General features: G+C 67.9%; 59 protein-coding genes. 23 read left to right on the top strand and 36 right to left on the bottom strand.

The genetic code is table 11. The features are described from left to right. The 4 genes from ACFPJ1_RS21490 to ACFPJ1_RS21505 form a co-directional block, all read right to left on the bottom strand. On the bottom strand, positions 1 to 485 hold a 485-nt coding region (locus ACFPJ1_RS21490), incomplete at its 3' end, for a hypothetical protein (RefSeq protein ID WP_380106349.1). A gap of 875 nt (positions 486 to 1360) precedes the next feature. After that, positions 1361 to 3094: an ABC-three component system protein gene (locus ACFPJ1_RS21495; protein ID WP_380106351.1), complete on the bottom strand. Its 1734-nt coding sequence runs from the start codon at positions 3092 to 3094 to the stop codon at positions 1361 to 1363. Further along, positions 3084 to 3350, bottom strand: coding sequence for an ABC-three component system middle component 6 (locus ACFPJ1_RS21500; protein WP_380106352.1), 267 nt, complete (start codon positions 3348 to 3350; stop codon positions 3084 to 3086). The genes ACFPJ1_RS21495 and ACFPJ1_RS21500 overlap by 11 nt, the downstream gene beginning before the upstream one ends. After that, complete coding sequence (locus tag ACFPJ1_RS21505; RefSeq protein ID WP_380106354.1) at positions 3347 to 4288, bottom strand: ABC-three component system protein; 942 nt, start codon at positions 4286 to 4288, stop codon at positions 3347 to 3349. The genes ACFPJ1_RS21500 and ACFPJ1_RS21505 overlap by 4 nt, the downstream gene beginning before the upstream one ends. A gap of 1020 nt (positions 4289 to 5308) precedes the next feature. On the opposite strand from ACFPJ1_RS21505, the gene ACFPJ1_RS21510 reads away from it, so the two are divergent. The 5 genes from ACFPJ1_RS21510 (at position 5309) to ACFPJ1_RS21530 (ending at position 10653) form a co-directional block, all read left to right on the top strand. Then, positions 5309 to 5986 (top strand): uracil-DNA glycosylase, encoded by a 678-nt coding sequence (locus tag ACFPJ1_RS21510; protein ID WP_380106356.1) that lies wholly within the window; start codon positions 5309 to 5311, stop codon positions 5984 to 5986. Positions 5987 to 6340: 354 nt separating this feature from the next. Beyond that, the gene (locus ACFPJ1_RS21515; RefSeq protein WP_380106358.1) at positions 6341 to 7540 is read left to right on the top strand and encodes an ROK family transcriptional regulator; all 1200 of its coding nucleotides are present in this window, start codon (positions 6341 to 6343) and stop codon (positions 7538 to 7540) included. An 89-nt stretch (positions 7541 to 7629) separates the two neighbouring features. Then, the gene (locus tag ACFPJ1_RS21520) at positions 7630 to 8883 is read left to right on the top strand and encodes a 6-phospho-beta-glucosidase (protein ID WP_380106360.1); all 1254 of its coding nucleotides are present in this window, start codon (positions 7630 to 7632) and stop codon (positions 8881 to 8883) included. After that, positions 8874 to 9911, top strand: coding sequence for an N-acetylglucosamine kinase (locus ACFPJ1_RS21525; protein WP_380106362.1), 1038 nt, complete (start codon positions 8874 to 8876; stop codon positions 9909 to 9911). The genes ACFPJ1_RS21520 and ACFPJ1_RS21525 overlap by 10 nt, the downstream gene beginning before the upstream one ends. Positions 9912 to 10104: 193 nt before the next feature. Then, positions 10105 to 10653: a hypothetical protein gene (locus ACFPJ1_RS21530; RefSeq protein WP_380106364.1), complete on the top strand. Its 549-nt coding sequence runs from the start codon at positions 10105 to 10107 to the stop codon at positions 10651 to 10653. Positions 10654 to 10799: 146 nt separating this feature from the next. On the opposite strand, the gene ACFPJ1_RS21535 is transcribed toward ACFPJ1_RS21530, so the two are convergent. Then, positions 10800 to 10988, bottom strand: a complete 189-nt coding sequence (locus ACFPJ1_RS21535; protein ID WP_380106365.1) for a hypothetical protein — start codon at positions 10986 to 10988, stop codon at positions 10800 to 10802. An 88-nt stretch (positions 10989 to 11076) separates the two neighbouring features. Between ACFPJ1_RS21535 and ACFPJ1_RS21540 the strand changes: the two genes are divergently transcribed. Further along, positions 11077 to 11529: a GNAT family N-acetyltransferase gene (locus tag ACFPJ1_RS21540; RefSeq protein ID WP_380106366.1), complete on the top strand. Its 453-nt coding sequence runs from the start codon at positions 11077 to 11079 to the stop codon at positions 11527 to 11529. Between the two features lie 63 nt (positions 11530 to 11592). Here the strand turns inward: ACFPJ1_RS21540 and ACFPJ1_RS21545 are convergent, their stop codons facing one another. The 3 genes from ACFPJ1_RS21545 to ACFPJ1_RS21555 are packed head-to-tail and all read right to left on the bottom strand — an operon-like array spanning position 11593 to position 15154. Then, complete coding sequence (locus ACFPJ1_RS21545) at positions 11593 to 12558, bottom strand: neutral zinc metallopeptidase (protein WP_380106367.1); 966 nt, start codon at positions 12556 to 12558, stop codon at positions 11593 to 11595. Further along, positions 12558 to 13862: a neutral zinc metallopeptidase gene (locus tag ACFPJ1_RS21550; RefSeq protein ID WP_380106371.1), complete on the bottom strand. Its 1305-nt coding sequence runs from the start codon at positions 13860 to 13862 to the stop codon at positions 12558 to 12560. The genes ACFPJ1_RS21545 and ACFPJ1_RS21550 overlap by 1 nt, the downstream gene beginning before the upstream one ends. A 26-nt stretch (positions 13863 to 13888) precedes the next feature. Continuing rightward, positions 13889 to 15154, bottom strand: coding sequence for a neutral zinc metallopeptidase (locus tag ACFPJ1_RS21555; RefSeq protein WP_380106372.1), 1266 nt, complete (start codon positions 15152 to 15154; stop codon positions 13889 to 13891). 197 nt (positions 15155 to 15351) lie between these two features. On the opposite strand from ACFPJ1_RS21555, the gene ACFPJ1_RS21560 reads away from it, so the two are divergent. The 3 genes from ACFPJ1_RS21560 (at position 15352) to ACFPJ1_RS21570 (ending at position 17361) form a co-directional block, all read left to right on the top strand. Then, positions 15352 to 16119, top strand: coding sequence for an SDR family NAD(P)-dependent oxidoreductase (locus ACFPJ1_RS21560; RefSeq protein WP_380106373.1), 768 nt, complete (start codon positions 15352 to 15354; stop codon positions 16117 to 16119). A 122-nt stretch (positions 16120 to 16241) separates the two neighbouring features. After that, positions 16242 to 16745: a DUF2199 domain-containing protein gene (locus ACFPJ1_RS21565; RefSeq protein WP_380106375.1), complete on the top strand. Its 504-nt coding sequence runs from the start codon at positions 16242 to 16244 to the stop codon at positions 16743 to 16745. 211 nt (positions 16746 to 16956) lie between these two features. Further along, a complete protein-coding gene (locus tag ACFPJ1_RS21570; RefSeq protein ID WP_380106377.1) occupies positions 16957 to 17361 on the top strand; it encodes a PPOX class F420-dependent oxidoreductase in 405 nt (134 codons plus the stop codon). 340 nt (positions 17362 to 17701) lie between these two features. Here ACFPJ1_RS21570 and ACFPJ1_RS21575 read toward each other — a convergent pair whose 3' ends face one another. From ACFPJ1_RS21575 to ACFPJ1_RS21590, 4 genes are all read right to left on the bottom strand, one after another. Further along, a complete protein-coding gene (locus ACFPJ1_RS21575; protein ID WP_380106378.1) occupies positions 17702 to 19705 on the bottom strand; it encodes an HNH endonuclease signature motif containing protein in 2004 nt (667 codons plus the stop codon). Positions 19706 to 19846: 141 nt separating this feature from the next. Continuing rightward, a complete protein-coding gene (locus ACFPJ1_RS21580) occupies positions 19847 to 20239 on the bottom strand; it encodes a hypothetical protein (RefSeq protein WP_380106379.1) in 393 nt (130 codons plus the stop codon). Next, positions 20236 to 20511 (bottom strand): class I SAM-dependent methyltransferase, encoded by a 276-nt coding sequence (locus ACFPJ1_RS21585; protein ID WP_380106381.1) that lies wholly within the window; start codon positions 20509 to 20511, stop codon positions 20236 to 20238. Before ACFPJ1_RS21585 ends, ACFPJ1_RS21580 begins: the two co-directional genes overlap by 4 nt. Continuing rightward, a complete protein-coding gene (locus ACFPJ1_RS21590) occupies positions 20430 to 21116 on the bottom strand; it encodes a GNAT family N-acetyltransferase (RefSeq protein ID WP_380106383.1) in 687 nt (228 codons plus the stop codon). The genes ACFPJ1_RS21585 and ACFPJ1_RS21590 overlap by 82 nt, the downstream gene beginning before the upstream one ends. Positions 21117 to 21336: 220 nt before the next feature. On the opposite strand from ACFPJ1_RS21590, the gene ACFPJ1_RS21595 reads away from it, so the two are divergent. Together ACFPJ1_RS21595 and ACFPJ1_RS21600 are read left to right on the top strand one after the other, a co-directional pair. Next, positions 21337 to 22074, top strand: a complete 738-nt coding sequence (locus ACFPJ1_RS21595; protein ID WP_380106385.1) for an SAM-dependent methyltransferase — start codon at positions 21337 to 21339, stop codon at positions 22072 to 22074. Between the two features lie 61 nt (positions 22075 to 22135). Continuing rightward, on the top strand, positions 22136 to 22558 hold the full coding sequence (locus ACFPJ1_RS21600) for a hypothetical protein (protein WP_380106387.1): 423 nt from the start codon (positions 22136 to 22138) through the stop codon (positions 22556 to 22558). Positions 22559 to 22628: 70 nt separating this feature from the next. Here the strand turns inward: ACFPJ1_RS21600 and ACFPJ1_RS21605 are convergent, their stop codons facing one another. The 4 genes from ACFPJ1_RS21605 to ACFPJ1_RS21620 form a co-directional block, all read right to left on the bottom strand. Next, positions 22629 to 23345, bottom strand: a complete 717-nt coding sequence (locus ACFPJ1_RS21605) for a class E sortase (RefSeq protein ID WP_380106389.1) — start codon at positions 23343 to 23345, stop codon at positions 22629 to 22631. A gap of 26 nt (positions 23346 to 23371) precedes the next feature. Then, entirely contained in the window at positions 23372 to 23932 is a 561-nt protein-coding gene (locus ACFPJ1_RS21610) for a DJ-1/PfpI family protein (RefSeq protein ID WP_380106391.1), read from the bottom strand. 167 nt (positions 23933 to 24099) lie between these two features. Next, the gene (locus ACFPJ1_RS21615; protein WP_380106393.1) at positions 24100 to 24645 is read right to left on the bottom strand and encodes a molybdenum cofactor biosysynthesis protein; all 546 of its coding nucleotides are present in this window, start codon (positions 24643 to 24645) and stop codon (positions 24100 to 24102) included. Positions 24646 to 24721: 76 nt separating this feature from the next. After that, positions 24722 to 25468 carry a phosphotransferase gene (locus tag ACFPJ1_RS21620; RefSeq protein ID WP_380106395.1) on the bottom strand — a complete coding sequence of 249 codons (747 nt, stop codon included), beginning with the start codon at positions 25466 to 25468 and terminating at the stop codon, positions 24722 to 24724. Between the two features lie 98 nt (positions 25469 to 25566). Between ACFPJ1_RS21620 and ACFPJ1_RS21625 the strand changes: the two genes are divergently transcribed. Continuing rightward, positions 25567 to 27903: an FUSC family protein gene (locus tag ACFPJ1_RS21625; RefSeq protein ID WP_380106397.1), complete on the top strand. Its 2337-nt coding sequence runs from the start codon at positions 25567 to 25569 to the stop codon at positions 27901 to 27903. 23 nt (positions 27904 to 27926) lie between these two features. Here the strand turns inward: ACFPJ1_RS21625 and ACFPJ1_RS21630 are convergent, their stop codons facing one another. The 4 genes from ACFPJ1_RS21630 to ACFPJ1_RS21645 are packed head-to-tail and all read right to left on the bottom strand — an operon-like array spanning position 27927 to position 32481. After that, the gene (locus tag ACFPJ1_RS21630) at positions 27927 to 28916 is read right to left on the bottom strand and encodes a LacI family DNA-binding transcriptional regulator (RefSeq protein ID WP_380106399.1); all 990 of its coding nucleotides are present in this window, start codon (positions 28914 to 28916) and stop codon (positions 27927 to 27929) included. A 27-nt stretch (positions 28917 to 28943) separates the two neighbouring features. After that, positions 28944 to 29819 (bottom strand): carbohydrate ABC transporter permease, encoded by an 876-nt coding sequence (locus ACFPJ1_RS21635; RefSeq protein ID WP_380106401.1) that lies wholly within the window; start codon positions 29817 to 29819, stop codon positions 28944 to 28946. After that, complete coding sequence (locus tag ACFPJ1_RS21640; protein ID WP_380106403.1) at positions 29816 to 30829, bottom strand: ABC transporter permease; 1014 nt, start codon at positions 30827 to 30829, stop codon at positions 29816 to 29818. The genes ACFPJ1_RS21635 and ACFPJ1_RS21640 overlap by 4 nt, the downstream gene beginning before the upstream one ends. Positions 30830 to 30837: 8 nt before the next feature. After that, entirely contained in the window at positions 30838 to 32481 is a 1644-nt protein-coding gene (locus ACFPJ1_RS21645; protein WP_380106405.1) for a type 2 periplasmic-binding domain-containing protein, read from the bottom strand. A gap of 180 nt (positions 32482 to 32661) precedes the next feature. Here ACFPJ1_RS21645 and ACFPJ1_RS21650 point away from each other — a divergent pair, with 180 nt between their 5' ends. Next, the gene (locus ACFPJ1_RS21650) at positions 32662 to 33552 is read left to right on the top strand and encodes an amino acid-binding protein (protein ID WP_380106407.1); all 891 of its coding nucleotides are present in this window, start codon (positions 32662 to 32664) and stop codon (positions 33550 to 33552) included. Here the strand turns inward: ACFPJ1_RS21650 and ACFPJ1_RS21655 are convergent, their stop codons facing one another. Continuing rightward, entirely contained in the window at positions 33553 to 34317 is a 765-nt protein-coding gene (locus tag ACFPJ1_RS21655) for a TrmH family RNA methyltransferase (protein WP_380106409.1), read from the bottom strand. A 149-nt stretch (positions 34318 to 34466) separates the two neighbouring features. On the opposite strand from ACFPJ1_RS21655, the gene ACFPJ1_RS21660 reads away from it, so the two are divergent. Together ACFPJ1_RS21660 and ACFPJ1_RS21665 are read left to right on the top strand one after the other, a co-directional pair. Then, complete coding sequence (locus tag ACFPJ1_RS21660) at positions 34467 to 35060, top strand: Gfo/Idh/MocA family protein (RefSeq protein ID WP_380106411.1); 594 nt, start codon at positions 34467 to 34469, stop codon at positions 35058 to 35060. Between the two features lie 71 nt (positions 35061 to 35131). Continuing rightward, on the top strand, positions 35132 to 36145 hold the full coding sequence (locus tag ACFPJ1_RS21665; protein ID WP_380106413.1) for a LacI family DNA-binding transcriptional regulator: 1014 nt from the start codon (positions 35132 to 35134) through the stop codon (positions 36143 to 36145). On the opposite strand, the gene ACFPJ1_RS21670 is transcribed toward ACFPJ1_RS21665, so the two are convergent. Continuing rightward, positions 36130 to 36828: an alpha/beta hydrolase gene (locus ACFPJ1_RS21670; RefSeq protein ID WP_380106415.1), complete on the bottom strand. Its 699-nt coding sequence runs from the start codon at positions 36826 to 36828 to the stop codon at positions 36130 to 36132. The genes ACFPJ1_RS21665 and ACFPJ1_RS21670 overlap by 16 nt on opposite strands. A 115-nt stretch (positions 36829 to 36943) precedes the next feature. Further along, on the bottom strand, positions 36944 to 37720 hold the full coding sequence (locus ACFPJ1_RS21675; RefSeq protein ID WP_380106418.1) for a uracil-DNA glycosylase family protein: 777 nt from the start codon (positions 37718 to 37720) through the stop codon (positions 36944 to 36946). A gap of 77 nt (positions 37721 to 37797) precedes the next feature. Here ACFPJ1_RS21675 and ACFPJ1_RS21680 point away from each other — a divergent pair, with 77 nt between their 5' ends. Next, on the top strand, positions 37798 to 39315 hold the full coding sequence (locus ACFPJ1_RS21680) for an amidohydrolase family protein (RefSeq protein WP_380106420.1): 1518 nt from the start codon (positions 37798 to 37800) through the stop codon (positions 39313 to 39315). 39 nt (positions 39316 to 39354) lie between these two features. Here the strand turns inward: ACFPJ1_RS21680 and ACFPJ1_RS21685 are convergent, their stop codons facing one another. After that, positions 39355 to 39645: a DUF4287 domain-containing protein gene (locus ACFPJ1_RS21685; RefSeq protein WP_380106422.1), complete on the bottom strand. Its 291-nt coding sequence runs from the start codon at positions 39643 to 39645 to the stop codon at positions 39355 to 39357. A gap of 159 nt (positions 39646 to 39804) precedes the next feature. On the opposite strand from ACFPJ1_RS21685, the gene ACFPJ1_RS21690 reads away from it, so the two are divergent. The 3 genes from ACFPJ1_RS21690 (at position 39805) to ACFPJ1_RS21700 (ending at position 42193) form a co-directional block, all read left to right on the top strand. Beyond that, positions 39805 to 39927: a ribosomal protein bL36 gene (locus tag ACFPJ1_RS21690; protein WP_132291383.1), complete on the top strand. Its 123-nt coding sequence runs from the start codon at positions 39805 to 39807 to the stop codon at positions 39925 to 39927. 101 nt (positions 39928 to 40028) lie between these two features. Beyond that, complete coding sequence (locus ACFPJ1_RS21695; RefSeq protein WP_380106424.1) at positions 40029 to 41243, top strand: low temperature requirement protein A; 1215 nt, start codon at positions 40029 to 40031, stop codon at positions 41241 to 41243. Between the two features lie 83 nt (positions 41244 to 41326). Continuing rightward, entirely contained in the window at positions 41327 to 42193 is an 867-nt protein-coding gene (locus ACFPJ1_RS21700; protein ID WP_380106426.1) for a MerR family transcriptional regulator, read from the top strand. A 10-nt stretch (positions 42194 to 42203) separates the two neighbouring features. Here the strand turns inward: ACFPJ1_RS21700 and ACFPJ1_RS21705 are convergent, their stop codons facing one another. From ACFPJ1_RS21705 to ACFPJ1_RS21745, 9 genes are all read right to left on the bottom strand, one after another. After that, positions 42204 to 42773 carry an isochorismatase family protein gene (locus ACFPJ1_RS21705; RefSeq protein ID WP_380106428.1) on the bottom strand — a complete coding sequence of 190 codons (570 nt, stop codon included), beginning with the start codon at positions 42771 to 42773 and terminating at the stop codon, positions 42204 to 42206. Positions 42774 to 43069: 296 nt separating this feature from the next. Next, positions 43070 to 43570, bottom strand: a complete 501-nt coding sequence (locus ACFPJ1_RS21710) for a hypothetical protein (RefSeq protein WP_380106430.1) — start codon at positions 43568 to 43570, stop codon at positions 43070 to 43072. Between the two features lie 51 nt (positions 43571 to 43621). Next, on the bottom strand, positions 43622 to 44080 hold the full coding sequence (locus tag ACFPJ1_RS21715) for a GNAT family N-acetyltransferase (RefSeq protein ID WP_380106432.1): 459 nt from the start codon (positions 44078 to 44080) through the stop codon (positions 43622 to 43624). A 30-nt stretch (positions 44081 to 44110) separates the two neighbouring features. Continuing rightward, positions 44111 to 44338 (bottom strand): hypothetical protein, encoded by a 228-nt coding sequence (locus ACFPJ1_RS21720; protein ID WP_380106434.1) that lies wholly within the window; start codon positions 44336 to 44338, stop codon positions 44111 to 44113. A 135-nt stretch (positions 44339 to 44473) separates the two neighbouring features. Beyond that, the gene (locus tag ACFPJ1_RS21725) at positions 44474 to 45148 is read right to left on the bottom strand and encodes a GAP family protein (protein ID WP_380106436.1); all 675 of its coding nucleotides are present in this window, start codon (positions 45146 to 45148) and stop codon (positions 44474 to 44476) included. A 93-nt stretch (positions 45149 to 45241) separates the two neighbouring features. Then, positions 45242 to 45622 carry an SHOCT domain-containing protein gene (locus ACFPJ1_RS21730; RefSeq protein ID WP_380106438.1) on the bottom strand — a complete coding sequence of 127 codons (381 nt, stop codon included), beginning with the start codon at positions 45620 to 45622 and terminating at the stop codon, positions 45242 to 45244. Continuing rightward, on the bottom strand, positions 45619 to 46224 hold the full coding sequence (locus ACFPJ1_RS21735) for an RDD family protein (RefSeq protein WP_380106440.1): 606 nt from the start codon (positions 46222 to 46224) through the stop codon (positions 45619 to 45621). The genes ACFPJ1_RS21730 and ACFPJ1_RS21735 overlap by 4 nt, the downstream gene beginning before the upstream one ends. Continuing rightward, positions 46221 to 46784, bottom strand: coding sequence for a hypothetical protein (locus ACFPJ1_RS21740; RefSeq protein WP_380106442.1), 564 nt, complete (start codon positions 46782 to 46784; stop codon positions 46221 to 46223). Before ACFPJ1_RS21740 ends, ACFPJ1_RS21735 begins: the two co-directional genes overlap by 4 nt. A gap of 142 nt (positions 46785 to 46926) precedes the next feature. Further along, positions 46927 to 47601, bottom strand: a complete 675-nt coding sequence (locus ACFPJ1_RS21745) for a type 1 periplasmic-binding domain-containing protein (RefSeq protein ID WP_380106444.1) — start codon at positions 47599 to 47601, stop codon at positions 46927 to 46929. 180 nt (positions 47602 to 47781) lie between these two features. On the opposite strand from ACFPJ1_RS21745, the gene ACFPJ1_RS21750 reads away from it, so the two are divergent. The 3 genes from ACFPJ1_RS21750 (at position 47782) to ACFPJ1_RS21760 (ending at position 51797) form a co-directional block, all read left to right on the top strand. Further along, positions 47782 to 49002, top strand: a complete 1221-nt coding sequence (locus ACFPJ1_RS21750; protein WP_380106446.1) for a HupE/UreJ family protein — start codon at positions 47782 to 47784, stop codon at positions 49000 to 49002. A 124-nt stretch (positions 49003 to 49126) separates the two neighbouring features. Continuing rightward, positions 49127 to 50689: a purple acid phosphatase family protein gene (locus ACFPJ1_RS21755; protein WP_380106448.1), complete on the top strand. Its 1563-nt coding sequence runs from the start codon at positions 49127 to 49129 to the stop codon at positions 50687 to 50689. A 91-nt stretch (positions 50690 to 50780) separates the two neighbouring features. Then, positions 50781 to 51797, top strand: a complete 1017-nt coding sequence (locus ACFPJ1_RS21760; RefSeq protein WP_380106450.1) for a WxL protein peptidoglycan domain-containing protein — start codon at positions 50781 to 50783, stop codon at positions 51795 to 51797. Positions 51798 to 51847: 50 nt separating this feature from the next. Here ACFPJ1_RS21760 and ACFPJ1_RS21765 read toward each other — a convergent pair whose 3' ends face one another. Together ACFPJ1_RS21765 and ACFPJ1_RS21770 are read right to left on the bottom strand one after the other, a co-directional pair. Further along, complete coding sequence (locus ACFPJ1_RS21765) at positions 51848 to 52210, bottom strand: hypothetical protein (protein ID WP_380106452.1); 363 nt, start codon at positions 52208 to 52210, stop codon at positions 51848 to 51850. Positions 52211 to 52388: 178 nt separating this feature from the next. After that, the gene (locus ACFPJ1_RS21770) at positions 52389 to 52883 is read right to left on the bottom strand and encodes a DUF1269 domain-containing protein (RefSeq protein ID WP_380106455.1); all 495 of its coding nucleotides are present in this window, start codon (positions 52881 to 52883) and stop codon (positions 52389 to 52391) included. A 205-nt stretch (positions 52884 to 53088) separates the two neighbouring features. On the opposite strand from ACFPJ1_RS21770, the gene ACFPJ1_RS21775 reads away from it, so the two are divergent. Next, complete coding sequence (locus ACFPJ1_RS21775; RefSeq protein WP_380106457.1) at positions 53089 to 54207, top strand: flavin-containing monooxygenase; 1119 nt, start codon at positions 53089 to 53091, stop codon at positions 54205 to 54207. Between the two features lie 15 nt (positions 54208 to 54222). On the opposite strand, the gene ACFPJ1_RS21780 is transcribed toward ACFPJ1_RS21775, so the two are convergent. Beyond that, positions 54223 to 54705, bottom strand: coding sequence for a hypothetical protein (locus ACFPJ1_RS21780; protein WP_380106459.1), 483 nt, complete (start codon positions 54703 to 54705; stop codon positions 54223 to 54225). Positions 54706 to 54708 lie beyond the last annotated feature (3 nt).

Below are 54708 nucleotides of genomic sequence, written 5' to 3' on the forward strand. Positions count from 1 at the left end.
ATGACGCCCTGGACGTCGAGCACTCCGTCCACCACGTCGGCCGGCGTTGCGCCGCCACCGATGAACTTGACCTTGCCCGCGCTCGACGAGGTCTTCCCGACATCAGCGAGGAGCGCACGTCCGTCGCTGGTGATGGGCAGCACGTTGACCGCAACCGGGCAGCAGGTGTCGGCCGCGGGGAGATCCTGTTCGCGGTTGGCCAGGTAGTGGGCGAAGGTGGTGCAGCCTAGGTCGCCGACCCAGCGTCCCTCGGTGGAACGCAATCCCGACAGGGACAGCAGTTCACCGTTGTGAAAGGTGGGATTGTCGCTGGCCTTCTCGGTCCAGGTACGGTCGACGACCTCGCGACCCTCGGCGCTCAGGTAGATCTCTCCCCGGACGATCAGATCGAGATCGTTGTCGATGGTGAACACTCTGGCGGTGGGCGTGCTTGTCATGCACAGGTACCAATCGATGTCGTAGCGGTAGTTGTTCTGCGGGTCCACGCTGCGGACGAGACGGCGCGCGTGTCCGACTCAGGGGAAGAGGAGCCGACGCCGGTCGCATGCGGATTCGCAGCCGACAGCAACGGAATTGGCCCACGTACAGGTCGCGACTCGGGCTCCACGGTCGGGGTCACAAGGGATTCCACCGGTGCTCCTTCCACGTCATCGGGCTTGCCTTTCCAGCAACGGTTGGGAAGCTAGCGCGCCTGCTCGGAGCGATCCAAGCGCGGTCTCACCGGCCGTCTGACAAGTTTCTCCACGTCTTCAAGCCGGGCCCACGGGGCCGGAAAGCGCGCCGCCACCCAGGGACGGGGCCGCTGTCGCCCTCCGCTTCCGCTCCAGGTGGCGGCCCTTGGCTTGGCGCGCACGTTCTAAAGGGTGCCGCCCGAATACAACGAGACTCGTCATCAACGAACGGCACCCTGAATACTGGTTGGCCGGCTACCCGAGGCCGGTGGCTCACGCCGTCTGCCAACCGACCCTGGACCTGGGGGTCCGCATCGCCCCGCTAGCAATCATGGGAAGTGGCGGTCCTGCCCGGCGCGCGTCAAGGGAAAGTCGCTTCGCGAGCGAGCACGCTCGCCCCTTGACCCGCACCGACCCGAACCTGACGGCGGCAGCTATCGGGGCGATGCGGAGAGACTGCCCGGCTGCCTTGACACCACCTGTCACCTTGGGCTGCGGAATGTCTGATCTAGGCAGTGCTTGTAGCCTCGGCCGACGGCGTTAACATCACGTTCGGCGGCAGATCTTGCCATGACCCGATGACCCTGACACGTGTCAACGAGTGCTGAAGATACCAGCCGCCACGGATTCGGCATGCCAGCAAACTTATAGGCAGGTCCAGTTTGGTTACCCTCGTAGTGCGGCGCGAGTCAGAAGCGGAAGCCGAACAGTCCTCCTGTGTCGAGTGCATCGGTGAGACGCGGCTCGCGGATATGAGATCCGGGGTCAAAACCACGACGAGTAGCCTTCTCAAGGTCGTCGGTGTTAAGGCTAGCGATGTACTGCATACCCTCGTCCCGAGCGACGTCGCGGGCGAGCGTAAGCGCAGCAGCCAGTTGCCGATCGTCAACGCCGTCGAACAGGTGGCTGTCATGAATGAGGAAGTTCGGACCCCGACCATAACGGTGTGCTAGGACAGCGATAGTGAGGTCGAAGCAGAAAATAACCATATTGCCGATACCGCGGCTATCGTCACTATGAATTCTGGGCGTGATCTTCAAATTGCTACGGGCCGCTTCGATAGCGAGGTAAGCCTCGCGTCCCTCCCCGTACAAGCGCTGGGCATAGCCGGAAAACAGCAGAGTAGCTTCCTCGGTCTGCTCAGCTCGTTCGTCGAGGTCGCTGGTGACGGCTTGCTGGAGTTCCAGCCGTTGGGCCGTGATTTGTCTAGAACTGGCTTCCAGGGTTTGCGCGGCTTCGTAGCGGTGACGCAGTGCTTCCAAAGCAGCCTGTTCACGGGCAAGGGCCTGTTGAAGGGCAGTAAGTGCTTCCAGGGCACCGCCTTCGTTGAGAGTGCGTAACAATTGGGCCTGTTCGTCGCCCAGCCTTGCACGCTCGCGTCGCCGCGCGGCTAGGCGCTCGGTCAGTTCCTTGATTTCCTCCTCCAGGAAGCGGCGGCGATTGCGCACCACGGAGTGGTGAAAGATTTTCACATCCTCAAAGCGTCGGCGAACCTGGTCGTTCATGACGATGCCGAGTTCTTGGTAGACGGGCTCGAGGTAGTCGACGTCGACTTCACTGGCCTCGCTAACGGCCTGCTGCAACTCTTCGAGATTACTCTTGTCGATCACGTCGTCTTGAGAGAGTTGTTTAACACGGCGGGCGATCGCGTCCGCCTGTTCCTTGACTCGCTCATATTGCGGCACAACTTGAAAGCTGGTGATCTGGGATCGCAGTCGGTCAACCTGCGCTTGCGCAAGTGTGATTTGCCCGCGTAGGTCTGCCGTCGAGCCGACGATACGCCCCCATACTGGGTCGTTAACCGCCTTGCGCAACTGGTTGCGGGTGGCTTGGCGGGCGGCCAACTGCCTGTAACCATCTGCCAGTTGCCAATCCAAGCCCAGCAGATATGCAAGGTTGGTGGTGGCCTCCGCATCGGCTTGGCGGGAAAACGTACGAGTGGCCTCATTGAAGCCGTGGGCGGAGACTCGCCGTGCGAGGAAAGACAGCAGCGTGCGCCCGCTGACTCCCGGATGGTCTCCACTCAGGCCGAACAGGTTTTGATCAATAAGGTGGTTCCACTGGTCCACACTGTGCTCGGCCGGCCCCTCGGCATCGAAGAGCGTGCCTCGGTTCGCGCCGGTGATGTCCGGGTCGAGCCGCACCATTCCAGGACGGTTGCCTCGGCGATAGACACGCAGGTCCTCGATGCCGGGCCAATCCATCTGCAAGCAGAACGTGATGTCGCGCAGCGCCTTCTTCGTCAGCAACATTCGCGAATCGGCGCGAGCGCCGAGCAGGAAGTGGATGAGTTCGACCATGCTGGACTTGCCCGCGCTGTTTCGGCTGTCGGTGTCCGAGGACGCTTCCGTAGTATCCGCGACGATAAGGTTCAACCCATCGGTGAACGTGACTGTTTTGAACCGCGGGTCGTCAGCGCTCAAGCGTCGAAGCATCCGTACTCCTCAATACTAAGACGTCACGTCGCAGTTCTACCGCACCCATGCTGTAAAGGGCGTCCAGGGCAAGGACGAACCAGCCGAACGATACCGGAGCGTAATGGCCGTGCTCGATCCGCCAAGCCTTAAGCCGTGCCCAAGCCTGGCTAACGGATCGCGGTTCGTCCAACTGCAGTAGCACCTGGGCGCCAACAGCCAGCAAGCAGCGATCCGGCGCGATGCCCTTAGTCGGTGTGATCACGCCGGCATTCCGAACGTCGCAGCAGGGCTCCAGTCATGCGCCGGTACGTCGAATATGTCGCAGCGCTCGAAGAAGTGCGATAGCACAACCCAGGCCGCCCGTTGCGTTCCCGGCCGCTGCGACCCGTTCCCAAGTACGTACATCTCGAGTTGCCACAACACGTCTTCCGGGTCTTCCCACTCGCGACGCACTTGTTCGTAGTACACGCGGAAGCCCTGCGCGACCTCGTCGTGCTCCAGCTCCCGCACGCTGCCATCATAAAAAGTATCCACGAGGTGACTGTTCCGCATCCCTCGTAGTAGACCTTCCCGCGCAACGCCCTGCAAACGATTGAAGTCGAGTTTCTCATGAGGCACGTCTGGTAACTCCATGAGCGGGTCGGCCTCCACTCGCAGCTCCTTCAAGTGCTGCAACAGGGGCGCGAGGTCCTCCATACCGACACCGAAGGTGAGCTGCTTGATTGGAATTTCACACCCAAGGACCTCTTCGGTCATGGTCTGGTCGAGGCGCATGCACTCGTGCCATAGGTGAGTAGGACCCATCTGCTCGAAGCAGATCGACTCGTCAGCCGAGGCAGCATCGGAGAGCAGCGTGGCGATCTGCGGATGCATCCCTCGGCGATCGTTGTGCACGAAGACAAAAGTGTCGAACTGCCCCCGACGCTTGGCTTTTGCCTTGGCAAGATCCTTTAAGAACTTCGCCTTCACAGCCGCGGTAACGAACGTCTGCGGGGCATAACAGGCATAAAGCTTGCGAGAATGGAGAGTCAACCCATCGGCGCCCTGATCGCCAAGATTTCCGTGGGTTCTTACGTCTAAGAATCCCGGATTGCGTGCACACATGATTTTATGAAAGAAGTCTTCGAACGCAGACTCGTGCAACTCAGCCAGCAATTCGCGGAAATACAGTCGTGCGTACATACGCTGTTCAAAGTTCATTAAGCCCCCCAGACTCGCGCAGAGCGCAAGTGTATCGTGGCGCTTCGTGATCGGCGTTCGGCGGAGCTGATGGTCGCCCAACGAGGTGGTCTCGCGTCTTCAGAGCCATGAGCAACGTGTGGGGTGATCCTTCGGAGGACGCCGGACCGCCTTGACGTGTACGCGTCACACCACTGGGCCAAACCAGAATCGGATGCGCTTGACACGTAGGGGTCAACGCGGCCCTGTGGATAGTCCAGGTCGACCAGCCTCGAATACTGGCAGACTCATGGTCAGGTCCGGTGAGGTCACCCTCGCATCCCAGGCCCGTGCCACACGGCGGCGGGAGGGCACGCGTCGGAAGGCCGCCGGACCGTCTGACTGAGCCAGCTTTTACCCCCCGCTTGTGCACGCCACGCGCTGCAAGCCGACGACAAAAGACAAGTATGTCCGTTGCGGCATACGCGCAGCTCACCCGCCACAACCGACCGATACCGCGTGATGACGCAAGCTCTCTCACGAGAATCAGCGGATTCGGGATTCGGCCGTCGCGCTGTACAGCTACGAAGTACAGCAACCGGACCGGCCACCATGATCCTGGACGCCATCTTGACGACCGAGACCCACGCTCAGATGACCGTCGCTGACCGACCTGCCCCGAGTTCGCAACGAGGAGGATGTGGTTGCACGAGCGGTTGCAGTTCACGTGCGTCCAGACCTGTTCGAGCTGGTCTGCTATCAGCGGCCCACCGCTCAATCGGTAATGGGCGAACCTCCACGAACTAAGGGAGTTCAAGCTCATACCTTTGCGGGGCCGAGTCCTTTGTATCAGCCGCTTCAAACGCCCCAGGTGACCAACACACCAACAACACAAGGCGCTGCGTTGGCACGGCGACGCGGGCGTCCAGGCCATCAATTGTGCGCCCGGCACCGTCTGTCGCGGCTGCGGGATCCGCGCCGGGGGGTCGTTTGATGGTCTGGAGGTCCGGTCGTCACCTCCCCGGATGCGGGACAGGGGGTCGAGGTGGGAAGCTTGCGCGGGTGAGCGTGAAGACGTTGAACGAACTGGTGGCGGCGGACTGGGCCGAGGCGTTGGCTCCGGTCGAGGAGCGGGTGTCGCGGATGGGCGAGTTCCTGCGCGGCGAGATCGCCGCCGGGCGGCCTTATCTGCCAGCCGGGGAGAACGTGCTCCGGGCGTTCACCCAGCCGCTGAACGAGGTGAAGGTGCTCATCGTCGGGCAGGACCCGTATCCGACGCCGGGTCACCCGGTCGGGCTGAGCTTCTCGGTCGCGCCGGACGTCCGGCCGATCCCCCGCAGCCTGCAGAACATCTACCGCGAACTGATGGCGGACGTCGGCGTACCGGCGCCTTCCAACGGCGACCTGACGCCGTGGGCCAAGCAGGGTGTGCTGATGCTCAACAGGGTGCTCACCGTGCAGCCGGGCAAGTCCGCCTCGCACCGCGGCAAGGGCTGGGAGGCCGTGACCGAGCAGGCGATCCACGCGCTGGTGAAGCGTGGCGGACCGCTGGTGGCGATCCTCTGGGGCCGCGACGCGCAGACCCTCAAGCCGATGCTCGGCAGCACGCCGTACATCGAGAGCGCGCACCCCAGCCCGATGTCCGCCGACCGCGGCTTCTTCGGCTCCCGGCCGTTCAGCCGCGTCAACGAACTCCTGGTGCAGCAGGGCGGCACCCCGATCGACTGGCGCCTTCCTTAAGAGGACTTGGACGTGCCGGTCCAGCTGTGCCAGAGCCGGCTGTAGGTGCAGCGACAAACACCACCACCCCAGGTGATCACCCGCCCCTGGTTGCGACGGACCGCCCGTCGCTGCACCCGGCCCGCGGGCAGCCCCGTGCGGTCCAGAGGAAAGCCTTTCCCCAATCGCGTCACCCCCTCATCGGGCCGACAACTTAGCCCCCAACTTCCCCGGTCCGGCCATCGCGCCGCGTAATCGATTGACACCTGCCCGGCTCCCGCCGTACGGTCTCGCCGTAATAGTAAACTTTCCTAACAGTTGGCGCGCTCAGCGTGGTTCGGAGTTTCGGAGGCGGAGGGAGGGCAGGGTTAGCTCATGGCCAGCACACCCGGTACACCCCGCCTGCTCCGCGCGATGAACGACCGCGCCGCACTGGACCTCCTGCTTGCCCAGGGTCCGCTCTCGCGCACCACGCTCGGCGAGCTCACCGGCCTGTCCAAGCCGACCGCCTCCCAGCTGCTCGCGCGGCTGGAAAGCGCCGGACTTGTCCGGGCCAGTGGCACAAGCGCCGGCCGTCCCGGCCCGAACGCGCAGCTCTACGAGATCAACGGCGGGATCGCGTACGTCGCGGGCCTGGACGTCACGCCGACCCGGATCCGCTCGGCCGTCGCGGACCTGACCGGCAAGGTGGTCGGCACCTCCGAGCTCCCGACGCCCGGCCGGAGTGCCAAGGGCACGGTCGAGCGCGTAGTGAAGGCGCTTGACGGCGCTCTCGGTGAAACCCGGCTGACCAGGGACCGCCTGCACCGGGTCTCGATCGGAACCCCCGGCGGCTTCGACCCGACCACCGGGCGGCTGCGCTACGCGACGCACCTGCCAGGCTGGCACGCCCCGCACCTGCTGGAGGAGCTCGCCGCGGCGATCGCAGTACCGCTTGAGGTCGAGAACGACGTGAACCTGGCCGCGGTGGCCGAGCAGCGCGTCGGCCATGCGCACGACAGCGCCAACTTCGTGCTGCTGTGGGGCGAGGAGGGCATCGGCGCAGCGATCGTGATCGAGGGCCGGCTGCTCCGCGGCGCCACGGGCGGTGCGGGTGAGGTCGCCTTCCTGCCGCTGCCCGGCACCCCGCTGGTCCGCAACGTCGGCCGCAACAACGCCGGCGGCTTCCAGGAACTCGCCGGTGGCGAGCCGGTGCTCGCACTGGCCCGCGCCAACGGCCTCAAAGCCCGTACTCCGGAGGCCGCCGTCGCCGCCGCGCTTCAGACACCCGGCGCGGGTGACACCGTGCTGACCGAGTTCGCGCACCGCCTCGCGGTCGGTCTGGCTGCCATCGTCGCCGTCGTCGACCCCGAGCTCATCGTGCTCGCGGGCGGCGTGATCACCGCCGGCGGCGAGCGCCTGCGCAGCCTGGTCCAGGACGAGCTCGCCGAGCTCGCCGTACCGCGGCCGCGACTGCTGATGACCGCCATCCCCACCGACCCGGTGCTGTCCGGGGCACTGCAGTCCGCACTGAGCGCCACCCGCGACGAAATCTTCGACACAGCCGGTACGCCGACCGGGGGCGGTGCCGACTAGCCCCTGCTGGTGGTGGCGCCGGTGATCATCTTGTTCTTCTTCGCCCAGAAGGCCTTCATCGAAGGCGTCACTCTGACAGGGGTCAAAGGATGAAACTCACAGTCGTAGGCGGCGGATCCACCTACACGCCCGAACTCATCGACGGCTTCGCCCGGCTGCGCGACTCGCTCCCGGTCTCTGAGCTGGTCCTGGTCGATCCGGCCGCGGACCGGCTCGCGCTGGTCGGTGGGCTGGCCGAGCGGATCTTCGCGAAGCAAGGCCATCCGGGCCGGATCGTCACCACCTCGAACCTGGACGAGGGGATCGACGGCGCCGACGCCGTACTGCTGCAGTTGCGCGTCGGCGGTCAGGCCGCCCGGAACCAGGACGAGACCTGGCCGCTCGAGTGCGGTTGCGTCGGCCAGGAGACCACCGGCGCGGGTGGCCTGGCGAAGGCGCTGCGCACCGTCCCCGTCGTACTGGACATCGCCGAGCGGGTCCGGCGGTCCAACCCGGACGCGTGGATCATCGACTTCACCAACCCGGTCGGAATCGTCACCCGCGCGTTGTTGTCCGAGGGCCACAAGGCGGTCGGGCTGTGCAACGTGGCGATCGGGTTCCAGCGGCATTTCGCCCGGCTGCTGGGGGTTTCGCCTGAGCAGGTGGCACTCGACCACGTCGGGCTGAACCACCTGACCTGGGAGCGGGCCGTCCGCGTCGACGGCGAGAACGTGCTGCCCAAGTTGCTGGCCTCCCATGCTGCCGAGCTCGCGGACGGCCTGCATCTGCCGCCCGAGCTACTGCTTCAGCTCGGGGTCGTTCCGTCGTACTACCTGCGGTACTACTACGCGCACGACGACGTGGTTCGCGAGCTGATGGACAAGCCCTCGCGCGCTGCCGAGGTCGCCGCGATCGAGAAGGAACTGCTCGACCTCTACGCGGACCCCTCGCTCGACGAGAAGCCTGCCCTGCTGGAGCGACGTGGCGGCGCGTACTACTCGGAGGCTGCTGTCGCCCTGGCTTCGTCGCTCCTGAACGACACCGGTGACGTCCAGGTGGTGAACACCCTGAACAACGGGGCGTTGCCGTTCCTCCCGGACGACGCGGTGATCGAAGTACCGGCGACTGTGGGAGCAAGCGGTACGACGCCGCTGCCGATCGCGCCGCTGGAGCCGTTGTACGCAGGCCTGGTCGCGAACGTAACGGCGTACGAGAATCTTGCTCTCGAAGCGACCGTGAAGGGTGGTGCGGACAGAGTGTTCACCGCGTTGCTGTCGCACCCCCTGATCGCGCAGATCGAGTACGCGCACGCCCTCACCGACAAGCTGCTCGCGCACAACCGCGAGTACCTGCCGTGGGCGTGACGATGGCGGTCTCCGACGACGTGGTCCTTCCCCTGGTGCCGGGTGGCGTCCTCGCCTTCGACGCCGGCAACAGCAAGACCGACGTCGCCCTGGTCTCCGCCGACGGCACAGTCCTCGGTACTGCGCGAGGTGGTGGCTTCGAGCCGCACCTCGTCGGGGCGTTCGCGGCGGTGGAGGGGTTGGCCCCTCTGGTGGCCGCCGCGGCGCTGGAGGCCGGGCTCGTGGTCGGCGAGGTACCGCTGGTGCAGCAGATCTCCGCGTGCCTGGCGAACGCTGACCTTCCGATCGAGGAGCAACGTCTCGCCGAGGCGTTCGAGTCCTTCGGCTGGGCGACCTCGGTGTACGTCACGAACGACACCTTCGCGCTACTGCGCGCGGGGGTGGACCAGCCGCGCGGTGTGGCGGTCGTCTGCGGCGCCGGCATCAACTGCGCCGGCCTGCTGCCGGACGGCCGTACTGCTCGCTTCACCGCTGTCGGCATGATCTCCGGGGACTGGGGCGGTGGGCTGCAACTTGCGGACGAGGCGTTCTGGGCGGCGGCCCGCGCCGACGACGGGCGTGGTCCCGAAACCGCCTTGTCCACAGCGCTTCCGGCGCACTACGGGGTCGATTCGGTGGCGTCGCTGATCGAGGCGTTCCACCTCGGCGACATCCCGTCCGCACGTCGTCTGGAGGCCGCGCCGCTGCTCTTCCAGGTCGCCGCGGCCGGTGACGCGGTAGCGGCCGCGGTCGTACTCCGTCAGGCCCAGGAGATCGTCACGATGGCGGTGGTCGCCATGCGGCGGCTCGACCTGCTCGACGAACCCACTGACGTGGTCCTCGGCGGCGGCGTCCTCACCGCCGGCCATCCCCTCCTGATGGAGACGGTAGTGCGCCTCCTGACCGAGGCCGCCCCGAAGGCGATCCCCCGGCTCATCGACGTACCTCATGTGGTCGGCGCCGCCCTCCTCGGCCTGGACCACACCGGCGCCGCCCCCACCGCCCACCACACCCTCCGCTCCACCTTCACCCCGTCCCCAGGCGCCTAGCCCCGCGCCCGGCAGCGATGTACACACCAACCCCGCCCCCACGTCGGGCGGCCCGCGCTGCTCCCTCGCGCGGTCCTCGACAACCCGCCGCTCAGGCCAGCCCGTGGTGCGCTCGCAGTACGGGCAGGTGTGTTTCCCGGCGGCAGCTCTCAGGGGTTGAGTGGGGCTTGACCTGGGGTGTAATCATGATTACATGAGTACACAGCATGAGGGTGAGCGCGTGAAGGGCTGGCTGACCGGCCGGCTTCCTTCGGACTGGTTCGAGGGCGAACCAGAGGTGACGATCGACCGTGACGAGATTCTCGTGGTCGGCAGGATTCCGGCTCCGCGGCAGGACGGCGAGGTCAGTGCGGCCGCGCGGTCGGCTGCCGAGGAGGGCCGGATCAAGCAGTTCCGGGAGGACACCCGGGAGAAGCGGATCGAGATCGCCCGCGAACTCGAGCACGCGACCAGGCGGAAGGTGGCTTGGGGAGTTCAAGCAGGCGACACCCGGACGATCTTCACGTCCCTGTCCGCACCGGTGATGACGAGGCTCCGGCAGCCCGAACGCCAGGTGCTCGACACCCTCGTCGACGCCGGCGTCGCCCGCTCCCGCAGCGACGCCCTCGGCTGGTGCGTGAAGCTCGTCGCCCAGCACAGCGAGAGCTGGCTGGCCGAGCTCCGCGAAGCCATGGCAAAGGTAGAAGACGTCCGCCGCTCCGGCCCCGACGCCACCCCCGAAGAAGACGCCCCCAAGCCCTAGTCCCGTACGCCGCCCCATAAGCAGTGGAGCGGGCGATGGGTGTTGGGCAGGGGTGGGCGAGCGCGGTCCGATCCGATCGCGCCCGCCCTGGGCTCGTGCCGGAGGTGACCCCTCCGGCGCGAGGGACTAGCTGTGCTGCTGCGGGACTAGCTGTGCCGCGGCGGCTGGTTGCCTGGCGCACCGCTCCAGCCGTTGTCGCCGCCGAACCAGGTGCCGTTCGAACCGGCCTGCGGCGAGCCCTGGTGCGCCGGGTACTGCGCTTCCGGTGTCCCCGGCTCCCCATAGCCCTGCGGCTGGTTGCCGCCCTGGCCCGCATACCCTGTTTTCAAACGCAATGTGATTGCATAAGGCAATGAGTGTCACCACCGGTCGGTGCTGACCCTGCGGACTGAACCGGTCAACGCGGTTGAGATCATGACTGGTATGACCGATGTTGTGATCCGCCGTGCCACCGCCTCCGACGTCGCCGGGATCGTCGCGATGATCGCCGCCGACCAGCTGGGAGCCACCCGCGAGGACCCGTCCGACCTCACGCCGTACCTGGCCGCCTTCGAGCAGCTCGACCGGGATCTGAACCAGGTCCTGGTGGTTGCCGAGCGCAACGGTGAGCTGGTCGGCACACTGCAGCTGACGATCATCCCCGGCCTGTCCCGCAAGGGCTCGTCCCGCGGCCTGGTGGAGGCCGTCCGGGTGGCCGACTCAGCCCGCGGCGAGGGCCTCGGCACGACCCTGATCGAGTGGTCCATCGAGGAGTCCCGCGCCCGCGGCTGCTCCCTGGTCCAGCTGACCTCGGACAAGACCCGCACCGACGCCCACCGCTTCTACACCCGCCTCGGCTTCACCAACTCCCACGAGGGCTTCAAGCTGAAGCTCTAGTACTCCGCGTCAGCTCTAGTACTCCGGGTCGCCGGATGCCGTCGCAGTACTGCGGCGCGAGCTCTAACTGACCCGCTTCGCCGACGCCGCCCAGGTGTTGCAGGAGCCCGGGCTACTGGACTTGAAGCCGGCCGGTTCCCAGATGCGGATGCTGCTGGCGGATCCATGGTCACGAGGTGTCCCCGGATAGTCCTCGTCGCCGCCGCGACCGAGGCGCAACTCCTCCAACCGGGCGCCGCGGAGGTTCAGGCTCTGCTGGTTGGCCCCGAAGAAGGCGGTGGCGAAGCAACTCGCCTGCAGTTCCATCCTCCGGCTGTTCTCCAGGCGTGCGGCCCCTGTCGTGCGGTAGTAGCGGGCGGCGTAGTAGGGCATGATCCCCGCCAGTTCCTGAACATGGTGGCCATACTCGTGAGCCGTCGCGTTGATCAGCGTGATCTGGGAGCCAAGCAGCCTGCTCCGGCTCTCCACCACATACGCCGTCCAATCCAGGTAGATTCCGTGGTTCGAGGCGCAATAGAACGCCACCACGCCGTCGCGGCCGGGCCCGCATGGGCTGGTGGACTTTCGGTTGAAGGTGTGAACCTGAACCGGCTCGAAGTAGGCGGAACGAACGATGAGTGGACGCCAGGCCTTGTCGAGGCAGGTGATCATCACGGTGATGTATCTGACCACCGCCGCCTTGGATCCCAGCAGACCGGTCGGAAGGTCGCACCGGACCGTGGATACCTCACCTGCCGAATAGATGTTGTTGCGCAACAGGGCCGACTTCTCTGCCTCGACCTCCCAATCGGTCTTGTCAAAGGCGGAGGGCGGCGTACTGCGAGACGTGGGTTCCGCCGGCGTCGGCGTACTCGAGATCGCAGCCTGAGGTGTGATCGAGACGGACGGCGTCGAGCCGGCGGACCCCGCAGTACTCGAGTCTGGCGCGCCACCGCAACCGGCGAGCAGTACAGCGGCGACGGCAAGCGCCACTGCTGTTCTTGATCCCGTTCGCTTGCTCGAGTGGCTCCGTCGGGAGCGGTCGGGCATCAACTGACCTTTTTGCTGGGGGCGGTGAAGGTGTTGCAGGAGGCGGGGCTGGTGGTTTTGAAGGAGGAGCCGGACCAGACCCACTGGTTCTTGCGGGAGCCGTGGTCGCGGACCTTCTTCGGGTTGTACTCGTCGCCGCTGTGCTTGGTCATGTACTCCCAGGCGCGGAGCTTGTTGCCCTTGATCCCGAGGCTGACCTTGTTCGCACCGAGGAACGCCGCCCCCAGGCAGTTCGCCTGCAGCTCGACCCGGCGACTCTCCTCCAGCTTCGCGGCCTGGGTCTTCGCCCAGCCCTCCCGCGAGTCCGCCGAGATCAGGATGTTGGTGAGCTGCTGGACGTGATGGCCGTACTCGTGCGCGAGCGTGTCCATCATGTCGACCCGGGTGGATTCCTTGTCGATCTTGTAGTTCTTGACGTCCTGCTGCCAGCGCATCGAGATCGTCTCGTCGGTGGGGCAGTAGAACGCCGTGTCGGACTCGCCACTGCATGCCGACGGCAACGACTTGCTGTAGAGCACCAGCCGGGGTGCGCGGAACTCGTAGTGGGCCTTACGGACCAGGGGTGCCCAGGCTTTGTTCAGGCATGGCAGCAGGGCCTGGTAGTACTTCAGCACGTTTGCCTGGGTGGTTGGCCTGACGGCGGGCTCGACGCACCTGACCGAGGGCACCTTGCCGACGGTGTAGAGCTCGTTCTTCTGCACCCGCACCGCGTCGGGCACCGTCGGGACGGTCACCGTGACGGTGGGCTGCGGAGGTGCGGGCGCCGCCGGCTCCTCGGACGGCCTGACCGACGGCCGGGCCAGCGGGTTCTCGACGGTGTTGTCGAAGTTGTCGATCAGCTTGTAGCTGGCCACCGCACCGCCACCGAGAGCGATCAGGCCCAGCACCGAGCAGACCGCGATGAGCGGCTTCGAGAACCGCCGTGGCGGCTTCAGCGGCGGCGGAGCAGCCGTGAACTGCGGTACTCCGGTCCGGGTCGAGGTGGAGTGCCAGCCGACCGGGCGGGCGCCACCGAGCTGGCGGGTCCCCTGCAGCGGAGTGACGGGCGCGCCGGACAGTGGAGCGGACGGAGGTGCGCCGAATCCGCCGGCAGCCAACGGGTCGGGCGGCAGCGGAGTACCGCGCCTCAGGGACCGGTCCGTCGTGCTGCGCACCGGCCGTGCCTTGCCGAGGCCGAGCTCCTGACGAGCGGTCTGGAGCGGCGGCACCGGCGTACCGGTTGCGTCCACCGGTGCGTCGCCTGCGCCGCCGGGCAGGAAGTGGCCAGGCCTGGGCCCAGCGCCCTGCGACTCCTCGTCAGCCATCAGACGTCCCCAGTCCCGGTCGGTGATCAGCTGACCTTGGTCGCTGCTGCCACGAAAGTGTTGCAAGAACCGGGGTTCATGGTCGAGAAACCGCGGGTCATCCAGAACTGGACGCTCTTGCGGGAACCATGATCGCGCACCGAGCCTGTGGTCACTTCATCGCCACTGTGCGAACTGCGCCACTTCCAGGCGTTGAGCAGGCCACCACGGACCGGGAAGGTGCTCTTCGCCGCGCTCAGGAAGATCGAGGACAGGCAGGTCGCCTGCAGCGAGAGCCGCCGATCGACCTCCTGCGCGGCCGCTTCGCTCGGCGCCTCGTCCCGCAGGTTGCGCGACGCCGCGAAGATGCCGGTCAGGTTCGCCAGGTGCACCCCGTAGACGTAGCTGAGCGCGTCCGCCATGTCGATCCGGGCCAGCGCCGCGTTCTTCGAGTACTCGTCCTGCAGGTCCTGCCAGGGCAGGGCGACACTGCCGCCGTTGGCGTCGCAGTACGAGGAGACCTGCTCCTGTACTCCGCACGCGGTCTCCTGGCCGTCGTCGAAGATGATCAGTTGCGGGGCCTTGAACTCATAGCCGGCTTTGCGGACGACCGGCTCCCACGTGGTGTTCAGGCAGGTCAGCAGGGCCTCGTAGTAGGAGCGGACGTTCTCCTTCGAGGTCGGCCGGAACTGCGGCTCGCGGCACTTGACCGGCGCCAGCTTGCCGTTGGCGTAGAGCGTGTTCTCCTGTGCGACCACGGTGTCCGAGACCGGGTCGGCGTCCGGCTCCGCGTCGGTGGGTACGCCGATCGGCTTGGGTGACGGCGTGCCGAGCGGGTTGGCGACGAAGTCGTCGTACGACGAGAGCACCTTGGTGGCGGCGGCGACTCCACCACCGACAAGCAGCAGGGCACCGACGACGATCGCGGCGATCAGGCCCTTCGACCTCTTCCGCGGCTGGAACGGGATCGGGTCAGGGTGGTACCGCGCCTTGAACGCTGCCGCGGCCGGATCCCCGGGCGGCGGTGGTCCGAGGCGGGAACCATGGAGTTGCGGTGGTCCCGAGGGGGTTTCCGCTCCCGGGCCGAGGCGGGGAGTCGGCGCGGCCAGCGGAGTCAGCCCGGCCTGCGGCTTGGCCAGCTCAGGTTTGGGTTTTGTCGTGACCGAGGCCTCGCCTGTGCCGCCTGGAAGGAAGTGCCCGGGCTTCGGGGCGGCCTCGTTCGGTGTACCGGCCGTGATCGTCTCGTCGGTCAGCGCCTCGCTCGCGCCGCCCGGCAGAAAATGCCCAGGCTTGGGCCCAGACTTGTCGGACATGGATTTCCCTGCTTCCCCAGATCGGGCCCTCGGCCCGCCCCACCCATCAGCTGATCGCGGCAAGACCCCCCGGTCCGAACCGCCGGATGATGGTACGCCGCAAACAGTCGTTCGATGTACTTGATTTGCAGCTATTGACATCGGATCGCGACCTGCGTGCGCTGGTTGCCTACTCTCCGTACCGAATGGAGCACTGAATGAATGTGCTGGACAGTTTCGCGCTGAACGGCCGGCGGGCGCTGGTGACCGGAGGCAACCGCGGACTCGGTCGCGCCTTCGCTCTCGCGCTCGCTGAGGCCGGCGCCGACGTGGCGATCGCCGCGCGGGACGCCTCGCTGAACGCTCAAGTCGTGGAAGAGCTCGAAGCACGCGGCCGGCGCGGGCTCGCAGTACAGGCCGACATCACCGTGAAGGACCAGGTGACAGCGATGGTCGCCGAGGTCACCTCGGCACTTGGCGGCATCGACATCCTGGTGAACAACGCGGGCATCGCGATCCACCGGCCCGCCCTCGAAGTACCGGACGAGGAGTGGCAGCAGGTGATGGACCTCAACGTCACCGCGTTGTGGAACACCAGTACTGCGGTCGCGCCCGGCATGATCGCGGCCGGCGGCGGGGCGATCGTGAACGTCGGCAGCATGTCCGCGCAGATCGTGAACCGCCCGCAGTGGCAGGCGTCGTACAACGCGTCCAAGGCAGCAGTCCACCACCTGACTCGAAGCCTCGCGGCGGAGTGGGCGCCGCATGGGGTCCGGGTGAACGCGATCGCTCCCGGCTACGTGAAGACCGAGATGGCCCCGGTCGATCGGCCGGAGTTCCGCCAGAACTGGATCCTCGACGCTCCCCTGCAGCGGTATGCCACGCCCGAGGAGATAGCGCCCTCTGTCGTCTACCTGGCCTCCCCCGCCACCTCCTTCATGACCGGCACCATCCTCCTCATCGACGGCGGCTACTCGGTCTATTGAGCAACCTCTAGTTGTTGAGGGCGCCTGGGCTGTTGGAGGGCTCGTCCTGGCGGCCCGCTTGGAGGTAGCCCTCGAGATCCTCGCCGGCATCACCCGGCGGGCCGGTGTTCTAGGGTTCGCGCATGGATCTGGGGTTCAGGTGTTCTTGTTGCGGTGAGCTGCATGCGGAGCTGCCGATGGCGTTCCATCTCGAGGCGCCGGTCTACTGGAGTCCAGAGATGGCTGACTTGCCGGGCTGCGAGCTGACCTCGGATCAGTGCGTGATCAATCGGGAGTACTTCTTCGTCCGCGGACTGATCGAGATACCCGTCCTCGACAGCGAGGAAAACTTCGAGTGGGGCGTCTGGGTGTCGCTGAGCGAGAAGAGCTTCGCCCACATCTCCGACCGCTGGCAGACCGAGGGCCGCGAGCACGACGACCCGTACTTCGGCTGGTTGTCCTCCGCACTGGACTACGACCCGGGCACGGTCAACCTGGCAACGAACCTACACAGCCGCCCCGTCGGCGTACGGCCGTTCGTCGAACTGGAGCCGACCGATCATCCCCTCGCCGTTGAGCAGCGCAACGGCATCACCCTCGCGCGGGTCCGAGAGATCGCCGAACGGGCGCTACATCCCGACAACTGAAACCGCGTAGTTGGTTTGGCGGTGCTGGGTCGCTGGGAGCGGGACTCTGGGAGGGCCACTGACATCGGCAGGCCGTGCCGTGCGGAGACGGCCGCACCGTCAGGCTGACGATCCACGGGCACCTACCGGAGTACAGCGGCGCACGGGCGGACCACCGTCTCTCGCAGCGCCCGGTGGAGGGAGGGCCCGGGTGGGTCGTAGCATCGCGCGGGTGACGGTGAGCTTGGGTGAGGACGCGCGGCGGCTGGTGGATGGGGCCAATCCGGCAGTCCTGGCGACGGTGAACGCGGATGGAAGTCCGCAGACCTCGGTGGTGTGGGTCGGCCGCGAGGGCGACGAGGTGGTGATCTCGACACAGGCCGGGCGGCGCAAAGACACGAACTTGCGGAACGACTCGCGCGCCAGTCTGCTGGTGATCGCGAAGGACGACCCCGACGAGTACGTCGAGATCCGCGGCACGGCCACCGTCACGGAGGATGTCGGGCGAGCGGTGGCACAGCGACTGGCGCAGGTCTACGCAGGCGAGGGCGCCGGAGCGGAGTACGCCGCACTACCTCCTGAAGTCGTCCGCACCGTGGTACGCATCACCCCCCACAAGGTCGTCCTCCACGTCTGACCCCAGATCGACGGAGCGGGACGCGGCGCGAGAAGCACCAGCGACGATCTGCGCTGGGCACGCACACCGACTCCCGAGAGCGCCAACGGCTGCAGAGGAGCTGAGCTCGCCGCGGATCACCACCGAAACGATGCCTGCCGGCCTGTGTCTGCACCTGCATGTCGGCTGGTCGGTCAGGACGGTGGTGGACATCACCGATGACGTCGTGCTGGTGCGCCACGACGGGATGAGGCGATTGCTTCGTCGGCGTCTGCGCGCGCCAGGCCTCCGCGTCGGCACGCACCGCCGGCCGAGGTTACTCCACCGGCGTCCGTTCAGGGCGGTTGTCCCCGGCGGGCGGTCAGCTCGGTGGGGCACATGGTGGTTCTGCCCGGTGGCCTGTGGTCCGCTTGCTTGATGCTTGCGGCCAAGGCGCTGCCGAGGGTGGCGACCCGGGACCGTCGCCGACGGGGTGAGTGCCGAGCCGACCGGTGTCGTTGATCAGGCCCGCCACATGTGAGTCGTTGGCCGTCCTCGCGACAGGCCGGTCCTGGTCACCCCACGGGTTGAACCGCGCTTCGACGTTCTCGGCCGCGGTCTGATCCGGCTTGTGTGTGGGCATGCTGCGGTCGGCCCAGGGATCGAACCGTGCGTCAGCGTCTTCTGTGATGGCCCGCGTCGGGTCATCGGCACAGTCCCCGGCCTGACCAGCTGCGCCGGTGCGTGGCGGGTTGTTGGCGAGGTGCAGCGCCGGCTGACCTGGGGTCGGGCCGTCGGGTGGATGGGTGCATCTGCCGGAGCCTGGATCGGGTGGGTCGGTGTCGCACCAGGGATCGAACTGTGCGACCGCGCTGTTCGCGGTAGCGGTGTGTGCCGGGGTCTGGGCGCGGTGCCGGGCAGGGCTGTCCGACGCTCGGCGGCCGCGGTAGCTGGTGGTGGGTGTGCGGTAGCGGGTGCGGGTGGGGCTGGGGTCGGCCCAGGCGGGTCTGGCGACGGTGACGGTGCCGTGGTGGAGGGTGATGGTCCAGTGGCCGTGGTGGGTGTCGATGTGGTGGCGGCGGCACAGCAGGACCAGGTTGGTCAGGGCGGTGGGGCCGTGGTCGATCCAGGAGATCAGGTGGTGGGCGTCGCAGAAGATCGGTGGGGCTTTGCACACGACGCAGCCTTTGTCGCGGGCGTTCAGGGCGCGGCGCATGGCACGGTTGACGAAACGCTGGGCCATGGCGACGTCGAGGGGTTCGGAGTTCGCGCCGAGCACGATCGGGATGATCTGCGCCTCGCACGCCAGCCGCCGGATGGCGCCGGCGGACAGTCCCTCGCCGTGGACCAGGGTCCCGACCGCGTGGGCGCCCGCGTCGGTGAGGTCTTTGAGGTCGATGGTGATCGTGATGTGCGCCTTCGGGCCGTGCCCGGCCACCGCCCCAGCACCCGTCGCGGCACCACTGGCGGCACCGGTCTGGGCGGAGCGACCGGCCGCGTCTGGAGTGCCGCTGCCGCTTGGCGATCCGGCGGCCTCGGCAGTGTCAAGCGTTGCTCCGGCCGCGTCGGCGGGATCAGCTGGGCCGGCGGCGGCGGTGATGGCGTTGGAGGCGACGTTGAGGACGTCGGTGAGGGCGTCGGCGCGGCGCTTGTCCGGGCCGCGCGGATCCAACTCGCCGGTGACGGTCTTGCGCGGCTTGGAACCCTCCAGGATGAGGGCCTGGAACAGTTCGGCGTTCTCGTTGGCCAGGTAGCCGCTGAACTTCACCCCCCGGTCCGCGGGCCTCAGCCGCAACTCCTCCCGCGCGTAGGCCTTGTCCTCCTCCGGTGCCGGGCCGTCGGCATCCAGCAGGTCGCGGACCCGGCGTGCCGCCTTGCGCAGCTCGGAGGGGTTGAAATGGCGCCCCAGCGCGACGAGTTGTTCCTCGGCCACGGCCAGGTCCTCGACCGCGACGGTCTTGGGGACGCTCTCCAGTTCGGCCACGATCGCCGCGGCCTGCGCCGGAGACAACACCACCCCCACACCCGTACCGGCTTCGGCAGCTGCGTCGCCGCCGTCGGCGTCCGCACCGTCGGTGTCGGTCGCGGGCTCGGGGTCGGGGTTGACCGGTGGGAGGGCGTCGGCCACGGCGGGGTACTTCCGGAGGGCCTTGGCCAGGGCCAGGTCACGCTTGATCACGCCCGGGTCGAGACGGTGCCGAAACGCCAGCAGGCGGGCAGTGTCGCCCGCGCCCAGGGTCGCGGCGTGACCGGTCGCGTCGTAGGCGGCCAGGACCTGCAGGCGGTAGGTCTGCAACCGGGAGATCTCAGCCTGCAGGGCGTCGAGAGCCGCCAGCTGTTCGCTGTCGCTCATCGACCACACCGGCCGCTCGCCCAAGATCTCCATACCCGAGACCCTAGATTCCGCCTCGGACAGTTTCTGGTCCGGAAGGCCCTTATTTGTAAGGGATTCCGAAGATTGACCGAAACTCGACGCAGGCATCGGATCCGGCCAAGTTGTCCACAACCCGACGGAGCGCCGTACTCGCTAGGAGACGCGACCGAAGGCGAGGAAGTGGAGGCTGGCGGACATCATCAGCGGGTCGGTCTCCAACAACCGGGCCAGGAGAATGGCAGACGGGAGCAGGCGGGGAACCTCGTCGAGGGTGGCGTTGTCGAGACTCGGAGCCGCCGGGCCTTCGACACCCAGTACTGCGATGCCGGCGAGGCCCGCGTTCTCGAATTCCGAGCGCAGCTCCTCCGCATGGTGGAAGTGCGCGTTCGTGAACCCCTCGGGATCGTCATAGTTCCGACCGGTCGCGAAGGCGTCCGTGAACAGGTGAAGGCTGTCCTCGGCAAGCCGACCGTTGTTGCCGTACTCGAGCAACCCGGCGAACCGGCTGATGCCTGCGGCAACCACCATCCCACCCGGTCGCGTCACCCGGGCAGCCTCGGCCAGCACCCGCGCGCGGGTCCACTGCCTCGGGTCAGGTGATACAGAGGCCCGAGCAGCAAGGTCACGTCAACACTGTCGTCTGCCTGGTCCAACTGCCGCGCATCCCCCACGACAGCCGCGAACATCCCAACCGCCGCAGCCTTCTCGACATGCTCCACCACTGGATCAACCAAGGTCACCGAGTACCCGTCAGCGGCCAGCCACCGCGCATGAACACCCGTCGCTCCACCCACGTCCAGGATCGTTGCCGGAGGCACCGGTAGGAGCCGCGCAACAGATCCTGCGTCCGTAAGAACTCCAGTCGCCCGTGGCCCGATCGACTCAGCCGATCATCCTCGACATACCGATCCCGATAGTACGATCTGATCGCCGCATCCAGTTCAACCATCCACCCATCAAACCGTCCCCGAAAACCTCTGACATCCCAATTCCCGAGCTGCGACCCTGCGCACCCAAATGCCGGCGTGGTCAGGTATTCAGGTCTAGGCGGAACTCGAGTTCGTCGTATTCGTTCTTGGCTAGTTCGGTGAAGCCGGCCTTGCGGAGAACGGTGAGGCTGGCGGTGTTCGTGGGTTCGACGGCCGGCGTGGATCTGGCGGGCGCCCTTGTCTGTCGCCAGCCTGACGACCTGGGCGAGGGTGGTTCGGCCCAGGCCCTGGCGGCGTCGGGCGGGGCTGACGTAGTACGTGATCTCGGCTTCGCCGTCGAGGATCTCCAGGTCGATGAAACCGACCGGGCCTTCGTCGTCGGAGGTGAGCCAGCCGTGCCGGCTCGGTGCCTGGAGCAACGGTGTCCAGCGGGCGACGGCGTACCGTAGAACCCGCCGAAGATCGCGCCGCCGACCGGGTCCGCCGCCAGCCATTGTTCGACCAGCCGCAGCCCTTCCCCGTCCATCGGTCTCACCCGCATCCACGGAACTCTGCCCACACCCCACACCCCGTGTCGACCCACCCGCCGCGCCCGTACGGCGTACCGCCCGCGCCGCGGTGGAACCACTCGGACGGCGTACCGGCTAACGACCTGCGCGCAGTACGTACCTAATTGGCTTGCGGAGTCCGATGGGTGGGCGGTTGGGTGTCGGGGTGGCTGAGCTGGGGCGGGACGAGTATCCGTTGGCGTCGAAGTACGACGCGGACTGGTTGCTCGACTGCGACATGGGACCGAATCCGCTGTGGTTGCTCGAGGATCTCGCCCGGGATCTCGACCTGCGGCCGGGGATGAAGGTGCTCGACCTCGGCTCCGGCAAGGGCGCGACGTCGGTGTTCCTGGCGAAGGAGTTCGGCGTACAGGTCTGGGCCGCGGACCTCTGGATCGACCCGAGCGACGCGGCCGCGAACTTCGCGAGCCAGGGCGTCGACGTCACCGCGATCAAGGCGGAGGCGCACGCGTTGCCCTTCGCCCGGGAGTTCTTCGACGCGATCGTCTGCATCGACGCCTACGAGTACTTCGGTACTGCGGACAACTACCTCGCCTACATCACCGGATTCCTCAAGCCGGGTGGGCAGTTCGGCATCGCCACGCCAGCGCTGACCCGGGAGATCCGCGAGCTCGGCGAGATCCCCGCGCACATCAAGAAGCTCGTCGGCTGGGAGGCGATCGCCTGGCACACGGCTGACTGGTGGAGGTTCCACTGGGAGATCACCGAGCTCGTCGAGGTCACCTCCGCCCGGCTGCAGGAGTCCGGCTGGCGCGACTGGCTGACCTGGGCGCAGGTGAGCTCCGAGCGCAACGGCAGCCCGGATCCGAGCCTCGAGATGCTGGCGGCGGACCAGGGCGAATACCTGACGTTCGCCCTGGTCACCGCGCGTAAGCCCGGCTGACCGGTCCCGCCCGGCGAGCCCGGGTGTGCGCGATTGACCACTTCTGAGCAATGCTGTCCGTATGAGCTGGGCTATCTACGCGATGCGAGGGCCAGGAGGCGTACGTCGCCTCGAGGACATTCCGGACGGCTACGAGCCGCCGTCCCTCGGTACTGCGGAGGCGGTGGTCGAGGTGGTTCGCGAGGTGGTGCCGAGCGTGGACGCGAGTAAACGGTCCTGGCTGCTCCTGCGGAGCGACGAGTACGACGTCGAGATGACGATCGGCAAGAGTGTCGACGTCCGCGACATCACCTTCTACATCAACGACGGGGCCCGCTCGATCCCGGTGGTGATGGAGATCAGCAGCCGCTTGGGCGTCACGCCGTACGACACGGAGTCCGGCAACTTCCTCACCGAGGAGTCGAAGCCGCCGGTACCGCCGCCGCTGACCGAGGAAGAGATCAAGGAGAACAAACCCAAGTGGTGGAAGTTCGGCCGCAGCTGAGCCACCCCTGTCGGCGACGCCTCCCCTCAGCCGCCGCTACTTACGACCGCTCGTACGCCGATGCGGAAGGTCAGGCGGCCGGGCGGGTGGCGACGAGGGTGCCGATCTTGTTGATGCGGTGTTCGGGGTTGCCGAGGGCGTCGCTCCAGTAGTTGCCCTCCGCGTGGTCCTCCGGGGTCGCGCAGGTGGAAAGCGTGATCATGGCGCGAGTCGGCTTCTCACCCGGGCGACCGGGGACGGCCGCGTTCTGCTGGGCCTTCTCCTCGGGCTTGCGGAACGAGATCTTCATCGTCTTGATGACCAGGTAGTCGTAGATCTTCCCGTCCGCGGTCACCAGGATGTGGTCGCCGTTCTGCATCTCCGGCACCCGCCCGAACGGCCTCCCGTGCGTAGTCCGGTGCGCGGTCAGGATGAAGTTGCCGATCTCGCCCGGACCGACCCCGCCGGCCGAGCCGCGCGGGCTGGCGGCGACCCCGCGGTTCTGGATCACCGTGCCGGGGCGATCGTCCGCAGTACCGGTGTAGGCCACCACCCGCAGCTCGCGTACCCCGATGGCCGGGATCCCGATGCTCATCGCGGTCGTGGTCATCGTCCGCTGGGCGGTCGGTTTCGGCACCGGGCGCACGGTCTTCTCCGGCACCGAACGCTCCGGCTCCGTCGGCTTCGGGTCCAGGCTTGGCGTGGTCGGTGGAGCCGTCGAAGGCGTCTCGGCGATCGTGTCGGCGACATCCGAGCAGCCCACCAGGGCAGCCGTCAGCAGTATCGCGACCACCAACCTCCCCATCATGGTGAAAAAGTAGCTCGCAATGCCAACTAGGCGGGTGCGTGCTCCTTCAGAACAGTCATGAACGCGCGCATCCAGCCCGGGTGGTCCGGCCAGGCGCGCCCCGACACCACGTTGCCGTCCACGACCGCGTCGCCGTCGACCCACTCCCCGCCGCCGGCCCGTATGTCGGTCGCCAGCGCGGGGTACGCCGAGGTCTTGCGCCCCTGCAGTACTCCGGCCGCCGCCGGGATGAGTGGTCCGTGACAGAGCTGCGCGACGGGCTTCGCCTCGCCGTAGAAGTGCTTCACGATCCGCAGGCAGTCCTCGTCGTTGCGGATGTACTCCGGCGCGCGCCCGCCCGGGATCACCAGCGCGACATAGTCCTCGGGATTCACGTCGGCGAAGGCGAGATCGGCCTGCCAGGTGTGCCCGAGCTTCTCCGTGTACGTGTCGAACCCGTCCACGAAGTCGTGCACCACGAACTGCAACTTCTTCGCGCTCGGCGCCGCAATGTCAACCTCGTACCCCTCCTCCTGCAACCGCTGGTACGGGTAGAACACCTCGAGCGTCTCCGCCGCATCCCCCGTGAGAATCAATACCTTCGCCATCACAACTCCTCCGCCGCCGGATCCTGCAGCCAGCCTCCGCCGCCCCCTCGCACCCGGTCAACCCCCCGGTTTGGTCGTGAGCGCGGCAGCTGGACCTGTACGTCGTACAGGTGAAGGACTGGCTCGTACGTCGGGGCGCGGGCCGGGGTGAGTGTGTGCAGCCGGGGTCAGTCGGTAGTGAAGGTGGCGGGGCCCAAGCGGAGGGTGCCGGAGGTGAGGGGTTCGCAGCGGATGCCGCCGTGGGAGCGGAGGGCTTTGAAGGCGCCCGGGGCCAGGACTTGGTCCATCCAGGCGCAGGGGTTCGCGGGCCGGTGGGCCTGGAAGGTGATCGGACCGGAGCCGCTGTCGAGGGTGAAGGTCGCGCCTGGGACGCGGTGGCCGGATTCGTCCCTGCGCGCGGCCAGTTGGTCTACGGGGAAGCCGCGAAGAACGATGTTGCGGCGGAGAAGATGCGGATCCGGTGCGGCGGCGAGCCCGAGATCGAGGGCGAGTTGGTCGAGCACGGCGGCGTCGAGAACCGTAACGGCAGCGTTGCGGTGGATCGCCTGGTTGAAATATCTGTCGCCGACGATTCCCAGCCCGGACTTGATCGTGACCTCCGAGCGCTGGATCGGCTCAGGCTCAGGCCGCGGACCGTCCTGAGGCCGCCCCTCGAACGCGTGCACCGCCGAAACCACCAAAGCCACGATCTCCACCGGAACACCCTCAGCCACACCCCCACGCTACTCGCCACCCACCGCCCCGACCGCGCCCGAACACGCCCCGACGTACGCCGGCCGTCGTAGGGGGTCAGCCCCAGGTGAGGGGGTCTAGGAGGTGGTAAAAGGCTAGGCGGTTGGGGTCGGCGGGGCCGTAGGTGGTGAGAAAGGTGGGGGCGGCGCCCGGGTGGTGTTCGTCGAGTTGGGCTTTGAGGAGGGCCAGGTCGGAGTGGCGGTCGGCGATGCCCAGGCGGCCCAGGTCGATCAGGCCGGTGCACTCGAGGGTGTCAGGGTCAAAGAGGACGTTCGGGAGGCAGGCGTCGCCGTGGCAGACGACCAGGTCTGCCGCGGGCACCTCGGCGCGAGCAGAAACCTCAGCGTAGATCTTGGCCAGCAGGTCTTCCGGTCGGACTTGGCGCCACTCGTCGGTGAGGAAGTTCGGGTTCACGGCACCACGCCGTACTACGTCCTCTGCCTGGCTGACGACGTCTTGCAGCCGCCGCTCGAACGGGCACTTCTCGGCAGGGAACTCGTGCAAGGACCGGATCACCCCCGCGAGGCTGTCGGACAGAGCACGAGACCAGGGCAGCTCGGCAGCAGCGACCCCACGAACGGCAGTCGTCAGCAGGCAAGCGCCATCGAGGGACTCGACCCAGCCGACCACCTCAGCACCGGGAAGCCCGGTCCCGGCAAGCCACTCCACCCGGTCACGCTCATCACGCAACTCCGGCACTCCAGCGGCGCCACAGCGTTTGGCGAAGACGTCGCCGCGACGGAATACCTCGGCCGCCGACTCGCCAACGGTGACCGGCTCCCACCCACTCCCCGGCAGCTCCATCGATCAATCCTCACACAAAGGCCGCTCACCCCAAGGCAACCAGGACGCGGACTATAGAGTCCCTTCAAGGTGGTTCTGACCGAGATGCGGAGCCGGACATGACGATCCTTCGCTGGCTGCGAACGCGGGATGCCAACCTGTCCGCGCTGCGCCGCAGCTCCCGGGCCGCGCTCATCATGCCGGTCCTGTTCGCCCTGTACGCCGAGGTGGTCGGCGACGCCAACGCCGCGACGTTCGCCGCCTTCGGCTCGATGTCGCTGCTGATCTTCGTCGACTTCGGCGGCCAGATCCGGGACCGCGTCCTCGCGCAGGGTTCGCTGGTACTGGCCGGCGCGGTGCTGATCTGCGTCGGGACGCTGGCGGCCCAGCGGATCTGGCTCGCGGTACCGGCGATGTTCCTGGTCTCGTTCGCGGTGTTGTTCAGCGCCGTCGTCAGTTCGGTGTTCGCCAGCGCGACCACCGCTCTGCTGGTCAGCTTCGTCCTACCGGTCAACCTCCCAGGTGCCGTGAGCGTCATCCCGGACCGGCTGCTCGGCTGGCTGACCGCCGGCCTCGTGTCGATGATCGCGATCGCCGTCCTCTGGCCCGCACCCACCAAGGATCCGTTGCGGCTGGCAACAGCCCGGACCCTGGCGCTGCAAGCCAGAACCCTGCGCGCCGAGGTCGGCCGCATCCGCGCCGCACACGGCGCCCCGCCCACCCAGACCAACAACACCCCGCCCAGCGACGCCCCAACCACCGCCGCCGCCGACAACACCGACGCCAAGGCCACCGACGTCCGGAGCGCCGACGCAGAGATCACCGACGACCTGAACGACAGCGCCGAGGCCGTCGCACACCTACGCAAAACCTTCTTCAGTACTCCGTACCGCCCGACCGGCCTGTCCACCGCGACGCGGACCCTGGTCCGGCTGATCGACCAGATCCTGCTGCTCCAGTCCGTCCTCGAGCAACCCCCGCTCGCCCACACTCCCGGCCGGCACGTCAAGGCAGTCTGCGAGGTCAAGCTCGCGGCGGCGACCCTGCTCGACCACGGCGCCACCGTGCTGGAAACGGTCGGCGACCCGACCACCCTCGACGCCGACCTGGCCCAGCTCCGGAAGACGCAGCGGGCGATGGAAGAAGCCATGACCTCGGCCCTTCCACACAAGGAGGACTACACCGAGTTCGTCACCTCACTGGAGCCAGGCTTCCGTGCCCAGGAGATGGCCTTCGCGATCTCCGAGATCAGCCAGAACATCAGGTTCACCGTCGCCGCCAGACGCCGTACCTGGTGGCAACATGTCGCCGGCAGCCCACCACCAGGCGCGGGCTCGGCCCTCGCCTCGGCGCAAGACCGGGCAGGCGCCCACGTGGAGCGGCACTCGTTCTGGCTGCACAACAGCCTCCGGGGCGCCGCCGCCCTCGCGATCGCAGTACTGGTCGCCGACCTGACCGGCGTCGGCCATTCCTTCTGGGTCGTCCTCGGCACTCTGTCGGTACTGCGGTCCAACGCGCTGACCACCGGCCAGAACGTCGTCCGCGCGCTGGCCGGGACTGTCGTCGGCATCCTGATCGGCGTCGCCCTCATCCTCGCCGTCGGCACCAACACCATGGCCTTCTGGTTCCTGCTCCCGATCGCCGTCCTCTTCGCCGGCTTGGCCCCCGCGGCGATCTCCTTCGCCGCCGGGCAGGCCGGCTTCAGCGTGGTGATCCTGATCCTCTTCAGTCTGATCCAGTCGTCAGGCTGGGAGCTGGGCCTGGTCCGGATCGAGGACGTCGCTCTCGGCGCCGTGGTCAGTCTCGTGATCGGCGCGGTCTTCTGGCCGCGCGGCGCCGTCCCCGCACTCCGGCAGGCCCTGTCCGAGGCGCTCTCCGACAGCGCCCGCTACCTCGGCAGCTCAGTCGGGTACGCCGTGTCGCGGTGCGACGCGCTCGCTCCGCGGGCGGATCCGCCAGCCGGGGATGCCCGCGAGGCGGCGGCATCCGCCCGGCGGCTGGACGACGCCTTCCGCGGGTTCCTCACCGAGCGCGGCACCAAGCAACTCCCGCTCGCCGAGGTGACAGCCCTGATCTCCGCGGTCGCCCTGATCCGCCTGACCGCCGAGTCGATCCTCGACCTGTGGCGCGACGATCAGGGCGAGCCGGGCGTCGACAGAACGGCCGCGCGCACCGAGATCATCGCCGCGACCGACCAGGTCCTCGCCTGGTACCAGCAGGCCGCCCAGGCCCTCGCCGATCCCGACGACCTCCCGGCACCGCTGACCCCCGACCACTCCGCGAACGCCCGGCTCGTCGACGCAGTACGCCGGGACCTGGGCGGGGCGGAGACCCCGGTCGCAGTACGGCTGATCTGGACCGCCGACCACCTGGACGCGATCCGTCGCCTCCAGCACAGCCTCTCGGCACCATTCGAGGCCACCAGTCAGAGCATCCTGGCGAAGTCCCCCGCCTGAAGCGACGACCCGGCCCGAAGAATCTAGGAAGAGGATTCGCGGATGATCAGTTGCCAGGGGAAGTCGAAGACCTGGCCGGGAGCCCCTTCGCGGTCGGTGAGCCGGCCGACGATGATCCGGCTCAGGGCCGCGTTGAACCCGACCGGCCCGACCGTCGACAGCGACGGATCCAGGTGTTCACCCTCCGGAGTGTTGCCCACCCCGATCACCGCGAGATCGCCTGGCACGTCCAACCGGAGCCGATGCGCCGCCCGGATCGCCGCGATCGCCGCGAAGTCCGTGGTGCAGTACAACGCGGTCGGCCGGTCCGGCTTGGTGAGCACGGACATCGCCGCCCGGTAGGCACCTTCCGGATGCGGCTCGAAGGTCGCCACCTCGCCGAGCGGCAACCCGGCGGCCGCCATCGTCCGCCGGTACGCGTCGAAGCGCGGTGATCCCTCGAGCTTCGACGTGAGCGCGCCGATCCGGGTATGCCGTTCGAGCAGATGCTCCACGGCCAGGTGACACCGCGGCTCGGCACCCGACCGGATCACGTCGAATCCCCGCGGCTCCAGCACCTCGCTGAACGCCACGATCTGCACGCCCTGGTCCGCGAAGGCCTCCAGTTGATCCACCAACTCCGGATCGTCGGCCACATGGTCGATGAAGATGACGTCGGGCGTCCGGTTCGCCAGCACCGTCCGCCAGTCGCCGTCGGCAACGATCAGCGCGGTCTTCCCCAGCGGAGTCACCGCATCGCTCACAGCAGCAGCGACAGCCTGCGCCCAAGGATCGGCGAGCACGCTGAGCGACAGCAGGACAAGGTCGGACTTGCCCGTACGAATCGCGCGCGCCGCGTCGTTGCGCCGGTACCCGAGCCGGGTGGCCACCTCGCGCACCCGGTCCGCGGTCGTCTCGGAGATCGTCTGGCCGCGGCGATGACCGGACAGCACGTACGACACCGTGGCGATCGAGACCCCCGCCTCGGCGGCCACCGTACGCAGCGTCGGCTTGTCGGTCATCCCCGTCGGCATGACACCGATTCTCTCAGAACGGTGACCTCAGCCCTTGACGGCGCCGGTGATGACGCCCTTGTTGAAGTGCCGCTGCAGGAACGGGTAGACCATCGCGATCGGCACCAGCGCGACCACCACGACCGCCATCTGCAGGGACTGCGGCTGTGACGGCGGCGCGACGCCCAACTGGTCCGCCGACAGCGACTTCCCTTGCAGCACGTAGGTCCGCAGGATCACCTGCACCGGCCACTTCGCCGTGTCGTTGAGGTACAGCAGCGCGTTGAAGAACGCGTTCCAGAACCCGACCGCGTAGAACAGCCCGACCACGGCGATCACCGCCTTCGACAGCGGCATCACGATCCGCCGCAGGATGGTGAAGTCGCTCGCCCCGTCGATCCGCGCGCTCTCCAGGATCTCCTGCGGCACGTTCATGAAGAACGTCCGCATCACCACGAAGTTGAACGCCCCCAGCGCGCCGGGCAGGATCAGCGACCACAGGCTGTCGATCAGCCCGAGCTGCTTGACGATCAGGAACATCGGGATGATGCCCGGCGCGAACAGCAGGGTGAACAGCACCAGCAGCAGCACGGGCCGCCCGAAGAGCACCGGCCGTGAAGTGGCGTAGGCGAGCGCGATCGTGGTGGCCAGCGCAATCGCAGTACCGACCACTGTGACGAAGACGCTGACCATGATCGCGCGTCCCATCAGACCGCCGCTGAACAAGGTCTCGTACGCCTTCACCGTCGGGTGCGACGGCCACAGCACGTACCCGCCGGCGGAGATGATGTCCTGGTCGCTGGCCAGCGACGTCGACACCACGACCATGATCGGGATGATGATGGCGAGCGCGAAACCGCCGAGCACGACCGCCTTGATGGTCTGGTAGGCCGGCGACGGCCGCTCCTTCCAGATCGGCCTCATGACTGCCCTCTCTTCTGGAAGATGCCGGGTTCGCCCAGCCGGTGGGCGATCGAGTTGGCGCCCCAGAGCAGCAACGCGCCGACGACTCCCTTGGCCAGACCCGCCGCGGCCCCGCTGCTCCAGTCACCACCAACGACGCCGGCGTAGTACGTGAACGTGTCCAGTACTTCGGCCGCGCCCGGGCCGACCGAGTCGCGCTGCAGGATGAACTGCTCGAAACCCACGCTGAGCACGTCGCCGATCCGCAGGATCAGCAGCAGCACGATCACGGTCCGCATCGACGGCAGGGTGATGTGCCACAGGCGGCGCCACCGGCCGGCACCGTCCGCGGCGGCCGCCTCGTACAGGGAGACGTCCACGGCGGACAGCGCGGCGAGGAAAATGATCATCGCCCAGCCGGCGTCCTTCCAGACCAGTTGCGCGACCACCAGCAGCGGGAAGGTGTCCGGGTTCGTCATGAACGGGATCGGGTCGAGCCCGGCCTGCCGGAGCAGGTTGTTGACGAAACCCGCACCACCGAGCGACTGCTGGAACAGCGCGATCACCAGCACCCAGGACAGGAAGTGCGGCAGGTACGCGATCGTCTGGAACGCGCGCCGGACCCGGTTGCCCACCAGGGAATCCACGATCAGCGCCATCGCCAGCGGCACCGGGAAGAACAGCACCAACTGGACGAAGGCGAGCACCAGCGTGTTGCGCAGCGCGTCCCAGAAGTCGGGATTGGCGTACAGGTTGATGAAGTTCTGCACGCCGTTCCACTCGCTGTGCATGATCCCGAGGTACGGCTGGAAGTCCTGGAAGGCAACCACGTTGCCGAGCACCGGCACGTAGAAGAACACCAGCAGGAACAGCACGCCGGGCAGCATCAGCACCAGCATCTGCCAGTCCCGCCGCAACCGGACCCCGAACGGCAACTCATGTCCGGTACTGCGCTGACGCCTGCCGCGCCGCCGCTTGGGCGTTTCCCTGACTGCCTCGGCGGATTCCGGCCGCTCTGTCACCAGTGTCATCGGCGGCCTCAGGACGCGGTGACCGGAACGCCTGCGGGCAGCACGGCCTCGAACTCGCCGCGCATCTTGTCACCGCCGCCGGACTTCCAGCGCTTCAGCGCCTCGTCGTACGCGTCCATCTTCTGCCGGCCGGTGACGATGTCGATGATCGTGTCGCGGAACGCCTCGGTCAGCTTGGGTCCGACCTTGCTGCTGGTGTCGGAGTAGGTGCCGGCCGTCGGGTTGCGCATCGCGTACTGCAGCAACTTCTGCTCGGTCGCGTGCACCTTCCGGGTGTCCTCGGGGTAGGCCGGGTTGAAGATCACGCTCTCCGGCGCGGTCATGATCTGCAGCGCGCTGACCAGTCCCGGCGCCTGCTGGTTGCCGGCCTGGGTGAGCACCGGGTTCTTCTTGGCGTCCAGCTTGTACTGCTCGCCCGCGGTACCGAAGTTCTTCTGCAGGTACTCCTTGGTGCCGAACGGCGCGGAGAGGTAGTTGACCAGGGCAAGGAGTTCGCGGATCCGGCCCTCGTCGGTCTTCTTGAACGGAGTGAACCCGACGGTGCCGTAGCCCATGTCGTAGACCGGCTTGGCCTTGCCGTCGTGGCCGAACGGGATCATCGTATCGACGAACAGCGTCGGGTCGGCGGCCCGGAAGTCGGCGGTCGCCCGCGGGCCGACGGTGACCTGCGCCGCGATCTGGCCGTTCACCGTCTTCGGGGTCGCGTCGGCCAGGTTGAGGTCGGGGTAGAAGACCTTCGCCGCCCACAGCTTCGCGGCGTACTCGACCGCGGCCTTGTAGTTGTCGGTCTCGTAGAGGTGCGTCAGCGAGCGGTCCTGGTTGACCCGCCAGCCGTTCGGCGCACCGAACCACTCGCCGAACATGTGCAGCATGTTCACGATCGCCGGCTCCAGCGCGTAGTTCGTGCCGCGGGTCAGTTCCTTGCACTTGGCGAAGAACTCGTCGGCCGTCTTGCACTGCAGGCCGCCCACCTTGGCCCAGGTCTTCGGGTTGCCCATCATCACCTGGCCGAACGGCGTCGACGGGATCGGAGCGCCCCAGATCTTGCCGTTCACCACCGCCGTCCGCCAGGAGGCCGGCTTGAGCGCCGCGAGGTTCGGGTACTCCAGCACCGCGTCGCCGGACAGGTACTTGGTCAGGTCCTGGAACTTCGCCTCCAGCATCGGGCCGATGTTCGGGATGCCCTGGTTCGGCGGCAGCCACATCAGGTCCGGCAGCGAGTCGCTGGCCAGCAGTGTCGCGAACTTCTCCGGGTAGCCCGGGTCGGTGCCGATGGTGAGCTTCAGGTCCGCGCCGAGCGCCTGGTTCAGCGCCTGCCACATCGGATTGCTGCCCATCGGCGGCGGGGGCGTCGCGAACGTCTCGGTGAGCGCGGTCACCGCGTTCTTCAGCGGCGGCGCCTGCACGCTGGCGATCGCGTTCTCGGGGAACTGCAGGAAGCCGGGCTCGAGGCCGGACTCGGCCCCGGCAAGCTCGGGCCGCAGCCCTTCGAACGCCTTGTAGGTCGGCAAGGCCACGTCACCCGACGCCTTGGCGCCACCGCTCGCTGCCCCGCCGTCGCCACAACCGGCCAGCGTCGGGCCGAGAACGACCGCACCCAGCGCGGCACCACCCAGTCCCAGGAACCGCCTGCGCCCGTACCTGCTCTCCATAACTGACCTCATCCTATGCTCGATCTGACCGTTTGTGTCCGAATTTGCAGCAAGCACTCACTAACGATCACTTAAACGTTAACCGGGACCGTAAACCCAGCCCTCCCGATCACGCAAGGCCGAACCGAAGATTCACACTTCCGCAACAGCAGGGATACGCGGTGCCGCCAGCCTGGAGGCATGGACCACCTGCACAGTTCAGACTTCTCCCGGCCTGACATCTCCCGCGCAGACATCTCCCGGGCCGTCACCGCCGGTACTGCGTGCGACGTGTGCGGGCGGTTACCTCACCCAGCCCGGCTCCGCCTGACCCTGGCCAAGCTCGCCGCGATCTTCCCGGTCGAGCTCGCCCTGCACGCCCTGATCCTGCGGATGCATCCGCCCTACCTCGTGTCCGTGAGCCTGCTGGCGCTCACCACCACCGCGCTGGTGATCTGGGTGATCGAGCCGTCCACCATGCGACTGCTCCGGACCTGGCTGCACGCCCCCGACCACCACGCCCGGCACCAGGCTCAGACGGGCCTTCGGCAAGCGCCGTCACTCTGGCGGATCAGGGTCACACTGGAGGACCGAGCCGGCGAACTGGAGCACCTCACCCACGGACTGGCCGAGCTCGGCGCCAACATCCTCGGCCTGCACATCCACCCGGTCGCGGACGGCGTACGGGATGAGCTCGCGGTCTCCACGCCGGACGCGGTTCGACCGGAGGAGTTGCTGGACGTCGTTACGGCTGCTGGCGGCCGGAACGCGCACCTGTGGCCGACGACGGCACTCGCGCTGGTCGACGGGCAGACCAAGGCGCTGAACCTGTCCGCGCAAGTCGTTGCCGATCCGGCGGAACTCCCGCACGCAGTGGCGGAACTGCTCGGCGCGCAACAGGTCACCGATCCCAAGGCCTTCGATGGACAGCAGTTGCCCAGCGACGGAACGATTCTGAAGATCCCTTCGCCGTGGAGCGGGTTGTACGTGTTCACGCGACCGGGCGAACCGTTCACTCCGGCGGAGTCCGCCCGCGCCCATCGCCTCGCCCAGGTCGCCGAAGCCTCGCGAGCGATCAGCCCGGCGCGGTGATCAGTCGCGGTTGGTGACCTCGAAAGCGACCACGGCCGCGGCGACGGCGACGTTCAGGGACTCGACACCGGCGTGCAGCGGGATCTGCAGGTCCTCGTCGGTGGCGACCGAGATGCCGTGCGTCTCGCCACCGAGCACGAACACCGAGCGCGGTGCCAGGTCGGCCTTGAAGAGCGACTGCCTGGAGCGCGCGGACAGGCCGTAGATGCGATAGCCGGCCTCGGTCAACATGTTCACGGCCGCCTTCGCAGTGGCGACGTTGACGATCGGGGCCTGGAACGCCACCCCGGCTGATGCCTTGATCACCAGCGGCCCGACGTGCGGCGTACCGGCTTTCGGCAGGATGACGCCGTCGAAGCCGGCGCCGGTGGCGGTTCGCAGGATCATCCCGACGTTGCCCGGGTTCGTCACGCCGTCGAGCAGGAAGACCTTGGTCGGCCGCTTGCCGCGAGCCCGGACGAACTCGGCCAGCGGCGTCATCCGGGGCGCGTTCACGTCGGCGACCACACCCTGGTCGTGCTTGCCGTTGCCGGCCAGCCACTTCACCCGGGTCGCCGTCGCCCGCTCGACCGGCGTACCGGTGCGGGCCGCTGCCTTCAGGATGTCGTCCATCGAGTGCCCGCCGGCGTTGTCCGCGACGATGATCTTGGCGACCGACAGGGCGGGATCGTTGAGCGCCTCGAGCACCGGCTTCCGTCCGAAGATGGTGATCCACTTGTCCCGCGGCGACAACCGCTCCCGCTCCTCCGAGCCCTTCTGGTTCACCGCATCACCGTACAGGCGTGGACGCGACGGGCGAACTCCCGCGTCCACAGAGGCCTTCCGATAGTTTCCGGAGAGCCGAATCGCGGAAGTTCCGGATATAGTTCCGATAGTTTCAGTGCTTCCTCCCCGGCGCTGCGAAGGAACCGCTCATGACCGAACCCGTGGTCCCGTTCCGCCAGGTCGACCTGTGCCGACTGGCCGGCGACGCACGGCTCGGCCGACCGATCGCAGCCACCTGTACGTCGCTGTGGTTCCGCCCCGACGCGTACTTCGGCGCGCGGCGCGCGGGCGACGCGGAGTACGGGACCGTGCGTCAGGTCGAACTGCTGCTGAGCCTGCTCGGCGAATGGACCGAGGTGGTCGCGGTCGCCACGCGGCGGACCCGGCGGACCGCGATCGAGGAGTTGACAGCGGCCCTCGTGGTGTTCGCGGACGGCACCATCGCGACGGTGCTGAACAGCCTGCTCGCGGCGCGCGAGGTCGGCTGGTTCCGGTTCGACTTCGAGCACGCGACGGTTGAGATCGACCAGCAGCAAGGGACTTGCAACATCACCGCGACCCCGGGCCGGGAGCAGCCGGTCGCCCAAGCCTGGACGGAGAGCGTCCGCACGCCGACGGCACCCGAGGACTCAGAGGCAAGCGATCGGACTGCGGCGCACGAGTTGCTTGCCGCTTTGCGTGAGGCGGCTCGGACCGGGCGGTCGGTGCGTCGTGGTGAGAGGGGCTTCACCGCGACCGGTTGAGATCTGCGAGTGGTTGAGATCCCTGGACAATCCCGGTAGACCCTTGAACCGACCCGGAAGAAGGAGCTTGGGTGGCGACCGCTGACGGAGCCCGCATCACCATCACCGACATCGCCCGCGAGGCCGGGGTCTCGGTGCCGACGGTGTCGCGCGTGCTGAACGGCCGCGCCGACGTGGCTCCCGGTACCCGTGCCAAGGTCGAGGGACTGCTCGAGCACCACGGGTACCGCCGCCGCGGCTCGCGGCAGACCGAGCGCGCCAACCTGATCGACCTGGTCTTCAACGACCTGGACAGCCCGTGGGCGGTCGAGATCATCCGCGGCGTCGAGGAGGTCGCGCACAGTTCGGGCATGGGCACGGTCGTGTCGGCGATCCACCGCCGGTCGACCTCGGCCCGGCAGTGGATGCAGAACCTGCAGGCCCGGACCTCCGACGGCGTCATCCTGGTCACCTCCGGCCTGGAGCCGAGACTGCAGGCCGAGCTGCGGCGGTTGCAGGTGCCGAGCGTGGTGATCGACCCGGCCGGCGTGCCCAGCCTCGAGGTTCCGACCATCGGAGCGACGAACTGGGCCGGCGGGCTGAGCGCGACGGAGCACCTGATCAAGTACGGACACCGGCGCATCGGGCTGATCGCCGGGCCACCTCGATTGCTCTGCAGCCGCGCCCGCCAGGACGGGTACAAGGCGGCGCTGGACGCTGCCGGGCTCTCCTGCGAAGGCCTGATCTACGAGGGCGACTTCTACCACGAGTCGGGATTCGTCGGCGCCGGTGAACTGCTCGACCTCGCCGACCCGCCGACTGCGATCTTCGCCTCCAGTGACCAGATGGCCCTCGGCGTCTACGAGGCGGTTCGCCGTCGCGGATTGCGGGTGCCGGACGACATCAGCGTGGTCGGGTTCGACGACCTGCCCGAGTCCCAGTGGGCGAGCCCGCCGCTGACCACGGTCCGCCAGCCGCTGGCCCAGATGGGCATGGTGGCCGCCCGTTCGGTCATCCGACTGATGAACGGCGAGGATCTCGAGAGCCCCAAGATGGAACTGGCCACCGAACTGATCGTCCGCGACAGCACCTACGCCATCAGCTGATCGGTGGCAGCGGCAACCAAGTCGGCGCGGAGTTCGTGGCCGCCGTCGAACTCGCGGTAGTCGACCTCGTAGCCGTCCTCGCGGAGCACCGGCACGATCCGCCGGCTGCAGCGGTCGATCGGCAGCACCTGGTCCCGGACGCCGTGCGAGACGAAGATCCTCGGCCGGCCCGGTCGCGGTCCGGAGACCACGAAGCCCGGCGAGTACGCGAGAACGTGGGTGAACAGCTCACCGTTCACCAGCCCGAGGCTCAGCGCGTACGACGCGCCGTCGGAGAACCCGGCGATCCCCAACCGAGCGGGATCGACCGCGAACCGCTCGAACGCCACCCGCAGGACCAGATCGAGCGGGCCGACATCCGGGCCGAAGCCGCCCCGGATCACGTCCCAGGTGTAGTCCTGCGATTTGGGTGCCAAGAGCAAGAATCCCCGCTGCCGCGCCTCGTCCTCCAGGTATGGCAGGGCCTGGCGTGGGTTCGAGGTCGCTCCGTGCAGGAGCACGACCAGCGGCACCGGCCCGACGGGCAACTCCGGTGGCACCAGCAACGCGGCCGACCGATCCTCGGCCCCGAGCCAGTGGAGCCCGGCCGGAAAGGGCTCCCTGCTCGTCCCACCTGGCCTCGCGTTCAACATCCCGGACTGCCACCCCTGCCGCACCCCATCGGCAACCTCACGACCAGTCATCTGCAGACCATACCCAGCACGGCCGGCTGAGGTCGGCGCCGACCAGCCCCGGTACGTCGGGAGGCGCGGCGTGGGGTCAACCAGCGCAGCGCGGGCGCACCGGAGTACGGGGTGGTCAGGCTTGTTTCGGGGCTCGCCAGAGGAGGGAGTTGAGGGGGTCGTCGGAGGGACGTTCGACGCAGTTGTTGTGTTTCGGCTTGTCCGCGCGGCCCCACGCGTCGTCACCGAACCAGGGCGGAACCCCGAACGGCAGATCGCGAAGCGGGACAGCGGCGTAGTCCGTCTCCAGGAACTTCGGGCCGTAGTTCGGCCCGGTCGCGTCGCCGTCGGGATCAGGCGTGACGATGTCGCGCAGGTCCGTCACGGCCTTGCGCCAACTGTCCAGCAGCACCTGCGGACTGCGGCTGGACGGATGCGGCACCTCGAAGACCGGCACGTCCGGCTTGCTGTCCCACAGGCGTACCGCGGTGCGTGCCTGCGCGCCGAACGCCACGATCGCCTGGGTCTGCGGTCCGGTGATCAGGTCGAGCAACGTGTTGCGCCAGCGCAGGTGGTCCTGCTCCGACAACAGCGGCGCCGCCTGCTGCGCGCGGGACGGTCTCAGCGCATAGGCGTAGGCGTTGACCAGCGCATAGCTCGACGTCAGCCCGAGCTTGGTGAGGAAACCCTGCACCCGTTGGCCCGCGTCGCCGACCAGCGTCCGGCCGGCGATCCGCTCGGTCGGGCCGGGATCGGACGCCACGCCGAGCAGCCGCGCCGACCGATTCAGCCGGCCGCGGTAGAAGATCGGCCCCCAGTCGTACCAGAAATTGTTCCGGTATGCCGCATAGCTGGGCAGTGCTCCGAGATGCCGTGCCACCGCTGCCGGTGGACCCGCGTCGAATTCCACCATCGAATGCCTCCCCCTGGAGGCTCCATAGCATACGCTCGTGAACACAGGCCGGGGGGCTTTGATCAGGGGAGGCGGCCATGTTCGTCCTGCGCGGAACCGTTGTCACGTTGCGACCTGACGGCGAGGTGCTCAGCCGCGGCGCCGTCTATGTCGGCGACGACGGCCTGATCGCTGCGGTCACCCCCGGCGACGACGAGCCGCCCGGCTTCGAGAACGCCCCCCGGATCGCCGCGGGCGGGGTGATCTACCCGGGCCTGATCGACCTGCACAACCACCTGATGTACAACAGCCTGCCGCTGTGGACCGAACCAGCCCGCAAGGTCCCCTGGACCTCGCACAACCAGTGGGGCGGCGCCCCGACGTACAGCGACACGATCAGCAAACCCGCCCGGCTGCTGGGCGCCGCGGCCGGACGCGCCCTGCTCCGGTACGTCGAGACGCGGGCCATCGTGGGCGGGACCACCTCGATCCAGGGCAACCCGCGCGGCGCCGTACCGCCGGACGACGACCTGATCCGCAACGTCGACTCGGAGAAGCTGGGCACCCGGGAGGACTTCATCCGGGTCAGCACACTCGTTGCCGACAGCACCGAGGCGCTGGCGTCGTACGTGACCGCGGTGCAGCAGGGGCGCGGCTTCATCGCGCACACCGCGGAGGGTACGGATCCCAAGCTGCGCAAGGAGTTCCAGCTGCTTGACGACGTCGGGGTGGTGAAGCGGCAACTCGTCGCGATCCACGGCGGCGCGCTGACCGCGGAGGACTTCGCCAACCTGCAGGGCGGCGGCTCCAGTCTGGTCTGGTCGCCCTTCTCGAACTACTGGCTGTACGGTGCGACCGCGGATGTCACCACGGCCAAGGCGAAGGGCGTCCGGCTCTGCATCGGCTCGGACTGGGGACCCTCGGGTACCCGCAACGTGCTCTGGGAGCTCAAGGTCGCCGATCTGTGGAACCAGGCCCAACCGCAGCAGGTGTTCACCGACGAGGAACTGGTGCGGATGGCCACCTCGAACCCGGGTGAGGCCCTGTCCGGCGTCTGGCCGCACCCGGTCGGCCGGATCGAGAAGGGCGCGCTGGCCGACCTGATCGTGGTCGGACGCGGCCAGGACGACGTGCATCGCAATCTGATCGCGGCCACGGAGGCGGACATCCGGCTCGTCGTGGTCGGCGGCCGCGCGCGGTACGGACTGCGGGCGCTGATGTCCACGCTCGCTCCCGCCGCGACCCGGATCAGCGTCGGCCGACTCAGCCGCGCGATCGACTACGGCGACCCGACGGTCACCTGGAAGTCCGTGGTCGCTGACCTGGAGAAGGTCCGGAAGAATCCGGAGCGCGCCGCCGAGCGAGCGGTGGACGCCCTGACCGCGCTGGCTGCCGACGGCGTGGCCGGCGAGGACTCGTTCGTGCTGCTGCCCGACATGCCGGCGCCCGAGGTGGACGTCGATGCCCGCCGCCGGAACGGCCCAGTCGCAGAGGCTCCGGCACCGGTCAAGGTGCCGCCGCCCGAGCCGCTCACCACCGGCCCGTCCTGGTTCGACGCCGTCGACGCGAACCCCTTCCACCAAGGCCTCCTCTCCGGCCTCCGCGACTACGCCTGACTTCGCGTCCGCGGGCTGGACCTCAGGCGAACCTGGCCTTCACGCGGGCTTGGTGGCCTTGCCGTCGAGCCAGAGGGTGTCGGACTCGTCGCGGTGGACGCCGGTGGTGCCGACGTGCTTGGTGCCGATCTTGGGACCGTTCTTGATCACGTGCACCAGCGCCATCGCGTGCCCCCGACCGAGGTCGTAGTCCTCCTTCAGCCAGTCCGCGACCGCCCCCGCCTTGGTGTCCGGCCCCTCGAACCCACGCTCCCGGGCCAGGTCGACCAACTCCCGCGGCGTCAGCCCGGTCTTCTCCTCGATCTTGTCCAGGTAGGCCTGAAACGACATCCCGATCACCCTTTCGCGAGCAGCCCCAGCGGCCGCCTCACCCCAGCGTCGAAGACCTCACCCCGAAATCGACACGACCTGCTCAAAGAAGTTTCCGGGGAAGGTTTGCGGGTGGATCGGTGTTGATGGGAAGGCACAACTAGACAGAGGAGGCTGCTGATGAAGGTTCGACGTTCATTGCGCGCGTTGAAGGCCAAGGACGGCGCCCAGGTGGTGAAGCGGGGCAAGAGGGTCTACGTCCTCAACCGCAAGAACCCCCGCCTGCAGGCGCGCCAGGGCTGACCCCGGCGGCCTGAACTTCACCTGCGACCCCCGGTTGTCACAACCGGGGGTCGCTTCCTGTCTTTCCTGACAAGGATTGATGGACGGACAGGAGCACGACCTTGGCGACCAGCAGGATCCGCGTGCGCATGCGGGCCCGCCCGATCGACGAACCGCATCGGGCTTCCAGCCAGCTCGAGCTGCTGTTCGACCTGACTTTCGTGGTCGCGGTAGCGGCCGCCACCGTCCAGTTCGCGCACAGCATCGCGGACGGCCACGCCGCGGACGGGCTGGCGGGATTCCTCCAGGTCTTCTTCGCGATCTGGTGGGCGTGGATGAACTTCACCTGGTTCGCCTCGTCGTACGACACCGACGACGTCCCGTACCGGCTACTGACGATGCTGCAGATGGCCGGCGTCCTGGTGCTCGCCGCAGGTGTCCCGGCCGCGGCCGACCACGGCGACTACCTCGGTGTCACCATCGGCTACCTGATCATGCGGATCGGGCTGGTCTCCCAATGGTTGAGAGTGGCCGCCGAAGAGCCGTCGGACCGCCGTACCGCGCTGCGTTATGCGGGCGGGATCAGCGCCCTCCAGGTGGGCTGGTTCCTGCGCCTCTTCCTGGTGGATCAAGGCGTTTTGTCGTCGTCCGGCGCCCAGTTGCTCTTCTTCGTCGCCCTGGCGATCCTGGAGCTCGCCGTACCGTGGTGGGCGGAGCGGACCCGAGCCACCAACTGGCACCCGCACCACATCGCCGAACGGTACGGGTTGTTCACCATCATCCTGCTCGGCGAGAGCGTGCTCGCGGCGACTGCCGGAGCTCAACGGGCACTGGAGGCCAGTGAGGTCACCTGGTCTCTCATCGTCATCTCGGCCGGCGGACTCGTCCTGCTGTTCGCCCTTTGGTGGCTCTACTTCCTCCAACCGGCCGGAGCCGGTCTCGCGGAGCGCCGCGATCGCTCATACCTGTGGGGCTACGGGCACTACGGCATCTTCGCGTCGCTGGCCGCTCTTGGCGCCGGCCTGGAGGTTGCGGTCGAGCAGACCGGCCATCACCTCGAGGCCTCCCCCACAGCCGTCAGCTACGCCATCGCGATACCGACCAGCGTGTTCCTGATGCTCGTGTGGGCAGTCCACGCACCACTCGTCGAGACCCCCACGATCCCGGCGGCCGCTTCCTTCGCCGGCGTCTTCATCATCCTTCTGCTCCCACTGGCGACACCGTGGCTGGGAGTTCCCGGCACCACCGCCGCGACCGCCGCCGTCAGCGCCCTGCTGGTCGCCGTCACGATCGCATCAGCGCCCATCGATCGGGAGACGCCGACAGCGTCGGGCTGACCCAGGCAGGGAGCGGTCCGTCAGAGCCAGCCGCTCCGTCAGAGGCCGCAGGAGGCCGGAAGCCGTGTCATCGTAGGTTGATCATGGCAGCGGCGTCTCGAGGTGGAACACCTCCTGCGGTCTGGCCGGTCGGCCGGGTCGCGGCCATGCTCGGCGTGCCCGCGGTGACGATCCGGAGCTGGGAAGCCAGGTACGACATCGCGCCCCCGACCCGCTCCCCTGGCCGCCACCGGCGCTACAACAGCGAGGACATCGCCCGCCTGCGCCGCATGCAACGCCTGATAGCCGCCGGTACTCCGGCCGCCGACGCCGCGCGCCTCAGCGCGATCGTGCCGGACCAGCCCGATCCTCTGCCTGAGCTCGCGGCAACAGAACAGATCGCGGCGCTGCTGGCCGATCTGGAGTCCTTCCGGATCGAGGAGGCCGGGGCGAAGCTGGACGGTTGCCTCCGGCAGCGCGGCCTTCAGCCCGCCTGGGAGGACGTGGTCGCGCCGGCGTTGCGGCGGCTGCAGGACCGCTTCCAGGACACGGCCGACTGCATCGATCTGGAGACCCTGCTCGCCGACGAGGCCGCCCGCGCGGTGGACCGCTACACCGGCGGCCGCACGCTCGGCGAGGCCGCCGTCGGCCCGGTCTTGCTCGCCTGCTGCCCTGGCGAAAGGCACTGGCTGCCGCTCAAGGTCCTGCAGGGCGTCCTCCTCGAACGAGGTACCCCGGCCGTGCTGTTGGCTCCCGACCTGCCCCCCGACGCCGTACTCCGGGCCGCCCGCCGCGCCTCACCCCGTGCGGTCGTGCTCTGGTCGCTCACCCCACGCCCGGCCCAGGCGATCCTGCGCCGGCGCCTCATCGCCCGCGGCGAGCAAACCGTCGCCGCCGGCCCCGGCTGGTCCCCCAAGGTGGACCCGCTGATCCACCTGGACGATGCCGTCCACCTCCTCTCCCGCCTCTGACTCGCGCCCTTCACCCAACCCAGCGGGGTGGCTTGGTGAAGGGGACGGATCGGGAGTCGTGGACCAGTTCGATCTGGTCGGACAGGGCCCATTCGGCCACCCGGGAGACGGTGGCGGCCGGGATCAGGTCGCTGAGGCCCGGTGTTGCCGGGATGTTCGTGGTGGCGTGGGCGTCGTGCGGAAGCACCACCCGGTAGCCGAGGGACGACGCCGCGCGGGCGCTCGCGCTGACGCACATCTCGGACATCAGTCCGCAGACCGCCACCGAGCGGACCCCTCGCGTCCCCAGCAACTCGTCCAGGTCCGTGCTGTCGAAGGCGTTGTCTCTCGGCTTCCGGATCACGCTTTCGCCGGTGTCGACCGGCAGGTGCAACTCCCAGCCAGGCGTGCCCGGCTCGTCGGCCATCCCGGCCGCTCCGTCGTTCTGGACATGCACGACCACCGCGCCGCTCGCACGAGCCGCCGCCAGCAGGACCGCAGTACGGTCGACGAGGCGCTCCGCGTCCGGCACCGCGGCAAGGCTTCCCACCTGGAGATCGATCAGCAGCAGGGCCTCGACAGGCGTCACGTTCTCCGGCATGCTCGCGATCCTCGCCGCGCCCGGTCGACCCGGTCAAACCGATTACCAGCTGTCGCCGGCGGCCGGAAGAACCTGCGCGTCGCCGAGGTCACGAATCCCGTGGTCGCCGAGCTGTAGCAGTTGCAGATCGCTGCCGCCGCCCAGGTAGCGATCCGACGTCTGTTACTCCGCGGTGCGCGAGGCACTTAAAAGTGCGGAATCGAATCGAGGACTTTCGTGGTGTGGGGGCCTGTTTGCCCTGACTGACGGAGCGCGTTGACGCAGCCGTCGTCGGGCAACAGGACGAGAGGGATGGCTCACGTGACCACCACGGCAACGGTTTCGAGCGGCTCAGTCGGCCGGCAGCCGACCTTCCGGACCTGGCTGGGGGTGTTGTCCCTCTCGCTCGGCGCCGCCGTCATCGTGACCAGTGAGTTCGTCCCGGTCTCCTGCCGGCGGTCGCGGGCGAGCTGAGCGTCTCGCTCGGACAGGCAGGGGTGATGGTGCTGATCCCGGGACTGGCGGCCGCCATCGCCGCGCCCTTGGTGATCGTCGGCGCGGCGAACCTGGATCGCCGCCTTCTGGTCATCACCTTGACCACCGATCGCGTCGTACGCCGCGTGCCGCTTGATGTTCTTCAAGCCCGTCGGCCGCGGCGTCGTCCAGGTCGACCGATCCTCCCGGTCCATCCCGTGCCGCTTCGCCAACTCCCCCCACAAGACATCCCGCATCCGCGCAGCGTCATCGGCCCCGAACGCCCCGGGCACCTTGACGATCCCGTCCCGCTCGAACTCCTTCATCTGCTCGGCACCAAGCACCCACCCATCCTGCGCCGAGCTGCCGAACAGTGGCCACCGATTTACCCGCCGTCAGGGGCGCTCGCGCTGGAGGAGGACGCGGGAGCGGGTGAAGCCGAGGCGGTCGTAGAACGGGAGGGCGGCATCGTTCGCGTCCACCGTGAGCTTCCGGATGCCGAGGTCGTCGGCGGTCTGGCAGATCGCTTCCATCAGACGCCGGCCGAGACCGCGGCCGCGGTGCTCGGGTACGACGAAGACGCTCTGCACGTCGCCGGACAACCGGTGCAGGTCACCCGGATTGGGGACGCGGTCGAACACCGCGAGCCAGGCCATGCCGACGAGTTCACCCTCGAGGTCGGCGAGCTTGCAGACGGAGGTGTCTCCCCGTTCCTCCATCCACTGGCCGAGGGCGGACCCGAACTCGCGCAGTTCGTCCGGCCGGGCGACTCTCTCCGATCGAGCCCACCTCCATCGCAGCGCCGTGAGAGCGGGGAGGTCGCCGGGCGTCGCAGTACGAATCACAGCGCTCATCGGCCCACCATCGCACGTCCGGCGCGACGGTCAGTCTTCCTCTGGAGGTTCGGGTTGGGGTGAGGGGACCTGGGTTACCTCGAGGATGTTGATGCCGAGCATGTCGAGGTGGTTGAGGAGGCCGGCGAGGGCTGCCTGGTCGATCAGGTCGCCGTGCAGGACGGTCTGGGCCGGCTCGGAGTCTGCTGTCAGGGTAGGGAACGCGTCGGTCAACTCACGGGACAGCCGTCCTTTGACACGGATCACGTAGTGGCCCATGCGATGCCCCCTTTCCAGAACCCCCGTCATAACCGACTCTGATCCGCCTGAGGCCGCTAGTCATCATCCGTCTCGGGGGACCGTCGACCGCCACGACCGGACCGGCTCTGCTCACCCTCTCCGGGGGAGGCCCGCTCAGGTCAGGCCGGTGATCGCGTCGCCGACCAGCTTCATCCCGATCACCAGGCAGAGCACGGACATGATCACGGCATTGTTGTGGGCCATCCACGCCTTGAGCCGGCCGAGCTTTTCGGCCGACCGCTCACCCAGCGCGAGGTACAGGACCACCGGCGCGCCGACGCCGAGGGTGCCGATGACCGCGAACACCGCGTAGGCGACGGCCTGCTGGCCACCACTGATCCCGGTCTGCGCGATCGCCACGGCGCCGGCGACGGCCAGCAGCAGGTTCTTGGGGTTGAGGCCGGCCAGCACAGCACCGCCACCGAGCGCCTGACCAGGTCCGAACTTGTCGATCGCGCCCATCCACTTCGGCAGTGGCGCATCGTCGCCCGCGTGCGGGCGGCCCCGGAACTGCCGCACCGCGACGAGCAGCAACAGCAGCCCGAGCACGAGCTTCAGCCAACTGGCCCAGGTCGCCGGCTCGCCGTCCTCACTCGCGTCGGCCGGGCTCGCGACGACCAGGACGATCGCGCCGATCACGCCGAGCCCGAGCAGCCAGCCGACCACGAACGCGATCCCGTTGGACCTCGCCCGTGGTGTCGTCAGCATCAGGACGACCGCGATGATCGGCACGGGGCTGAGTGCCACCCCGATCGCCAGCGGCAGCGCCTGCCCGATCGCCTCGCCCATGCTTGCCTCCGACCTGGCCGACTCGAGTCCACCTTCGCCCGCCGGCCGTACTCATCCCTCACCCCGGATGGATGAGTACGGCTCTCCACGGCGCTAGGCGAGGGCCTTCGCCTTCAACGTGTCGAACTCGGCCTGCGAGATCGTGCCCGCGGTGAGCAACTCCTGCGCCTGCGCGATCTGCGCCGTGGGCGACGCCGAGCTCCCGGCGACCGACTTGATGTACTCGTCCTGCGCGGCCCTCGCACTTCCCCACGCCGCCGCCTGACGCTCGGCCATGCCCCGCCCGCGCGCGATCAGGTACACCAGGGCGGTCAGGAACGGGAAGATGATCAGGCAGATCACCCAGATCGCCTTGACCCACCCCGAGACGTCCCTGTCGCGGAACAGGTCGGTGAGGATGTTGAACAGCACCATCAGGTACGCGATGAACGCGAAGCTGACGATGATGAACCAGATGATGTCCCAGAAACTCATGACTGCATCCCTTCGCTGTCGCGCCGATCGGTTGCGGTCGGCGACGAGTTGAACAGCTCGCCGCGCGTCGTGCGCGGGAGTTCGGCCGAGTCGCTCGTGGCGTTGGCTCGGATCAGGAAGTCGGACAACGGGCCGGGGAGCTCGGCGGGCCGTTCACCCCAGTCGTAGACCACCGCGGTCCCGGCGATCAGGTCGTGCAGCGCGCGATGTTCACGCTGGAAAACGATCAGGACGAACCCGAGTCCGAGCAGCAGCACGCTCAGCGGGAAGACGCAGACGCGCACGAAGGCCCGGCGGGGCCGAACCGTTCCGCCGTCGGCCCGCACGACCCTGAGCCCGACGATCGCTTTGCCCGGTGTTCGCGCGGTAATCGCGAGACTGCCGAACGCGTAGCAGAAGGCCCAGATCAGCAGGGCCGCCGTGGCCGGCGGTGCCGACGAGTCTTCCTTGATCGAGGTGTTCAGGAAGGCTGTGGTGAGCAGATCGAGCCCTGCCAGCCCGAGGGTGAAGGAGGCGAACACGATCAGTACGTCGAGCACCGCGGCCGCGGCCCTGCTCACGGCGCCTGCGTAGTGACCGGTGATGGTGAGGCGTCCGCTCATGCCTCCTCCAGGAGAAGCGGCGGCGCCGACGGCTGCGACGGCGCGTCCCTGCGCAGCAGGTGGTTGACCACTCGGGCGAGTACCGCGTCCAGCCCGGCGAGTTGCCGGCGAGCAAGGTCGAGCGCCGAGCCAGCGACCCGGCTGGTGCTCTCGGCAACGATGTCGGGGACTCCGGACCGCTGCACCAGACCCTCGAGGTCCACGTCCCGCAGCAACGCGTCGAGGTCGACGGTCGCGAGGACGCGGTTGAGGTCGACGCGGCCGAGCAGGCGCTCCACGTCGATCCGGTCGATCAACCGGTCCATGTCGATCCGGTCGATCAGGTGTTCGAGGTCGATCCGGTCGATCAGCCGGTCGACCTCGATCCGATCGAGCAGGTGGTTCGCGTCCACCTTCTCCAGCAGCCGGTTGATGTCGATGCGGTCGACGAGGGCGTCGACGTCCACGTGCTGGAGGATGATGTCCGGCTGCACCGTCTCCACGACCCGGCCCGTGACCTTGCCCGCGAGCCGGCCGAGTATCTGGCCAGGACCACCCGACGATTCGGCCGGAGCGCTCATCAGGGCTCCCCCTCCTGTCCGTCAGGACCCGGCTCGACGCGGGCTGCGAGGTGGACCGTACGGCCGCTCCGGCCCCCACCGCATCACCCCCGGCGGGCGACGCCGTCACCAGCAACCAGCCTCACCACCCGTCCCGGGTGACTCAGGGCAGCCAGATGACGATCCCGGTGAGACCCTTCAGGACGCTGGCGACGCCGGCCCGGACGGCGGCCGCGGCGCGGGCGGGGGTGAAGGAGGCCGGGTCGTACGTCGAGGACATGCCGAGACCCTCGCCCCGGAACGAGGCGCCGGTCCAGTCGGCGGCGGTGACGTTCGCGGTGGGCTCGGCCAGTTCGGCGCCGACGACCAGGAACTGCTGGTCGAGGTGGTTGGGAGTGACCATGGCCAGCGGATCGATGAGGTCGTTGCCGGCGCTGATGATGAGATCCGGCTTCAGATCCATCGCCTCGGTGATGCGCGAGATGAACTGGCTGTGCTCACTGGCCGTGATCGTCTTGAGGCTGACGTGCTCCTGGTCGGCCCACTCCGTCACGGCGGTCACCAGCACCTTCGTCTGGGGGTCGTTCCCCGCGGTGAGCAGCACCACGCGGTAGTCCTCCGCCGGGTGGACCGCGTCCCACGAGCCGGAGCTCGGACTGATCGTCGCCTCCGGGGCGGGCGGGCGACCGGGATCGACGAATCCGGCCCCGAGATCGCCGACCGAGGTGGGCTTGGCGTGCGGCCGGGACCAGTCGTCGGCAGAGCTGCAGCCGGTGACCAGTACTGCGGTCGCGGCTGCCGCGGCCAGCGTGCCGGCGAGCCGAAGACGCGGGCGCAAGGAGATCGTCCTCCGAGGGGATGGCAGGGAAGGGTCGGCTACTTCCTACCTCATGGTTGCCGTCCCGCGGACACGTTGCCTGGCTCTGTCGGAGTCCCTTCGTCGCCTGTTCTTTTGAGATCTGCTGTTCGTTCACCGACCAGGGGCAGCGTGCGCTCGGCAGACAGAAACGAGGAGTCCATGCCGGGTCGACACCGCGCGTACGCCGTCGCCGCTGCGGCCGTAGTACTGGGCGCGGCTGCGGCCGCAGTACTGGGCTCGGCGCCGGCCGCCGCACACGGGTTCAGCTCGACCGCTTACATCGACATCAGCTCGCCGGAGAAGGGACATGTTCGGGCCGAGCTCGGGCTGGAGTACGACTTGCTCGTCGTCTCCGCTGCTGACGCCGAGAAGGACGACCCGCTCTTCAAGGAGGGCAACGCGGCGTTCGAGGACGGGGACTCGGCGAAGCAGGCCGCCGCGCTGGACGACCACGCGGGCTCTGTCGTCAAGTACGTGAGCGACCGCTTCGGTGTCACGACCTCGAGCGGGGCGTGTACTCCGGTCCAGCAGGGCGGTTTCCGGATCGAGGAACGCGAAGGCGTCCCGTACACCGTGCTGACCCTCGACTACCGCTGCCCGGAGCCCGCGGAGGCGCACGAGGTACGCACCGGGCTGTTCCCGGACTCCGAGGGCTATGTCCGCGGCACCAAGACGATCGTCACCTACGACCTCGACCTGCGGTCCGGCAGCTCCGCGCTGGACGATCAGCATCCGACGTTCTCCACCCAGCAGTCCTTGAGCCAGCGGTTCTGGGAGTTCTTCCGGCTGGGCGCGGAGCACCTGCTCACTGGCCTCGACCACATCCTGTTCCTGCTGGCCCTCATCGCCGGATCACGCCGGCTACGCGAGATCGTGCTGGCGGCAACGACCTTCACGCTCGCCCACTCGGTGACCTTCATCTTCGCCGCCCTCGGCCTCGTCCGGGCGCCCGCTGCCTTCATCGAACCTGTCATCGCCCTCTCGATCGCGGTAGTCGCGGGCTGGCACCTTTGGCGGCTGTGGCGACAGGGCCCGCTCGCCGCCGACCTCCACACACCTCGCGGCGGCCACCTCAGCCTGGACCGCGCTGGCCGGGTCCGGCTCGCCGTGGTCTTCTGCTTCGGCCTCGTACACGGACTGGGTTTCGCCAGCGCGCTGGGGATCGACCAGGCCTGGTCGTGGAAGTTGCTGTGGTCGCTGCTCGTCTTCAACGTCGGCATCGAGGTCGTGCAGCTGACGATCATCGTGGCGGTCTTCCCGCTGCTCGCCGTACTGCGCCACCGGGCGCCGCGCGCGGGACGGTGGACGACCGGGGTGATCGCGGCAGCGGTCGCGGTGATGGGCCTGGTGTGGTTCGTGCAGCGCGTGCTCGGAATCTGACCGCTCAACAGTTCCAGCCCGTGCACCCTGCCCGCCGATCCAAGTTCACCCGAACTCCACCGACCAGGACGAACGTGGCAAAGCATTCCGCACCCCACTCGTACCTGAAACGGACGGAACCTGGATGAAGCTCATCACCCGGTCACTGGCCACCAAGCCGGTGACCCGCCGGCTGGCGGTCGGCGCGACCACAGCGGTCATGGCGGTGTCCCTGACCTTCGGTGGCGCTCTGGTGACCACGGCCCAAGCCGCCACCTCGCCGGCACCCACCGGCATCGTGCTCGGCGTCGGCGCCTCCGAGTCCCAGCGCGTCATCAGCTGGTACTCCGCGACCGGCGCCGCGCAGGTCGTGCAGCTCGTGCCGACCTCGAAGCTCGAGCACGGCCGCTTTCCCAAGCACACGACCACGTTCCCGGCCACCGTCACGGCCAACACCGTCAACGGCGGCTTCAACGGCCACGCGACGATCGACGGCCTGAAGCAGAAGACCTCGTACTCGTACCGGGTCGGCACCTCCACCGGCTGGTCCCCGACCTACTCCTTCAAGACGCGCGACTTCAACGGCGACTTCGACTTCCTGTTCTTCGGCGACCCGCAGATCGGCTCGTCCGGCGACGTCGCGAAGGACGGCGCCGGCTGGCAGGACACCCTGAACGTCGCCCTCAAGGCGAACCCGAACGCCGAACTGCTCGTCTCGGGCGGTGACCAGGTCGAGACCGCCAACACCGAGACGCAGTGGGACGCGTTCCTCGCCCCCGACAAGCTGCGCCAGTACCCGTGGGCCGCCACCATCGGCAACCATGACGTCGGCGGCAAGGCGTACGAGCAGCACTTCTGGACCCCGAACACCGACCGGTCGGCGCCGTTCTACAACGGCACTCCGGCGACCCGGTCCGGCGGTGACTACTGGTACCTCTACAAGGACGTGCTGTTCATCGACCTGAACAGCAACGCGTACGCCGCCGGCTCCGACGCCGCGCACGTCGACTACGTCAGCAAGGTCGTCAAGGCGCAGGGCGGCAAGGCGAAGTACACGGTCCTCGTGTACCACCACTCGATCTACTCGCCGGCCGCGCACGCCAACGACGGCGACAACCAGTTGCGCCGCCAGGACTTCCCGACCGCGTTCTCGAACCTCGGCGTCGACCTGGTCCTGCAGGGTCACGACCACAGCTACTCGCGCAGCTACGCGATCAAGAACGGCAAGAAGGCGAACGCCAAGGAGCAGCCCGCTGCCACCGAGGTGGCCACAGGTCCGGGTGGCGTCATCTACGTGACCGCCAACTCCGCGTCCGGTTCGAAGTACTACGACCTCACCGCGCCGGACACCACCGAGGACCCGAACTACGGTCCGGACCCGCTGAACCCCAAGAGCCACTGGGCCAACTCGGTGGAGAACCAGGAGCACGTCCGCACCTACGTCAAGGTCGAGGTGGAGAAGGACAAGCTGGTCGTCCAGAACGTCCGCAGCAGCACCTGCGCCGGCCCGAACGCCGCCGTCGAGCTCGGCAACGTCTCGTGGTGCGGCCCGAACAACGGCACCAGCCCGGCTCGGCCGGTCGGCTCGCTCGTCGACAAGGTCGTCATCCACCCGTACCGCGACCACGGTCACGCTGACGCGCCGCACGGGCACGACTGGCTCCGGCAGGACGGCAAGACCGGGCTCACCCTCACCTCGCTGAGCTGAGCCTTCTCGCTCCATCAGGTGGGGTGGGCGCCTTCGGGTGCCTGCCCCACCGCCTGTCTTTCATTCGTTCCGACTCCCCGAGGATCATCAAATGCACTCGTCCAGACCGCTGACCACAGCAGTCGGAGCGCTCGCCGCTGCCATCACGCTGCTCGCCGGCCTCGTAGTACTCGGCACTGAACCCGCTGCCGCGGCCGATGACGCGCCGTGGACCGTGCAGACGTCCTCGAACGAGTTCGGGTCGGAGCGACCGAACTACAGCTACACCCTGAATCCCGGTGGCCAACTTGCGGACGGCTTGGTGATCGCCAACCAGGGCACGGCTCCGCTGGACCTCGCCCTGTACGCCGCGGACGCGTTCACCACTGACGCCGGGCAGCTCGACCTGGTGACCAAGGGCGCGACGTCGACCGGGGTAGGTGCGTGGGTCCACGCAGACCGGGACCGCGTGACGATCCAGCCGGGCAAGTCCGTCGAGGTGCCGTTCACGCTCACTCTTCCGGCCAACGCCTGCCCTGGGGACCACCTGGGCGGCATCGTCACCTCGCTGACGCAGGCGGGTGTGGAGCGACGTGTCGCCCTCCGGATCCGGTTGCGCGTCGGCGGAGAACTCAAGCCGGCCCTGTCGGTCGAGAAGCTGCACCTGGACTCGCCGGGCACACTCAATCCCTTCGGGAAAAGCGATGCCACTCTCTCGTACACGATCCACAACACGGGCAACGCGGTCCTCGCGGCTCGGCAGTCGGCCTCCGTCTCAGGCCCGTTCGGGCGGCTGCGTGCCAATTCGGGTCAGGTGGCTGACTCGCCGCCGCTGCTCCCTGGCGAGAGCTGGAAGGTTTCCGTCCCTGTGCACGGAGTGGCCTCCTCGGTGCCCCTGACCGGCACCGTCACGCTGGTCCCGCTGCTCGCCGACGCGGCCGGCTCGACCGCGCCGCTCACGGCCGTCGACACAGCTGCCCACTCCTGGCCTACTCCGTGGGCGCTGCTGATCCTTTTCCTCGTCCTGTGCGGCCTCGTCGTGGTTCTTCTGACTTCCCGTCGGCGGTCCAAGTCGGGCACTCCCGTGCAGACCCCTCGCGCCCAGGAGACCTCTCAGTTGACGCACTGACCCCGCCTAGGCTGCTCAGGCCAGTCTCCGGATTGTTGCTGACGGCCCCTTCAGCGCGAGCGGAACAGCCCTCGGCGACGGTGGTTGGGGCCTCGATGACTGTGCACGACCTGCCAGAACCGCGGCAGGTCCAGCAACGCGTCGGCGGCTTCGTCGTCAGGGTTGCTGCACAGGTAGCGGTGGGAATCGACGCCGGCGACGAAGACCTTCGGCCCGCGGGTTCCGTCCGGCGCTTGGACATAGGCGCGGCCGCCGCCGGTGCTCAGCCAGCGGATGAGGTCGTCGGCCGAACTCTCCTCGGAGTCACCGGATGGGCACTCCCAGCGAACGGTCGCGATCCCGCGCAGGCCGTCGGAGCCTTCAGCCATGCCGATCGCTGTGATCGACAACGTCGTATAACTCGCCAGGCTCATCGATCGACGCACGCTTCCTCTAGCAACCGTCCTTCGCATACTGGCACTCACCTGGCCCACCCCGGAAGGGGTCAGCCATCGGTCCCGAGTACTGAGATTCCCCGCCACGCAGACCACGCAGTACACCGGCACCGGGAGTGAACGAACCGGCACTCAGACGGACAATTGAGCAGTCGTATCAGCTGGCGAACATCTCGCGGAGGGCGGCTTCCTGCTCGTCCGACAGGTTGGACTGGATCAGTTGCGGCTTCTGGAGCCCGGTCGCCTCGAAGGTGTCCCTGACCTTGTCCTGAACCACGTCGCTCGACATCAGGAAGAGCGCCGAAGTCCCGGGGGTGATCTGATCGCGCGCAGCCTTGATGAACTCGTCGTCGATCCCGACATCGGCCAGCGACCCCGCCAGCGCACCCGAAGCAGCTCCGATAGCAGCACCCGCGAGCGGCATCAGGAAGATCATCCCGAAGAGCATCCCCCAGAACATCCCACCGATCGCACCGGCTCCGGTCAGATTGCGCAACTGCCGGGTCTTGGGCCTCCGGGCCTCCGGCTGCCACGACACCGACGCGGCATCGTGCACCTTGATCAGCTCCTGCTTCGCCAACGCCTCCAAGGTGGCGATCGCCTGATTGGCCCCGTCCCAGCTCGCGAACTTCCAGACCGTCAGTGTCGCCATCGCCCAACTCCCGTCGCATGGTCAAACCCCAGCCTCCAGCCACGCCAAGGGGCCCGCCTCACCCCGACTGGGTGACGTGGGTAGAACTAACCATGCCGTCGGGTTGCGTTGGATGGTTATGCCGATGCGAGCGCGCCGCGGTACTTCCTAGGTTGAAGCCGTCGGATCCACCGAGCAACGACGGGCCTGGGTGAGGGGATTGTCCATGGCGGCTACCAGCTCCGAACGCTTCGAGACCGTGGTCATCGGCGGCGGTCAAGCCGGCCTGGCCGTCGGGTACTACCTGGCGAAGCAAGATCAGTCCTTTGTGATCCTGGACGCCGGTGAGCGGATCGGCGACGCCTGGCGCAAGCGATGGGACTCCCTGCGGGTCTTCACACCTGCTCGCTATGACGGGCTGCCCGGTTGGTCCTTCCCCGCGCCTGGCTGGTCCTACCCCACCAAGGACGAGGTGGCCGAATACCTCGAGTCGTACGCAACCCGCTTCCGACTCCCGGTTCGCACCGGGACTCGCGTAGACGGGCTCTGGCGCGAGAACGACCGGTACGTCGTGACGTCCGGGCTGAGCCGGTACTACGCGGACAACGTCGTGGTGGCCGCGGGTGGCTACCAAGCCCCGCGGATCCCCGCGTTCGCCGCTGAGCTCGATCGGGAGATCCTGCAACTCCATTCGAGCCAGTACCGAAACCCTTCGCAGCTCCGGCAGGGCAGTGTCTTGGTGGTCGGCGCCGGCAACTCGGGTGCCGAGATCGCCGTCGAAGCCTCAGCGGACCACCAGACCTGGCTGGCCGGACGGGACACGGGTCAGGAGCCGCTCCGCGCCGGGGCTCTCCTGGATCGATTCCTCACGCCGCCGTTCTGGTTCCTGCTCTCGCACGTGCTCACCGTGCGCACACCGATAGGCCGGAAGGCCCGAGACCAACTGTCCAACCGAGGACTCCCACTCGCACGAGTCAGGCGCCGGGATCTCACCCGCGCAGAGATCGAGCGCCTGCCCCGCGTCACCGCAGTACGCGACGGCCTGCCGCTAACCGCCGACGGCCGAGTCCACGACGTCGGCAACGTGATCTGGTGCACCGGCTTCATCCCCGCGTTCCACTGGATCGACCTCCCCGTCTTCGACCAGGACGGCAAACCGAATCACACCCGCGGGGTAGTCCCCTCCCACCCCGGCCTCTACTTCACCGGCCTCTTCTTCCTCTCCACAGCCGCCTCCCCCCTGATCGGCGGCACCCCCAGAGACGCCCGCTACATCACCAACCACCTCGCCCGCCGCCCCAAACCCGCCAAAACGCCCCAGACAACCAAGCACCCGTCGGACTGACCACCCGAGACACGCTCACGTTCGACTATGGCGAGGAATTTTCCATTCGCCAACGAAGAAGTACTCGACCTGAAGGCCGGCTCGAACATCAGCCAACCCCACACCTTCTGTCATCGACAGGAGGTTGTGAACGCACCGAACGAAGGCGTGGACATTCGCCTCGAGCAGACGGGAGAAACCCTCAATGACAATGGCGACTGGAGGTTCATCCCCAGCTGTCAGTAGATCCCAAAGTCGATCATTGAAGGCCGCCCAACTACCGGCCCCGAGCAACGAAAAGCCCAACTTCCGACTCAGGTCGATGAGCATCTTCTCCTCAATGTCCTGCCCAATTTCACCTAGACCAATCCGAACCACCCGGAAGCCAGAAGCTTCAAGTTTCTCGATGGTCGGTGACAAGTGAGCCGTTTCTATCAAGTACGGCTCCGGGGACAGCCAGTCCATGCTGGACTCGACATCAATCCACAGGCGCGGCTGCCCCGGCGACTCAGCATCCACAGT

Origin of the sequence: Kribbella qitaiheensis, from assembly GCF_042657745.1 — a bacterium.
GTDB lineage: Bacteria > Actinomycetota > Actinomycetes > Propionibacteriales > Kribbellaceae > Kribbella > Kribbella qitaiheensis.

Excerpts from the sequence above, each read along its gene's own strand:
- ACFPJ1_RS21575 (WP_380106378.1), bottom strand. The coding sequence starts at position 19,705 with ATGGAGATCTTGGGCGAGCGGCCGGTGTGGTCGATGAGCGACAGCGAA.
- ACFPJ1_RS21640 (WP_380106403.1), bottom strand. The coding sequence starts at position 30,829 with ATGACACTGGTGACAGAGCGGCCGGAATCCGCCGAGGCAGTCAGGGAA.
- ACFPJ1_RS21675 (WP_380106418.1), bottom strand. The coding sequence starts at position 37,720 with ATGGTGGAATTCGACGCGGGTCCACCGGCAGCGGTGGCACGGCATCTC.
- ACFPJ1_RS21600 (WP_380106387.1), top strand. The coding sequence starts at position 22,136 with ATGAGCTGGGCTATCTACGCGATGCGAGGGCCAGGAGGCGTACGTCGC.
- ACFPJ1_RS21715 (WP_380106432.1), bottom strand. The coding sequence starts at position 44,080 with ATGAGCGCTGTGATTCGTACTGCGACGCCCGGCGACCTCCCCGCTCTC.
- ACFPJ1_RS21635 (WP_380106401.1), bottom strand. The coding sequence starts at position 29,819 with ATGAGGCCGATCTGGAAGGAGCGGCCGTCGCCGGCCTACCAGACCATC.
- ACFPJ1_RS21690 (WP_132291383.1), top strand. The coding sequence starts at position 39,805 with ATGAAGGTTCGACGTTCATTGCGCGCGTTGAAGGCCAAGGACGGCGCC.
- ACFPJ1_RS21650 (WP_380106407.1), top strand. The coding sequence starts at position 32,662 with ATGGACCACCTGCACAGTTCAGACTTCTCCCGGCCTGACATCTCCCGC.
- ACFPJ1_RS21750 (WP_380106446.1), top strand. The coding sequence starts at position 47,782 with ATGCCGGGTCGACACCGCGCGTACGCCGTCGCCGCTGCGGCCGTAGTA.
- ACFPJ1_RS21540 (WP_380106366.1), top strand. The coding sequence starts at position 11,077 with ATGACCGATGTTGTGATCCGCCGTGCCACCGCCTCCGACGTCGCCGGG.
- ACFPJ1_RS21560 (WP_380106373.1), top strand. The coding sequence starts at position 15,352 with ATGAATGTGCTGGACAGTTTCGCGCTGAACGGCCGGCGGGCGCTGGTG.
- ACFPJ1_RS21610 (WP_380106391.1), bottom strand. The coding sequence starts at position 23,932 with ATGGCGAAGGTATTGATTCTCACGGGGGATGCGGCGGAGACGCTCGAG.
- ACFPJ1_RS21515 (WP_380106358.1), top strand. The coding sequence starts at position 6,341 with ATGGCCAGCACACCCGGTACACCCCGCCTGCTCCGCGCGATGAACGAC.
- ACFPJ1_RS21520 (WP_380106360.1), top strand. The coding sequence starts at position 7,630 with ATGAAACTCACAGTCGTAGGCGGCGGATCCACCTACACGCCCGAACTC.
- ACFPJ1_RS21685 (WP_380106422.1), bottom strand. The coding sequence starts at position 39,645 with ATGTCGTTTCAGGCCTACCTGGACAAGATCGAGGAGAAGACCGGGCTG.
- ACFPJ1_RS21645 (WP_380106405.1), bottom strand. The coding sequence starts at position 32,481 with ATGGAGAGCAGGTACGGGCGCAGGCGGTTCCTGGGACTGGGTGGTGCC.
- ACFPJ1_RS21775 (WP_380106457.1), top strand. The coding sequence starts at position 53,089 with ATGGCGGCTACCAGCTCCGAACGCTTCGAGACCGTGGTCATCGGCGGC.
- ACFPJ1_RS21755 (WP_380106448.1), top strand. The coding sequence starts at position 49,127 with ATGAAGCTCATCACCCGGTCACTGGCCACCAAGCCGGTGACCCGCCGG.
- ACFPJ1_RS21760 (WP_380106450.1), top strand. The coding sequence starts at position 50,781 with ATGCACTCGTCCAGACCGCTGACCACAGCAGTCGGAGCGCTCGCCGCT.
- ACFPJ1_RS21625 (WP_380106397.1), top strand. The coding sequence starts at position 25,567 with ATGACGATCCTTCGCTGGCTGCGAACGCGGGATGCCAACCTGTCCGCG.
- ACFPJ1_RS21720 (WP_380106434.1), bottom strand. The coding sequence starts at position 44,338 with ATGGGCCACTACGTGATCCGTGTCAAAGGACGGCTGTCCCGTGAGTTG.
- ACFPJ1_RS21660 (WP_380106411.1), top strand. The coding sequence starts at position 34,467 with ATGACCGAACCCGTGGTCCCGTTCCGCCAGGTCGACCTGTGCCGACTG.
- ACFPJ1_RS21630 (WP_380106399.1), bottom strand. The coding sequence starts at position 28,916 with ATGCCGACGGGGATGACCGACAAGCCGACGCTGCGTACGGTGGCCGCC.
- ACFPJ1_RS21725 (WP_380106436.1), bottom strand. The coding sequence starts at position 45,148 with ATGGGCGAGGCGATCGGGCAGGCGCTGCCGCTGGCGATCGGGGTGGCA.
- ACFPJ1_RS21545 (WP_380106367.1), bottom strand. The coding sequence starts at position 12,558 with ATGCCCGACCGCTCCCGACGGAGCCACTCGAGCAAGCGAACGGGATCA.
- ACFPJ1_RS21735 (WP_380106440.1), bottom strand. The coding sequence starts at position 46,224 with ATGAGCGGACGCCTCACCATCACCGGTCACTACGCAGGCGCCGTGAGC.
- ACFPJ1_RS21590 (WP_380106383.1), bottom strand. The coding sequence starts at position 21,116 with ATGGCTGGCGGCGGACCCGGTCGGCGGCGCGATCTTCGGCGGGTTCTA.
- ACFPJ1_RS21530 (WP_380106364.1), top strand. The coding sequence starts at position 10,105 with ATGAGTACACAGCATGAGGGTGAGCGCGTGAAGGGCTGGCTGACCGGC.
- ACFPJ1_RS21740 (WP_380106442.1), bottom strand. The coding sequence starts at position 46,784 with ATGAGCGCTCCGGCCGAATCGTCGGGTGGTCCTGGCCAGATACTCGGC.
- ACFPJ1_RS21565 (WP_380106375.1), top strand. The coding sequence starts at position 16,242 with ATGGATCTGGGGTTCAGGTGTTCTTGTTGCGGTGAGCTGCATGCGGAG.
- ACFPJ1_RS21550 (WP_380106371.1), bottom strand. The coding sequence starts at position 13,862 with ATGGCTGACGAGGAGTCGCAGGGCGCTGGGCCCAGGCCTGGCCACTTC.
- ACFPJ1_RS21700 (WP_380106426.1), top strand. The coding sequence starts at position 41,327 with ATGGCAGCGGCGTCTCGAGGTGGAACACCTCCTGCGGTCTGGCCGGTC.
- ACFPJ1_RS21730 (WP_380106438.1), bottom strand. The coding sequence starts at position 45,622 with ATGAGTTTCTGGGACATCATCTGGTTCATCATCGTCAGCTTCGCGTTC.
- ACFPJ1_RS21505 (WP_380106354.1), bottom strand. The coding sequence starts at position 4,288 with ATGAACTTTGAACAGCGTATGTACGCACGACTGTATTTCCGCGAATTG.
- ACFPJ1_RS21605 (WP_380106389.1), bottom strand. The coding sequence starts at position 23,345 with ATGATGGGGAGGTTGGTGGTCGCGATACTGCTGACGGCTGCCCTGGTG.
- ACFPJ1_RS21670 (WP_380106415.1), bottom strand. The coding sequence starts at position 36,828 with ATGACTGGTCGTGAGGTTGCCGATGGGGTGCGGCAGGGGTGGCAGTCC.
- ACFPJ1_RS21555 (WP_380106372.1), bottom strand. The coding sequence starts at position 15,154 with ATGTCCGACAAGTCTGGGCCCAAGCCTGGGCATTTTCTGCCGGGCGGC.
- ACFPJ1_RS21620 (WP_380106395.1), bottom strand. The coding sequence starts at position 25,468 with ATGGAGCTGCCGGGGAGTGGGTGGGAGCCGGTCACCGTTGGCGAGTCG.
- ACFPJ1_RS21705 (WP_380106428.1), bottom strand. The coding sequence starts at position 42,773 with ATGCCGGAGAACGTGACGCCTGTCGAGGCCCTGCTGCTGATCGATCTC.
- ACFPJ1_RS21770 (WP_380106455.1), bottom strand. The coding sequence starts at position 52,883 with ATGGCGACACTGACGGTCTGGAAGTTCGCGAGCTGGGACGGGGCCAAT.
- ACFPJ1_RS21765 (WP_380106452.1), bottom strand. The coding sequence starts at position 52,210 with ATGAGCCTGGCGAGTTATACGACGTTGTCGATCACAGCGATCGGCATG.
- ACFPJ1_RS21680 (WP_380106420.1), top strand. The coding sequence starts at position 37,798 with ATGTTCGTCCTGCGCGGAACCGTTGTCACGTTGCGACCTGACGGCGAG.